56 protein-coding genes, 2 tRNA genes and 1 riboswitch (1 of these 59 cut by a window edge) are annotated in these 56554 nt (G+C 52.0%); of the genes, 12 read left to right on the forward strand and 46 right to left on the reverse strand.

Features of this window, described 5'->3' with window-relative positions:
- A partial coding sequence (locus Q3F21_RS10750; RefSeq protein WP_340252320.1) for a hypothetical protein occupies positions 1-183 on the forward strand: 183 nt, incomplete at its 5' end.
- A 144-nt stretch (positions 184-327) separates the two neighbouring features.
- Here Q3F21_RS10750 and Q3F21_RS10755 read toward each other — a convergent pair.
- The 7 genes from Q3F21_RS10755 to Q3F21_RS10785 all read right to left on the reverse strand — a co-directional run bounded on the left by Q3F21_RS10755 (position 328) and on the right by Q3F21_RS10785 (position 6580).
- Positions 328-414, reverse strand: a tRNA-Leu gene (locus Q3F21_RS10755).
- Positions 415-438: 24 nt separating this feature from the next.
- Positions 439-514, reverse strand: a tRNA-Lys gene (locus tag Q3F21_RS10760).
- Between the two features lie 215 nt (positions 515-729).
- Positions 730-1446 carry a GYF domain-containing protein gene (locus Q3F21_RS10765; RefSeq protein WP_340252322.1) on the reverse strand — a complete coding sequence of 239 codons (717 nt, stop codon included), beginning with the start codon at positions 1444-1446 and terminating at the stop codon, positions 730-732.
- Positions 1400-1867: a hypothetical protein gene (locus tag Q3F21_RS10770; protein WP_340252324.1), complete on the reverse strand. Its 468-nt coding sequence runs from the start codon at positions 1865-1867 to the stop codon at positions 1400-1402. The genes Q3F21_RS10765 and Q3F21_RS10770 overlap by 47 nt, the downstream gene beginning before the upstream one ends.
- Before the next feature lie 101 nt (positions 1868-1968).
- Positions 1969-3189: a tetratricopeptide repeat protein gene (locus Q3F21_RS10775; protein ID WP_340252326.1), complete on the reverse strand. Its 1221-nt coding sequence runs from the start codon at positions 3187-3189 to the stop codon at positions 1969-1971.
- Positions 3190-3211: 22 nt separating this feature from the next.
- Positions 3212-4636: an AAA family ATPase gene (locus Q3F21_RS10780; RefSeq protein WP_340252328.1), complete on the reverse strand. Its 1425-nt coding sequence runs from the start codon at positions 4634-4636 to the stop codon at positions 3212-3214.
- A 279-nt stretch (positions 4637-4915) separates the two neighbouring features.
- Positions 4916-6580, reverse strand: coding sequence for a catalase (locus Q3F21_RS10785; protein ID WP_425341242.1), 1665 nt, complete (start codon positions 6578-6580; stop codon positions 4916-4918).
- A gap of 161 nt (positions 6581-6741) precedes the next feature.
- Here Q3F21_RS10785 and Q3F21_RS10790 point away from each other — a divergent pair, with 161 nt between their 5' ends.
- Positions 6742-6996 carry a hypothetical protein gene (locus tag Q3F21_RS10790; RefSeq protein ID WP_340252330.1) on the forward strand — a complete coding sequence of 85 codons (255 nt, stop codon included), beginning with the start codon at positions 6742-6744 and terminating at the stop codon, positions 6994-6996.
- On the opposite strand, the gene Q3F21_RS10795 is transcribed toward Q3F21_RS10790, so the two are convergent.
- The 5 genes from Q3F21_RS10795 to Q3F21_RS10815 form a co-directional block, all read right to left on the reverse strand.
- Positions 6962-7957 carry an ABC transporter permease gene (locus Q3F21_RS10795; RefSeq protein ID WP_340252332.1) on the reverse strand — a complete coding sequence of 332 codons (996 nt, stop codon included), beginning with the start codon at positions 7955-7957 and terminating at the stop codon, positions 6962-6964. The genes Q3F21_RS10790 and Q3F21_RS10795 overlap by 35 nt on opposite strands.
- Before the next feature lies 1 nt (position 7958).
- The gene (locus tag Q3F21_RS10800; protein WP_340252334.1) at positions 7959-9443 is read right to left on the reverse strand and encodes a sugar ABC transporter ATP-binding protein; all 1485 of its coding nucleotides are present in this window, start codon (positions 9441-9443) and stop codon (positions 7959-7961) included.
- 75 nt (positions 9444-9518) lie between these two features.
- The gene (locus Q3F21_RS10805) at positions 9519-10526 is read right to left on the reverse strand and encodes a sugar ABC transporter substrate-binding protein (protein ID WP_340252336.1); all 1008 of its coding nucleotides are present in this window, start codon (positions 10524-10526) and stop codon (positions 9519-9521) included.
- Positions 10527-10654: 128 nt separating this feature from the next.
- A riboswitch (SAM riboswitch) is annotated at positions 10655-10776 on the reverse strand.
- A gap of 326 nt (positions 10777-11102) precedes the next feature.
- Entirely contained in the window at positions 11103-12215 is a 1113-nt protein-coding gene (locus Q3F21_RS10810) for an S-layer homology domain-containing protein (protein WP_340252338.1), read from the reverse strand.
- Between the two features lie 99 nt (positions 12216-12314).
- Entirely contained in the window at positions 12315-13556 is a 1242-nt protein-coding gene (locus Q3F21_RS10815; protein WP_340252340.1) for a WG repeat-containing protein, read from the reverse strand.
- Between the two features lie 196 nt (positions 13557-13752).
- Between Q3F21_RS10815 and Q3F21_RS10820 the strand changes: the two genes are divergently transcribed.
- Positions 13753-14097 carry a DUF192 domain-containing protein gene (locus Q3F21_RS10820; RefSeq protein WP_340252341.1) on the forward strand — a complete coding sequence of 115 codons (345 nt, stop codon included), beginning with the start codon at positions 13753-13755 and terminating at the stop codon, positions 14095-14097.
- 17 nt (positions 14098-14114) lie between these two features.
- Positions 14115-14867: a hypothetical protein gene (locus Q3F21_RS10825; RefSeq protein ID WP_340252343.1), complete on the forward strand. Its 753-nt coding sequence runs from the start codon at positions 14115-14117 to the stop codon at positions 14865-14867.
- Between the two features lie 38 nt (positions 14868-14905).
- Here Q3F21_RS10825 and Q3F21_RS10830 read toward each other — a convergent pair whose 3' ends face one another.
- From Q3F21_RS10830 to cpaB, 12 genes are all read right to left on the reverse strand, one after another.
- Positions 14906-15370 (reverse strand): TadE/TadG family type IV pilus assembly protein, encoded by a 465-nt coding sequence (locus tag Q3F21_RS10830; protein WP_340252345.1) that lies wholly within the window; start codon positions 15368-15370, stop codon positions 14906-14908.
- A gap of 41 nt (positions 15371-15411) precedes the next feature.
- Positions 15412-15828 (reverse strand): TadE/TadG family type IV pilus assembly protein, encoded by a 417-nt coding sequence (locus Q3F21_RS10835; RefSeq protein WP_340252347.1) that lies wholly within the window; start codon positions 15826-15828, stop codon positions 15412-15414.
- A complete protein-coding gene (locus Q3F21_RS10840) occupies positions 15807-16325 on the reverse strand; it encodes an A24 family peptidase (RefSeq protein ID WP_340252349.1) in 519 nt (172 codons plus the stop codon). Before Q3F21_RS10840 ends, Q3F21_RS10835 begins: the two co-directional genes overlap by 22 nt.
- A gap of 8 nt (positions 16326-16333) precedes the next feature.
- Positions 16334-16510: a Flp family type IVb pilin gene (locus tag Q3F21_RS10845; protein ID WP_340252351.1), complete on the reverse strand. Its 177-nt coding sequence runs from the start codon at positions 16508-16510 to the stop codon at positions 16334-16336.
- Between the two features lie 30 nt (positions 16511-16540).
- A complete protein-coding gene (locus tag Q3F21_RS10850; protein ID WP_340252353.1) occupies positions 16541-17218 on the reverse strand; it encodes an SLAP domain-containing protein in 678 nt (225 codons plus the stop codon).
- 29 nt (positions 17219-17247) lie between these two features.
- Positions 17248-18822 carry a hypothetical protein gene (locus tag Q3F21_RS10855; protein WP_340252355.1) on the reverse strand — a complete coding sequence of 525 codons (1575 nt, stop codon included), beginning with the start codon at positions 18820-18822 and terminating at the stop codon, positions 17248-17250.
- Positions 18823-19004: 182 nt separating this feature from the next.
- A complete protein-coding gene (locus tag Q3F21_RS10860; RefSeq protein WP_340252357.1) occupies positions 19005-19898 on the reverse strand; it encodes a hypothetical protein in 894 nt (297 codons plus the stop codon).
- A 36-nt stretch (positions 19899-19934) separates the two neighbouring features.
- Positions 19935-20828, reverse strand: a complete 894-nt coding sequence (locus tag Q3F21_RS10865; protein WP_340252359.1) for a type II secretion system F family protein — start codon at positions 20826-20828, stop codon at positions 19935-19937.
- A 13-nt stretch (positions 20829-20841) separates the two neighbouring features.
- Positions 20842-21762, reverse strand: a complete 921-nt coding sequence (locus tag Q3F21_RS10870; protein WP_340252361.1) for a type II secretion system F family protein — start codon at positions 21760-21762, stop codon at positions 20842-20844.
- Positions 21756-23144 (reverse strand): CpaF family protein, encoded by a 1389-nt coding sequence (locus Q3F21_RS10875; RefSeq protein ID WP_340252363.1) that lies wholly within the window; start codon positions 23142-23144, stop codon positions 21756-21758. Before Q3F21_RS10875 ends, Q3F21_RS10870 begins: the two co-directional genes overlap by 7 nt.
- The gene (locus Q3F21_RS10880; protein WP_340252365.1) at positions 23122-24393 is read right to left on the reverse strand and encodes an AAA family ATPase; all 1272 of its coding nucleotides are present in this window, start codon (positions 24391-24393) and stop codon (positions 23122-23124) included. Before Q3F21_RS10880 ends, Q3F21_RS10875 begins: the two co-directional genes overlap by 23 nt.
- 25 nt (positions 24394-24418) lie before the next feature.
- Complete coding sequence (cpaB, locus tag Q3F21_RS10885) at positions 24419-25144, reverse strand: Flp pilus assembly protein CpaB (protein WP_340252367.1); 726 nt, start codon at positions 25142-25144, stop codon at positions 24419-24421.
- A 208-nt stretch (positions 25145-25352) separates the two neighbouring features.
- On the opposite strand from cpaB, the gene Q3F21_RS10890 reads away from it, so the two are divergent.
- The gene (locus tag Q3F21_RS10890; RefSeq protein ID WP_340252369.1) at positions 25353-25817 is read left to right on the forward strand and encodes a cytochrome P450; all 465 of its coding nucleotides are present in this window, start codon (positions 25353-25355) and stop codon (positions 25815-25817) included.
- A 52-nt stretch (positions 25818-25869) separates the two neighbouring features.
- On the opposite strand, the gene Q3F21_RS10895 is transcribed toward Q3F21_RS10890, so the two are convergent.
- From Q3F21_RS10895 to Q3F21_RS10945, 11 genes are all read right to left on the reverse strand, one after another.
- On the reverse strand, positions 25870-26391 hold the full coding sequence (locus Q3F21_RS10895; protein WP_340252371.1) for a DinB family protein: 522 nt from the start codon (positions 26389-26391) through the stop codon (positions 25870-25872).
- A gap of 80 nt (positions 26392-26471) precedes the next feature.
- Entirely contained in the window at positions 26472-27434 is a 963-nt protein-coding gene (locus Q3F21_RS10900; RefSeq protein ID WP_340252373.1) for a helix-turn-helix transcriptional regulator, read from the reverse strand.
- 1427 nt (positions 27435-28861) lie between these two features.
- On the reverse strand, positions 28862-29254 hold the full coding sequence (locus tag Q3F21_RS10905) for a hypothetical protein (RefSeq protein WP_340252375.1): 393 nt from the start codon (positions 29252-29254) through the stop codon (positions 28862-28864).
- A 115-nt stretch (positions 29255-29369) separates the two neighbouring features.
- Positions 29370-30365: a siderophore ABC transporter substrate-binding protein gene (locus Q3F21_RS10910; protein ID WP_340252377.1), complete on the reverse strand. Its 996-nt coding sequence runs from the start codon at positions 30363-30365 to the stop codon at positions 29370-29372.
- Positions 30366-30507: 142 nt separating this feature from the next.
- Positions 30508-31266 (reverse strand): ABC transporter ATP-binding protein, encoded by a 759-nt coding sequence (locus Q3F21_RS10915; protein WP_340252379.1) that lies wholly within the window; start codon positions 31264-31266, stop codon positions 30508-30510.
- Positions 31260-32210 carry an iron chelate uptake ABC transporter family permease subunit gene (locus tag Q3F21_RS10920; RefSeq protein ID WP_340252381.1) on the reverse strand — a complete coding sequence of 317 codons (951 nt, stop codon included), beginning with the start codon at positions 32208-32210 and terminating at the stop codon, positions 31260-31262. Before Q3F21_RS10920 ends, Q3F21_RS10915 begins: the two co-directional genes overlap by 7 nt.
- Positions 32200-33153, reverse strand: a complete 954-nt coding sequence (locus tag Q3F21_RS10925; protein WP_340252383.1) for an ABC transporter permease — start codon at positions 33151-33153, stop codon at positions 32200-32202. The genes Q3F21_RS10920 and Q3F21_RS10925 overlap by 11 nt, the downstream gene beginning before the upstream one ends.
- 253 nt (positions 33154-33406) lie before the next feature.
- Positions 33407-33955, reverse strand: a complete 549-nt coding sequence (locus tag Q3F21_RS10930; RefSeq protein ID WP_340252385.1) for an NADPH-dependent FMN reductase — start codon at positions 33953-33955, stop codon at positions 33407-33409.
- A 51-nt stretch (positions 33956-34006) separates the two neighbouring features.
- On the reverse strand, positions 34007-35245 hold the full coding sequence (locus tag Q3F21_RS10935) for an MFS transporter (protein WP_340252387.1): 1239 nt from the start codon (positions 35243-35245) through the stop codon (positions 34007-34009).
- A 295-nt stretch (positions 35246-35540) separates the two neighbouring features.
- Positions 35541-35828 carry a HesB/YadR/YfhF family protein gene (locus Q3F21_RS10940; RefSeq protein ID WP_340252389.1) on the reverse strand — a complete coding sequence of 96 codons (288 nt, stop codon included), beginning with the start codon at positions 35826-35828 and terminating at the stop codon, positions 35541-35543.
- A gap of 274 nt (positions 35829-36102) precedes the next feature.
- The gene (locus Q3F21_RS10945) at positions 36103-37047 is read right to left on the reverse strand and encodes a DMT family transporter (protein WP_340252391.1); all 945 of its coding nucleotides are present in this window, start codon (positions 37045-37047) and stop codon (positions 36103-36105) included.
- A gap of 134 nt (positions 37048-37181) precedes the next feature.
- Between Q3F21_RS10945 and Q3F21_RS10950 the strand changes: the two genes are divergently transcribed.
- Entirely contained in the window at positions 37182-38540 is a 1359-nt protein-coding gene (locus Q3F21_RS10950; protein WP_340252393.1) for a PLP-dependent aminotransferase family protein, read from the forward strand.
- 29 nt (positions 38541-38569) lie between these two features.
- Here the strand turns inward: Q3F21_RS10950 and Q3F21_RS10955 are convergent, their stop codons facing one another.
- From Q3F21_RS10955 to Q3F21_RS10980, 6 genes are all read right to left on the reverse strand, one after another.
- A complete protein-coding gene (locus tag Q3F21_RS10955; protein ID WP_340252395.1) occupies positions 38570-39703 on the reverse strand; it encodes an NADH-dependent flavin oxidoreductase in 1134 nt (377 codons plus the stop codon).
- 115 nt (positions 39704-39818) lie between these two features.
- Positions 39819-40853, reverse strand: a complete 1035-nt coding sequence (locus Q3F21_RS10960) for an LLM class flavin-dependent oxidoreductase (RefSeq protein ID WP_340252397.1) — start codon at positions 40851-40853, stop codon at positions 39819-39821.
- 165 nt (positions 40854-41018) lie between these two features.
- On the reverse strand, positions 41019-41321 hold the full coding sequence (locus tag Q3F21_RS10965; RefSeq protein ID WP_340252514.1) for an ArsR/SmtB family transcription factor: 303 nt from the start codon (positions 41319-41321) through the stop codon (positions 41019-41021).
- A 77-nt stretch (positions 41322-41398) separates the two neighbouring features.
- Positions 41399-42376 carry a quinone oxidoreductase family protein gene (locus Q3F21_RS10970; protein ID WP_340252399.1) on the reverse strand — a complete coding sequence of 326 codons (978 nt, stop codon included), beginning with the start codon at positions 42374-42376 and terminating at the stop codon, positions 41399-41401.
- A gap of 437 nt (positions 42377-42813) precedes the next feature.
- Complete coding sequence (locus tag Q3F21_RS10975) at positions 42814-44538, reverse strand: ABC transporter ATP-binding protein (RefSeq protein WP_340252516.1); 1725 nt, start codon at positions 44536-44538, stop codon at positions 42814-42816.
- Between the two features lie 210 nt (positions 44539-44748).
- Positions 44749-45288, reverse strand: coding sequence for a GNAT family N-acetyltransferase (locus tag Q3F21_RS10980; protein ID WP_340252401.1), 540 nt, complete (start codon positions 45286-45288; stop codon positions 44749-44751).
- Positions 45289-45759: 471 nt separating this feature from the next.
- Here Q3F21_RS10980 and Q3F21_RS10985 point away from each other — a divergent pair, with 471 nt between their 5' ends.
- The gene (locus tag Q3F21_RS10985; protein ID WP_340252403.1) at positions 45760-47007 is read left to right on the forward strand and encodes an MDR family MFS transporter; all 1248 of its coding nucleotides are present in this window, start codon (positions 45760-45762) and stop codon (positions 47005-47007) included.
- A gap of 125 nt (positions 47008-47132) precedes the next feature.
- Here Q3F21_RS10985 and Q3F21_RS10990 read toward each other — a convergent pair whose 3' ends face one another.
- Both Q3F21_RS10990 and Q3F21_RS10995 read right to left on the reverse strand, forming a co-directional pair.
- A complete protein-coding gene (locus Q3F21_RS10990; RefSeq protein ID WP_340252405.1) occupies positions 47133-48563 on the reverse strand; it encodes an amino acid permease in 1431 nt (476 codons plus the stop codon).
- 23 nt (positions 48564-48586) lie between these two features.
- Positions 48587-48775, reverse strand: a complete 189-nt coding sequence (locus tag Q3F21_RS10995; protein WP_340252407.1) for a 4-oxalocrotonate tautomerase — start codon at positions 48773-48775, stop codon at positions 48587-48589.
- Positions 48776-49149: 374 nt separating this feature from the next.
- Here Q3F21_RS10995 and Q3F21_RS11000 point away from each other — a divergent pair, with 374 nt between their 5' ends.
- From Q3F21_RS11000 to Q3F21_RS11010, 3 genes are all read left to right on the forward strand, one after another.
- Complete coding sequence (locus tag Q3F21_RS11000) at positions 49150-49443, forward strand: metalloregulator ArsR/SmtB family transcription factor (RefSeq protein WP_340252409.1); 294 nt, start codon at positions 49150-49152, stop codon at positions 49441-49443.
- Positions 49444-49969: 526 nt separating this feature from the next.
- Positions 49970-50269, forward strand: coding sequence for an MFS transporter (locus tag Q3F21_RS11005; protein WP_340252411.1), 300 nt, complete (start codon positions 49970-49972; stop codon positions 50267-50269).
- Positions 50260-50931, forward strand: a complete 672-nt coding sequence (locus Q3F21_RS11010; protein WP_340252413.1) for an MFS transporter — start codon at positions 50260-50262, stop codon at positions 50929-50931. Before Q3F21_RS11005 ends, Q3F21_RS11010 begins: the two co-directional genes overlap by 10 nt.
- A gap of 125 nt (positions 50932-51056) precedes the next feature.
- On the opposite strand, the gene Q3F21_RS11015 is transcribed toward Q3F21_RS11010, so the two are convergent.
- Positions 51057-51977: a DMT family transporter gene (locus Q3F21_RS11015; RefSeq protein WP_340252415.1), complete on the reverse strand. Its 921-nt coding sequence runs from the start codon at positions 51975-51977 to the stop codon at positions 51057-51059.
- Positions 51978-52190: 213 nt separating this feature from the next.
- On the opposite strand from Q3F21_RS11015, the gene Q3F21_RS11020 reads away from it, so the two are divergent.
- On the forward strand, positions 52191-53573 hold the full coding sequence (locus tag Q3F21_RS11020) for a PLP-dependent aminotransferase family protein (RefSeq protein WP_340252417.1): 1383 nt from the start codon (positions 52191-52193) through the stop codon (positions 53571-53573).
- 528 nt (positions 53574-54101) lie between these two features.
- Entirely contained in the window at positions 54102-55223 is a 1122-nt protein-coding gene (locus Q3F21_RS11025) for a GNAT family N-acetyltransferase (RefSeq protein WP_340252419.1), read from the forward strand.
- 264 nt (positions 55224-55487) lie between these two features.
- On the opposite strand, the gene Q3F21_RS11030 is transcribed toward Q3F21_RS11025, so the two are convergent.
- A complete protein-coding gene (locus tag Q3F21_RS11030; RefSeq protein WP_340252421.1) occupies positions 55488-56114 on the reverse strand; it encodes a C39 family peptidase in 627 nt (208 codons plus the stop codon).
- A 32-nt stretch (positions 56115-56146) separates the two neighbouring features.
- A protein-coding gene (locus Q3F21_RS11035; RefSeq protein ID WP_340252423.1) for a GNAT family N-acetyltransferase crosses the window boundary here: on the reverse strand, positions 56147-56554 show its 3' portion. The gene runs 141 nt beyond the window's last position; 408 of the gene's 549 nt are visible here — the last part of the coding sequence; its start codon lies beyond the right edge, outside the window — the gene reads right to left on this strand; its stop codon occupies positions 56147-56149.

Here is a 56554-nt window from a genome sequence, read left to right on the forward strand (position 1 = left end):
AAAGAAATTGCTAGGCTTGTGATTTGCTCACGAACGAAGTATTTCAGCAGTCACAACCGGCATCACTTCGATACTGAAGTGCCTCAGTTTGACAACTGGCATTACTTCGGTAAAAACGCTTCGCTGTTCAGTTTTCAAAGAGCATTTCGCGCTCACTATCGCAAGGTACGTATTCTAATTTAACACGTCGCGCTTCAAAAGTCAAGCATTTTTTAATTATCTTTCAAAAACGACTGTTATTTTTAGTGTCCCTGCACTTGCTCTTGCAGGCAGGAATCTAATGTACCATGTTTATCGAAACATATCAACCGGAAAATCATGGTTGCATGGTGCGGTCGAGAGGACTTGAACCTCCACGGTGTTGCCACCACTAGAACCTGAATCTAGCGCGTCTGCCAATTCCGCCACGACCGCATGTCAATATAAAAACGTAAAAACTGGTGAGCCATGAAGGACTCGAACCTTCGACCCTCTGATTAAAAGTCAGATGCTCTACCAACTGAGCTAATGGCTCAAAAGAAGCTCGCAAGCAATTGATCATTTGTCTTCTTTCAATTGCCTCACAGGATTTATATACTAGCAGCACTTGCACAAAAAAGCAAGATGAAAATTTCAGTTTTACTCTCAAAAAAACGAACCCCCGGCAGATGCCATCCTGGGGGCATCGCCAGGGTTCTTTCGTCGCCGTGCTTGCTTGCTGAAAAGGTAAGCATTCACGAAGATTTACAGTCATTTATCCGCTTTGAAGCGGACTGTTGCAAAAGGAGCGGCTTCTTTGATCTTCAGCCATTCCTTCATGCCTCGCTTCCAGACATGGCTTGTTTCCAAATCGATTTGACCAGTTTCAGCAACCCACATCATGATATTCGCAGCCAGCGGTCCCCGCATTTCTCCGTTCGCTACAAGCATCCATTCTGCTTCACCGGCTGCTTTGACGGGCACATTCCATTTCTTTTTCGAAGGCATACCCGTCTCGAATGGAACCGGAAGCCCATCTGCCTGCAAAGACGCTATGTAAATTTGCAGTTCCTTCAGCAAACCCGTCAACAACTCACGGTTGCAGCCCGCTGTGTTAAAAACGCCATCCGTCCCCAGTCTAAGATCGTATTTGCCAAATATCCCCAATTTAACTTCAAGAAATTGACCCCACGACAATTGCGTAATAAAGCCTGGCTGGATGGCTTCGCTCCTCCAGTAGATTCCATTCAATGTAAGTGCCATTCCCAACTTCCTGCTCCCTAGAAGAGTTGTATCGACAAAAGCGAGAATGCGTTCTCCGGGAGAGAGCGGAAATCGCTCGAAAATCGTTTTTAATTGGGACGGGGTCAATTCCTCATGGGTGACATACCGCAGAAACTGCTCTCTGTACTTCAAACAGATCGCCTGAAGCATTTTGATATCAGGCTCGACCCGCAAAGCGGCCGCTTCCCTGCTCTGTATCGCCATCTTCCTCCGCTTCTTCTCCATTGCCCTGCAATGCGTTTACGACCTTTTGCAGAAACCGGGCCATCTCTTCATTGGACAAAGGACTGCCGACTATTTCAAACACCATGCCCCTGCCCAGATCGACCTTCCATTTCCCCTCGGGCCGGATTTCTTCTACGCCTTCCAATTCCTCCCAGGAAATAAAGGTTCGCTCCCGGAGTAGCTTCCAGTACAGGCCGCTGTCGGTGATGGCTACCCCGTCCTTCCCGCTTCCCAGCAAGGTAAAGTCAAGGACCGCGATGACCCGTTCCTCGCGAGGAACCGTATAATGGGCGTAGACGTTATTCAAAATCTTTTGCGGAATCGTACCTGCGTACAGTTTCCTTTTTGTGTACTGCATGCAAATTTTCGTTACTGCGGATAAAAACGCTGCTGAGCTCATCGGTTTGACCACTCCAGCCTGAAAATCCTTTTAAGCGGGATCGCACCCAGCCGACTGACACACGCAAGCCGCATGGGGATCAAAAAAAGACATCCACATCGTCAGCGGCGGCGGAACGGCTTGGCCAGCAGTCTGAAAATGTACAGGAAGAGAAGATAGACAATCGCTATCGCGTAAATCAGCCCCTGAAAAAAAGGAGTAATCCAAGGAAGTACGTAAATCTTGAACGCTCCCTTGTCCAATACCGTCTGAATCCATGTTTCTATGTGCGCATTCCCGGGGAACTGCCGCTGTATCTTTTGAAAATGAGCAAGCGCTGCCTTGTATTTATCCTTATCAAACAGCAACTGGCCGTATGCGATTTGCATTTCCAAATCGTCCGGCCTTATGGACAAGTACTTCTTCAGCTCTTTCATCGGCTTTCGATCAAATTGCAGCTTGATTCTGATCAATTGCTCGAGATGCCACAGACTGTCCGGATACAGCTGGGACCATGCTTCAAACGTACTGGAAACAAACCGGTAGTAGTCCTGTTGATCTTCATGTTGTTCAAACTGGCTCAATACGTAGTGAACCTCTCTGGCATCGGGATCCATGCTCAACGCCTGGTCGAGATAGCTCCGTCCGTCTTCTCTCTTGCCAAGGGTGAACAAAAGAAACGCGTAGTTGGCGAGCTTCTCCGCGTCTTCGGGACTTAACTCCAGTGCGATGGCATACTCTTTTTCCGCTTCCTCGTATTTCCCCAACGCGTAATACAAATGACCCGTAATCGAATGAATCCGCGAATTTTGAGGATCGATTCCAATGGCTTGCTCCGCGATCTTCAACGCTTCTTCCATCTTCTTCTTGCTTTCCCCGACGAAAAAATACCGAAAGTACAGCTTGCGGGGATTGAAGGCATAGGCGTACATGCGATAGGAGGGGGAATCGGTCTGGGAATAATAGAGCGTCTCCACCAGTTCACAGTAATGAATGATAGCAAGAGGTCTTAGTTCGATCGCCTGCTTGAAGCTTTCCACGGCACGGCTATAGTCCCCGCTATACCTGCACACGCAGCCGTAAAAGTGAAATACTCTAGGGTGGGAGGGCCATAAACCCAGCATGTATTGGGCGGTTTCTCTCGCCTCATCCATTCTGCCGAGATTCAAATAAGAGTAGCCCATTTGCAGCAAAGCATAGAAATGGTCGGGTTCCACTGCCAGCAGTTTTTTGGCCTCCGTGATCACCGTCTCGTAATTGTCGTTATCAAAATGGTACTCGATGCTATCTACCAGTCTTTCCACTATCTCTTCGGAATCGCTGTGTATCCTTTCTTCCGCCATCTCTCTCAACTCCTGGTGAAGATTAAATCTGTCTGCCAAACTTGCGCAAATATGCCTCCACATCGTTGTAAAGCCCGCTTTGGTTGGCGTATTTGACATAGTTTTTCGCCGTGCGAAGCCAGTCCAAGGTGGTCGGCTTCACTTCACTCAAGACCGACTCCAGGTCCCTCATCATGATCGGGCGCTCCACACCGGTCTCCAAAATATCCTCAAGGACAATCTCCGCTGCCCGCTCGCACACATTTTCAATGTCAGCTCCGGAAAAGAATTCCGTGTGCTTCGCCAGCCAATGGGGATCGATTCCCTCGGCAAAACGCCCGCGCAGCTTCAACGCGAAAATTTGCTGGCGTGCTTCCAGATCCGGCGGCGCAACAAAAACCAACCGGTCAAACCGGCCCGGCCGCTTCAGCGCATTGTCCACATCCCAGGGAAGATTGGTAGCCCCGATGATCAAAACCTGGTCGGTGCTTGTATCGATCCCTTCCATTTCCGACAAAAAGGTATCGATCACACCGCGCATGTAATTGGACGAAGATTTCGAACGATTGTAGCCGATCGTGTCGATCTCGTCAAAAAACATGATGCTCGGTTTATTGTGACGGGCCTTGTCAAACATGGCCTTCAGATTCTGCTCGCTGACTCCGATGTACGGGTCCAGAATATCGGTGATGTGCACCGGGATAAAGTTGGCCTTGCATTCTCCTGCCGTCGCTCTCGCCACAAACGTCTTCCCGCAGCCTGGAGGGCCGTACAGCAGTACACCGCCGCCCGTTTTTTTGCGAAATTTGGAAAACAGCCCTTGATTGAAAAACGGGCTGATAATCCGCAGGCGAATCGTTTTTTTCAATTCCTGCAGTCCGGCCACATCCTCAAACGTGACTTTCCTTAAGGCAGGCAGCTCCTCTTTTTTCTCTCGTTGGCCGCCGTCGATAATGTGCAGACCAGGATGGTTTTTCACCTTGTAGGAATAATGGTTCTGGCGGCCAGATCCGGTCCACTGCCGGCCGTCATGATCATCATCCTCGCTATCGCTGTCAACGTCATCCGCTTCCTCCAAATTCCCTTCGACATTCCCGCGATCCTCTCGTTCTTGATCATCTCGTTGGTCGGCGAACTCTTTGTCATCTTTGATGTATCCTGTTTCCGGCCTTTTCATGAGTGGCGTGACATTTTCCGCCTTGTTTGCGGAGGAGTTTTCCTGTACGGCTGAGGCAGCGGCAGCACTGCCGCCCGGATTTTGCTGCAGCTTTTGTGTGGCTTGGGACAGCTCCCGGATCAAATCATTGCGCAATTCATCATGATCGCAACAGGCGAGCCCGGTAGAATACGAACTGATAGCCTCCAGCCACAAACCGTTCTCAGCCAGTTCCTTCCCCAGCCAAAAGTGAGCTTGGGCGTCCTCCGGATGCTTCGCCGCCATCTCGCGCAGCCATTGAATTTTTTCCAAGATGTGTTCACTGCCTTTTCCATGGTCCTCGATCTATAATCCAGTTATCGGATTTTTTGTTTAGAATCTCTAACCATTCTACATCAAATGTCAAAAACTTCAATAAATGCAGTGGATGATGGCAGTTTCTGCGGATTGCCCTTTTCCTTGTTTACTGTTGGGCTTGTGAGCGTAAGACGTGGAGGGGTAGGGCTTTTTAACCATTTTCCCATGCTGTTTGGGTGCCTTGATGAAAATGAAAAGGCCGCCCACTCTCACGTGAAACGACCTTTCCTTCCTTTAATATGGATCAGCCTGATGCCCTTTTCTTTCGGCTTCCTTCACAGCTGCTCCTGTGTTTTCTGTCCCCATCGGACCGCCCGTGCCCATTTTTCCCGATTCCTTGCTGCCCGCCATCTCCAGACCTTCCCTGACGCGCCGCCCGTAATCGGGATCGCATTTCGCAAGCATATCGATCATCTTGTCTTGAATTTCCTTCCTGCATACGCGGAAGGCGTTAACCAGATTTTCGATCAGATCGTCACGTTCCCAGTCTTCGAACATCCGGTAACGCTCTCCGGCCTGCTTGAAGTCATTGGTCCGGTCGATTTTTTGCCGCACCACATTTCCCGCGACATACGGCTCGTGATCCTTTCCTTCCTGCGTGGCCTCATGCAGTCCGCCGATCGTGGACGGCTCGTAGTTGATATGCGGATTGATCCGGTCCACATGGTAAAGCATTTGCCCGCCTTCCTGGTTGGTGGCCACACGCTTTTTCGGCGCATTGATCGGAAGCTGAAGATAATTGGCGCCCACCCGATAACGCTGGGTGTCGGAATAGGAAAACGTCCGCCCCTGCAGCAGCTTGTCGTCGGAAAAATCAAGCCCGTCTACCAGGACACCCGTCCCGAAGGCTGCCTGCTCCACTTCCGCGAAGTAGTTTTCCGGATTTTTGTTCAACACCATCTTGCCTACAGCACGAAACGGAAATTGGTCCTCGGGCCACAGCTTGGTTGGGTCCAAAGGATCAAAATCAAGCTCCGGGTGCTCGTCGTCGCTCATGATCTGGACGCACAGCTCCCACTCCGGGTACTCCCCCCGCTCAATCGCTTCGTACAAGTCTTGCGTGGCATGATTGAAGTTTTGCCCCTGGATTTTTTTCGCTTCTTTTTGCGTGAGGTTCTTGATGCCTTGGGAAAGCGGCTGCCAATGGTACTTGACGAGAACGGCAACGCCCTCTTTGTTGACCCACTTGTACGTATTGACGCCTGAACCCTGCATCTGACGATAATTGGCCGGGATGCCCCACGGAGAGAAGAGGAACGTAATCATGTGCATCGCTTCCGGGGTGTTGGAGATGAAGTCAAAAATGCGCTCCTGGTCCTGAATATTGGTCACCGGGTCCGGTTTAAAGGCATGAACCAAATCGGGAAACTTCATCGCATCCCGAATGAAAAACACTTTCAGATTGTTGCCGACCAGATCCCAGTTGCCGTCTTCTGTATAAAATTTGACGGCAAAGCCGCGCGGATCGCGCAATGTCTCCGGGGAGTGGGTGCCGTGGATGACCGTTGAAAACCGGACAAACACGGGTGTACGCTTTCCCGCTTCCTGAAACAGCTTGGCCCTGGTGTACTTGGCCACAGGCTCGTTGCCCGCTTTGCCGTACGCTTCGAAATAGCCGTGGGCGCCGGCCCCGCGCGCGTGAACGACCCTCTCCGGAGTGCGTTCCCTGTCAAAATGAGTGATTTTTTCGAGGAAATCGTAGTTCTCCAGTGTCGTGGGACCTCGTCTGCCCACCGTCCTGATGCTCTGATTGTCCGTAATGGGATGTCCTTGCCGGTTTGTGAGAGATTCCCCGCTTTCTCCCGCTGTCATTCTTTTGTCGTATACGCCGCCGGCCCCGATAACCGAGGTTCCATGTTCTCCTTCTGTTGACGTCCCTTCCTTGCGAACATCGCTCATTGCAGTTCCCCGCTTTCAGCTGATTTGGGTCGATCCGCCTTTTTCGTTGCATACATGTTAATATCTTCCTGCGGGAGCGGGTTTATGCAAATTGATCCTGTCAAAGCTCTAAAGGAAGTGGATTTTAAAAGCGAATGTATAACGTCAAGGGGGTGCTGCAAGTGAAGGAGCAAGTCTTGAAGGCTTATGCAAAACTGGCTCGGGATTACGAGAAAAATGTGGACAAGGAGAGCGGCACGAACGCTTATTATGAGCGTCCAGCGATGATGAAGCTGTTGCCGGATGATCTGAGTGAATGTGCGGTTCTTGACGCGGGATGTGCAGCAGGCTGGTATACAGAGCAGCTGGTCGAGCGCGGCGCACATGTGACTCCCTCGCAGCCTATGCCCGTTTTCTCCGCAATTGATAGTACGTGACCGCCAAGGCCAAAGCCAGGACGATCCCTTTGATGATGTCATACGCATAATAAGGAAGATTCAGCATCGTCATGCCGTTCAGCAAAACTCCGATCAGGATGGCTCCGATGAAGGTGCCGAACACATTGGGCTTGCCTGCTCCAAATACAGAGAAGCCGACAAACGCCGCTGCCACCGCATCCATCAGCATGGAGCCTCCGCTGCTTACCTGACCGGTCCCGATCCTCGCGGCCAGGAGCATTCCTCCCAGTCCGGCAAACAGGGCGGAGAGCACGTAGGCAAGCGTCCGGTAGCGGTTTACGGGAATCCCGGACAGCCTTGCCGCTTCGACATTTCCCCCGGTCATGTACAGCATCCGCCCTTGTCTCGTATACGTCAGGTAGATGTGCGTGACCGCCACCAGCAGAAAGGTGAGCAGCACGGGCACGGGGACTGAGAAAATTTCGCCTTGTCCCAGCCAGAGGAACCATTCCTGAAATTTTCCCGGAGCGGTCGTGCCGTCCTCCATCGGCATGTTGGCGTAAATCGAGTAGCCCTTCGAGTAGGTCATATGCACACCGTTTACGATATACAGCATCGCCAAGGTAGCCAACAGGTCGGGAATCCGGATCTTCACGACCAACAGCGCGTTGATCAAGCCCACCAGAACGGCGAGGATGATCGGAACCGCCAGTGTCGCGACCGCTCCTTGCTGGTACCAGACCATCATCGATGCGGAGACCACGGTAGTTAAAGAGACGGTCGAACCGACAGACAGGTCAAACCCGCCGACGATCAGGGAAAAGGTGACGCCTACGGCCACAAATGTCACAATCGAGATGGACCGCAAAATATCCGTGATGTTGGCATAGGTAAAGAAATACGGATTAGTCAGGCTAAAGAGCAGGATGACAATGGCAATCACGGCAACCGTTCCGTATTTGTAGACAAAATCAAACAGGCTGTATTTTTTCGCTTCCATCCTACTCACCCCCGCTGGCGTAATACATGATTGATTCCTGAGTCGCTTCTTCCCGGCTCAGTTCTTTTACGATCTGCCCCTCAAACATAACGAGAATCCGGTCCGCGATCCCGAGCACCTCGGGAAACTCGCAGGAGAAATACAAGATGCCCTTTTTCTCTGCGGCGAGCGAGCCGATCAAGCGGTAAATATCGCTTTTGGCTCCGATGTCCACACCCTTCGTCGGCTCGTCAAACATAAAGATGCGCGCATCCGTATCCAGCCATTTTCCGATGGCGACCTTTTGCTGGTTTCCCCCGCTCAAGTGACCGACAGGCTGGTGGATATCCGCTGTTTTTACCCCCAGTGTCCTGACGATCTTCTCCGCTTGCACAGACTCCAGCCTTTGCTTCACAATGCCCTTCGGCGACCATTTGGCCAGAGTCGCCACTGACAGATTACGGGCAACCGACTCCTCTACGAATATCCCTTCCTTGCGGCGCTCCTCCGGCACGAGGACGATCCCCGCCTCGACTGCCTCTTTCGGCGTGCGAAGACGCAAGGCCCTGCCGTTTACAATCAGCTCGCCGTCCTCCCGCTCATCCGCGCCAAACAGCAGACGTGCCAGCTCTGTTTTCCCCGCGCCGACCAGGCCAACGACGCCGACGATTTCTCCCTCGCGCACATGCAGGTCGGCTTTTCGCACCTTGCCTCCTTTGGCGTTCTTTACTTCGAGGATCGTCTTGCCGATCGGAACCTCCGTCTTCGGAAACTCTTCGGAAAACGTCTTGCCCAGCATCGCGGAGATGACCTCGTCCATATTTGTCTCTGCCGTCTTTTTGATAGATATCCGCTGTCCATCGCGCATGACGGTAATCCGGTCGCAAATGCGAAAGATTTCCGGCAGCCGGTGGGAAATATAGATAATGCCCATTCCCGCTTGCTTGCACTGCTCAATAATTTGGAACATCCGCTCTGTCTCCGTGTTGCTGAGCGGAGCTGTCGGCTCGTCAAAAATAATGAACCGGGCTCGCTGTACAGCTGCGCGGGCAATCAGGATCAACTGCTTTTCAGACAGCGTACAGGCTTCTACCTGCTTTTTCACAGGGATGGAAAAGCCAAACCTCGCGAGAATCGCTTCCGCCTCTTCGTACAAGCGGCGCCAGTTGATCAGGCCCTTTGCCTGTATTTGCCGGTCCAACAGGATGTTTTCCGCCACGCTGAGATAAGGGATCAGGGCCGTGTCTACTTCCTGATAGACGCATTGAATCCCGAGCGTTTTGGCATCCTGCGGCGACTGAATGGCAGCCTCGCAACCATCAATTGCAATCGTCCCCCCGTCTGCCGTATAGGCCCCCGTCAAAATCTTCATGAGGGTGCTCTTCCCTGCTCCATTGGCTCCGAGCAGGGCGTGAACTTCTCCTGCCCTCACTTCGAAATCGACTGACCGGAGCGCCGGTACCCCTGAAAACTGCTTCTCGATGCCGTTCATCTGCAAAGTCGTCATTGTTTGCCCCCCTTATTAAGGAAAAATCCCGTTGATGGATGATCAACGGGATGCGCTACACCATCTATGACAGGATCACTTGCCCCATTCTTTCACGTACTGGGAGAGATCTCCCAGGGCGATCTTTTTGTCCGTTGGCAAATCGTCGCGTTTGACCAGCACCGGGTTCAGCTTTACGCTGTCCGGCACCTGCTCGCCCTTGATTTTCTTGAAGACGGTCTCGGCTTGAATGCGTCCGATGTTGCCCGGGTCTACCGCCGCGGTCGCTACCCACGAGGTGGAGGGATCCTGAATGAGCTGCAGGTCTTCGTCGCTCAAATCGATCGAGTACACGTTGATCTCGGTACGGCCGGCCTGTTGGATGGCCCGTGCCGCTCCTTTGGCGAACTCATCCCAGGAAGCCCAGACCGCTGTAATGTCGCCTTTGTTCGGATACTTCTTCAGAATGGCCTCCATCTGCGATTGCGTATCCAGCGCGGTGTTGTTGGTGGCGCTGCCGAAAGCGGCGACTTCCTTGATATCCGGGTACTTCTTCAAAAAGGCTTCGTACGTAATCTGGCGCTTTTCCATCGGGGCAAAGCCAGCCACCCAAATCTTTACGATGTTCCCTTTGCCGCCTGTATCCTCGGCCAGCTTCTCCAGACTCAGGTCGGCAAGCTTCTGGTCATCCTGCTCCACTACCGGAACGCCGGGGAGCTTGATGTCTGTATCGAACAGCACGAGCGGGATGTTTTGCTTCACAGCCTTTTCAGCACCTTGCTGCAGCGCCTCCGCTGTGCCGTGGTCAATCAAAATGCCGTCAAAATGCTGATTGACCGCCGCATCCAGGTTGGACGCCATTTTCGACAGATCGGTATCCGCGTTGAAGACGGTCAGCTCTCCGCCGTTCTTTTCCACTTCCGCTTTCACCCCGGCAATGTACTGAGCCGAGAATGTACCGACATTTTGCCGCATCACAAGCGCAATCCGCTTCGGTTTTTCGCCGGAGCCGCCTCCTTCCGCTCCATTGCCTCCGCCGCATGCTGTCAATAAAAGTGAGACAGAAAGGATAAGTGAACCAATCAAACTAAACTTCCTTTTCATATCGGAATACCCCCTTTTAAAAGTAACACGGTACATCCTTCTGCGGTTTTGAACCGAAATGCAATCCGATTTCTCCATCCAAAAAAGCCTCTTTCCAGATGAAAGAGGCTTAAATCAGCGATTCACGCCTCTCATCTGTCAGGTATCGCTACCTGTAGGAGTTAGCACCTTGGCTCAAAAGAAACGCGTTCTTTCGCGCTAGGTTGCCGGGCTTCATTGGGCCAGTCCCTCAGCCTTCTCTGGATAAGAGTTCATATTCTCATATCAAAACCTTTTGTATATACAGAATATAATGGCTGCTATCAGCCCTGTCAACTAGGATTTTCTCTCCTTCACCGTATCTGCCTTTTCGAGTGCCCGGGTGACAAACCAACCGTGCTGTGCCCGAATCGAGCTCCCATTCGCCACCCCAGTACCCAACTCATTTTGCTTTCCCAGGCAAAATGAAAAAGAGATAACAAAAGCGGACGGCACCGCTTGTGCCATCCGCTTTTCTTGCCCGACTATTTGCCATCTTCACGTTGAGGCGGTATCTGTCTGTATGTTTCCCGGCGATGCACCAGCTTGGCCGGTTCTCTATTTTTGTTTGTAATCCATTCTCACTACCTTCCAGCCGTACAGACTGGATTCATCCTGCTCCAAAGTATACTCCACCTGATAATTTCCCGTCAGCTGATGATGATAGCTTCCTGTCGCCCATAAACGCTTCGGATTGCTGTCATCTTTTCTGACCGCCAGACTTCCGCTGTAATCATGCAGAGGGAGCGGAGCGATTTCCTGCAGCGAATCCTGGGCGTCCTTGCCGAAAAACTGCTGGATCCGGGACTGATCATTCTGTACATATGCCTGATTGGCCGAAGTGAGGAAGAGGTTGATGATGTTTTTCTGGCGGGTCTGGGTTTCCTTGAACTGCTGAGGCGCATCACTTTTGAAATAGTCATGCAAGCGTTTCAGGATGACGGCAAACTGCGCGCGCGTCATCTGTTTTTTTGGCTCAAAGTGGCTTTCTGCGTTAAACAGATTGAACTCGGCAACGGCCGTCGCATAAGGCGAAGCGGTATCCTCGTATTTGGTCTCGCGCTTCCACAGATAGTAGCTCGTATAGTAAGGCGACACTTCATCCAGCTTGAGCGTTGTCATCCGCAATTTGTAAGGAGCGAGGACGTGGAACAGGATCATGCTCGCTTCTTCCCTCGTCAGCGGCTTTTGCATATAATCGGCGGACAGCCACCAGTTGATATTACTCAATTGCGGCTGCTTCATTCCGCTACGCTCGGATAAGTGCAGGTAGAACAGCATGCTTTCTCCCGGATCGAAAGAATTGACAAACCCGGTTTGAACGTCGAGCATGACACGCATATTGGCAAGGAGCTGTTCCGTCTCCTGTTTAAGAAGGTACCGGTGGTCCAGATGCGTATTTCGCTTGGCCGTGCCCAGCGGTCCGTAGACGCCTTCGAGCACCCTGTTCAACAAGGCCAGAGCTTCCCCACGCGCAATCGGACTGTCCGGATTAAAAAATCCGTACTTGACGCGGTAAATATTCAGCGCGCTCAGCTCCTCAATCTCCTTCTGGGCCCAATGTCCCTGAATATCCTCATAGTACCCGGGAGCCGCGGAAGCTCCTGCCGCAAAGCAGCATTGGATGAACAAACTGAACATAACGATCCAGGCAAGATAACGTTTTAACATTTTCCGTACTCCTTTCTCCATAGCACTTCGGAAAAATGATTCCTTCCATACATGACCGCTCTTTCGGACGAGCATTCTTTTTGCTCTTTCAAATTCTGTCTACTCTTGGGCTGCTGCTCCTGTTTTATCGATCTTGATCAGTTTTCCGTTCTGTTTGACGGTGGCGACGCCGTTTTGAAAAGGTGTGGCGTACTCGTACTGATAGCCGATGACCAGGCTGCCCTCTGTATTGATGTACCCGAATTTCCCTCCCTTTTTCACGACAGCGAGACCTTCGGAAAAACTGGTCGCATGGTCGAATTGATAAGAAATGGCCAGCTCTTTGTCAAACAGATTGACCTGCTTTGTATAGCCCCATTTTCCATCTTTCTGCACCGGCTCAAGCACGACAGCCGGTGCTGCTTTTGCCTGGGGCTTTGGCTGAGTCGGCTTTGCTGCAGGCTGACTGGCTATTGCCGCAACCTCTTGACTCGGTTTTGCAGGCTGCTGGGCTTTGGGGGTCGAAGCAGCCGTGGATTGCTTTCGTGTGTTGTCTTTCTTTGGTCGCGGGGGAGCTTCCTTTTTGACGGCGGGCGGTGGCGCTGCCTTGGCGTCACTTTGCGTTGTCGCCGCCGGACTGGGTGTCGCCGGAACTTCTGCCTGCGGCTGTTGCCCGGCAGGCGTTTCCGCCGGTACTGCTGGGAGTTGCGGCAGTGGCGAGGCAGGCATCAGTTCTTTTCCCTGCCCGCTCAGGCTGGACGCTGTCTCCAGGGCAGCGGCAGCCTTTTCCTTCGCAAATCCAAACAGGGACGCCCGCATGTCTTTTCGGTCTCCATCGGCCGGAGGGCTGGAAGTATCCGGCTCTTCCCCTGCAGTCGTTTGCTTTCCTTCACTTGCGGAAGCCGTATCTGCCTTCGAAGCCGCAGGCTCTGGCTGGGCACTTGCCGACTCTCCTGTCCCGCCGCTCATCTGAGACAGGGCAACGCCGTTGATAATCAGCGTCACCGCCACGATCGCCCCACCGATGATCAGGCTTTTGCGATTGCCCCTATTTTTTTTCTTTTTGGCTGGTTCGGCAGCGGTCACCTGGATGTGCGTTTCTGTCCGCTGATCCTCATACTGGGCCAGAACGACCATGCTTCCGACCACCCCCACCGTTACTGCCCCTGCCTTGGTTACTGTGCCGATCTGCGGCTGGTCTGTACTCCAGCGTACTTGCTCTGTAACGTCCTCCTCCCGTCCATCCATCCAGACGAGGTACGCCTTCAGCTGTGCTGTTTGACCGGGATGCAGCTCCAATTCAGCCGGTACGACTTTGATGTAATGGGTCGCGGGTTCCCCGGTTATCGATTGTATGGACATGGTGACACCTCCAAATTGTTCAGGGTTAACGTATAGGGCATGCCTGCCCTGATCTTGCACGGTATACGCCGCTGCTTCCCTTCCGCCAGTCACAGGGTTACGTGTCATTTTGCCGGGCTTGATAGAAAAATCCAGAATTGTTATGATGTAGAACAAATGCCAGATTGGGCAAAATATTCAGCCCGGAGGCGCGCTTATGAAGATTACGAATGCAACGAAAAGCACAATGATCGCAAAGCGGGCGACTTGCGCCGACACATCGGTCACTAGGATGCGTGGCTTGCTCGGGAAACGCGCTCTTCCCGAAGGACAGGCATTGATCATTCGCCCTTGCAGGGCTGTCCATACCTGGTTCATGCGTTTTCCCATTGATTGTCTGTTTGTCGATCGGCACGGCGAGATCGTCCACCTCATCCAGGAGCTGCCTCCATGGCGGTGTACTCCGTTCATAAAAAGGGCGGACTATGTTGTCGAACTGCCCCCCCAAACGATCCGCAAGACTCAGACTGAAATAGGCGATCGACTGGAAATTACAAGCTAGCGAAAGGAATCGAGACCATGATTATTCAGCCATCAAATATCCAACCTCAGCCCATTTCAGTTCTCCTGGGCCATAGTCTGAAAACGGGAAAACGCATCTGGCTCAGCCAGTTTCCCTTCCTTTTTCTGATCGTTTCCCTCCTGTTTTGGTCACAGCAAGCGCTGACAGGGTGGGCTCAGTCCCAGCAGTTGAAGGAAGCGTTTAGCCCGCTGATCATGACACCGGTCAATGGCATCCTGCTGTCCCTCTATTTCGTCTACATGGGAACCGTTTTAAAACGATCTCATCTGGGGACGCAATGGGATCAGCAGCTCCAGGCTTTTGCGGCATTTGGAAGCCTGGTGCCCGCTGTTATCCTTGCCAGTCTGCTTGAATTTGCAGGAGTGGCATTGGGCACGCTTCTCTTGATTGTTCCGGGCATTCTGCTCATGATCTGGTTTACCGTCTTTCCGCAGGTGATTGCCTTTGAAGGGACGGGGGCGATCGCGGCACTAAAGCGAAGTCTCTTTTTGGTAAAAGGCTCCACCCTTCGCGTACTGGGCGTCGTTCTGATATTTGCCGTTGCACGAGCGGTTCTGCAATATGTGCCGGGCCTCCTGTTGCCGACAGCAGCCAGTCAGCCGGCCATCTCCTTTTTGATCTTCCTTATACGCGAAATGCTGATTTTGCCGTTTGAAGGCACCGCCTACTACTTGCTGTACCTGGAGCTGCGAGCCAGAAAAGAGGCATTTGATTTCGACGTATACCAGGAGGAGAGCAGCAGACTGTAATGCCTAGTCTTGTATGGACGGTCGCGAGTGGCCGTCCTTTACTCTTCCATCCTCGCCTCTGCGGATGCGTGCAGGGTCGTTCCCTGGATGCCAAACATCTTCATGAAGAAAAAGGGGCATTCAGCTTGCGCCTTTACGACGATGGTGGCACCGCTCACCTCCACACCGGTGAGCTCGGCCCGAGGATAGTTGATTGCCAGGTAGCTGGCTGCGAGTGACCGTGCGTTACCGGGCAAAAGCACGACTCGCAGCTCTTCGGGCGGCTCGACATTCCAGAGATCGCGGTCATACGAATCCAGTCCCGCCCAGGCCGCAGCGTCAGTGGCCTCCGACAGCTTCGCTTGATGGTAGGCAATCACTCCGGTGTCAATGACCAGCCCGGCTATTGCCACCAGGATGGGAAGAAAAGCAGCGAACAGCACCAGAGCGCCGCCCTTTTCGTCCCGTTTCCACTGGCTCCACTTTCGTTTCCATTCCTTTTTCCACTTCGCTGGTATCTTCATCTGACCTCATTCTTTCCCGCATCCGGATTTTTGTCCGTCTGCTACAGCACTTTATAGACAGCCGTATGCTCCAGTTTTACGACGGGATTGGAGAAAAACGCGCTGATGATCGGGATCGTGACCGGGTAGTCATAGGTGACTGTCACGCGAATGTCATCTCCCGTTTCCTGGATCTGAACATCGTGAGACCCGTTCAGGCCGTTCGTCAGAATGGACAGGGCCGTGTTGCGGATTTTGGCCCGCGCGGCCCCAGCCCCCTCATCATCCCAGATAGCGCCGCCTACCCGCGCTCCCTGGCTGGCAGACAAGACTACGAGGGTTTTGGCGTACATCATATGTCCAAAAACGAGGATGCCTGTGATCAGTAGGATCATGACCGGCAGGACAATGGCAAATTCCGTGATAGCCTGCCCTTCTTCTCTTTTGACAAGTTGTCTTAGACGATTGCCGATCCCCAATACATGGTCACCACCGTTCCGATAAATATTGCAATGCCGTAGGGAAATACCGGCTGGGAGCGATCTTTCAGCACATGCAAAAATTCCTTCAGCTTCCCGCTAAACAGATAGACAAAAAAGAGATAGAGCAGCTCGCATGTCCCTTTAAAACCACGCGCAGCGACCACGATTCCGGCTGCGATGACACCCCCGACAGCGATCACGACAAAACTGTTGGTGACGATAAAGGGAAGACCCATGACCGCACCAATGCTGCCCATCATTTTTACATCACCGGCCCCAAAGGCTCCCAGCAAGTAAGGGAGAAGAAAAATCCCAAGTCCGGCCAGCAACCCTAAAAAATGCTCCACGAAGCCGGACCAGCCGTAGAGGATGGTGCCGTTTGCCAGTCCGGCCAGCGCGAGCGATACCGTCAACAGGTTGGGAATTCGATATTTCCACACGTCAAAGACGAGCGCGATCGTGAGACCGAACAGACAAAGGCCGTACGTGAACATCTCCGAGCTCAACTACCGGAAATGCTTTTGGCAATGTCTTCAAATACTTTGACAATCTTTTCCTTCATGGCGACCAGACCAGCGATGGCGGCGATGGCGATAATGCCGAGAATCAAGCCGTATTCGCTGAGCGCCTGTCCCTCTTCTTCCTTCCAAAATTGGACCAGTGCTTGTTTTGCCTTCATTGCGAATCCCTCCATTGAATTGTTGAATGATTAGAAGCCTTGCAGTGTGAAAACATACCCTTCCTGCTGGAATGAATAATTGCTGATAAGAACATCCTTCTTGTCGACGACGATGCTGAGCGGACGCGCTTCCCCGGTCGAAAGACTTCCAATGTCCTGAGCATTCGGAGCAAACGGAACCTCGGCTACCTTTTGGCCATCCGCCTGATAGATCGTCAGCACAGCCTTTGAGAGATCAGCATGTGCCAGTGTTTTCCCCGGCACGCCATTTCGCAGCAGCATGACTGCGAGCAGCGACCCATCCTCCTGGTAGGCGGCTGTCACCGGAACGACATCCACGCTGCCTTCGGCCAGCGGCAAATAAAGCTCAAGCAGCGCAGCCAGATATTTTTTCATTTCCTCTGTTCGAAATGCTTCTTGATGCTCCAATACGGACAGCTTTGACTCGACCCATTTTCCGCCTTGCCCGATGATCTCGTCCCTTTTTGCTTTCAACTGCTCCTTTACTGCCTCCAGCTGCTTCGTTCGCTCCTCCAGATCCGCTTGCTGCAGGTCCGCCAGCTGTTCGGCGCGGTGCTGCAGCTTCCTATCCACTCCGTTCTCCTGCCCGGTAGCCGAGGCGGACGTGCCGCTCTCCCCGCCGCAAGCGGCGAGAAAGAGAAGCAGGCACGTCGCCATCATGATGCTGCCTATCTTTTTCAGTTGCATGGTAACGTCCTTTCCATCATCCGGTCGACTCAACCAAATGACTTTCGTACATTGCTGAAGAAACCTGTGATAGCGTTTCGTGCAGAGCTGGCTGCCTTGCGCGTGGAGCTCCAAGCGCGGCTGGCGGTCTGCTTTGTCGCGGACCATGCCCGGCTGGCGGTTTGCTTTGTTGCATTCCACGTGCGGCTCGCGGTCTGCTTCGTTGCATTCCACGCGCGGCTCGCGGTCTGCTTTGTTGCATTCCAAGCGCGGCTCGCGGTCTGCTTCGTTGCATTCCAAGCGCGGCTCGCGGTCTGCTTCGTTGCATTCCACGCGCGGCTCGCGGTCTGCTTCGTTGCATTCCACGCGCGGCTCGCGGTCTGCTTCGTTGCATTCCACGCGCGGCTCGCGGTCTGCTTTGTTGCATTCCAAGCGCGGCTCGCGGTCTGCTTCGTTGCATTCCACGCCTTGCTAGCCGCCTGCTTCGTCGCATTCCACGCCTTGCTAGCCGTCTGCTTCGTTGCATTCCACGCCTTGCTAGCCGCCTGCTTCGTCGCGCCCCAAGCCTTGCTTGCTGCCTGCTTCGTTGCGTTCCACGCCTGGCTTGCTACCTGTTTCGTTGCGTTCCACGCCTGGCTTGCTGCCTGCTTCGTTGCGTTCCACGCCTGGCTCGCGGTGTTCTTTATTGCGGACCAAGCATTGGCAGCAAAATTTTTTGTCGCGTTCCAAGCGTTTCGGCCCAATTCTTTTCCCTTATCCCACAGCCATTTGGCGGCTGCGGCAATTTCCTTCCGATACTTCAGAGCCGTGGACACGACTGCCGCTCCGAGCGCAATCCCCGCAACGATCGGTGCCGCTGGCGTCGCAAGCAGGAACGGCAACGCCACTCCGGCCAAACCTCCAATGATGTCTACAGAACCTTCAGCGACTTTCCAGCCATCGTTGCTCTTTACTCCCTGAACGACATCATATACGCCGAATCCTGCGGAAATCGCGGCAAACGGTGCCCCCGCCTTGGCGAGGAAAACACTGGCCGGCCCGTTCTGCAGCGTCGTCCAGGAGAACTCGTTTTTCAGCTTCGCCCACCAGCTTACATTGGCGGCGGTATTGGCCGCTCCTGTAAACACGGTTTGATAGTTGAATGCCGCCCGGAATTCCACAGCCTTGAGAACAGGGTCAATCCCTTTTTCAATCAACGTCGCGCTCCAGTGGGTATCACCTGCTTCGTTGAAAATCTTTGTCCCGGATGCTACGACTCCGAGGATTCCCACAACGATGTTCCCCCCGCTGGGCGAGCTGCTAATGCCTTCTACTGCCTTGGTGACCTCCAGTATATACGTGAACGTATTATTGAATGTCTTTCCGGCCTTGTAGACAGTGTCGGCAGTGTCCTTATCCTGTCCCTTTGCATTCGGCAAGGTTCCAGGTGCTGCCCCGTTCATCCCCGATCCCGGTTTTACGTCGTTCTTTTCATCTGCCTTGATCATGTTGGGACTCGGTTTTTCGTTTGCCGACACCGTCTCTGTTGGCACGGCAAACCACAGCACGTTGAGCAGCATGATGAGGAAAACAGACATACCGGCGATCAGACGCCTGCTCTGTTTTTTCCTGAACCACCTGTACATGATCGACCTTCCTTCCTGCTTAGTGAAAAAACCTCCATCGATGACTTTTCAAGGATGAGCGATGTCGCTTTGGCGGAAGGTTTTTGTCTAGTTAATAAGGAAAGCCCACCTCCTCCAAAAGATTTCCCACTGCTCGTCGCCGCAGCTACCACCCCCCTTTTTGTCCGTCCGCTTTCGGCTGCTCATGCCTGTATCCCCGCTCCTTTCGCTCCGAGCAGCCATTTTTGCCGCAGCAGATCATCCGTATGCTTGCCGATAAAATCCCGCACTTCGTTCTTCGCCGTCCAGATGGCCTGCTCCAGATTCTGCGCACCGCGCTCCGCTATCGAAATCCGCTCCACCTGGAAGGAGTTATCCAGCAGAGCAACGATATTTTTAGCCAGTTTTTCGTCATCGGCGGCAAGCCACTTCTGCGCGAGCGCGTCGGAAAACAGCCGTTTTGTTTCCGTACGGGCTTTATGGGATTCCAGCAGGACCAGCACTCTTTTGCGCGAATCGTCCATGAAGTCCAGCACCGCCTTGTCAAGCAGGCTTACCTCTTGCTCCTTCAGCGGTTGGCCCGCCTTGATCGGCTCCAACCGCCGCAAGACCTCTCTCCCGGCTGTGTTGATACGCTCCCCGAGCTGAGCTCCTTCCCTCAAGTACTGCTTGTAGCCGTCGAAGTGAGCCTGCGCTTCCCTTCCCTTCTCCTCTCCGAGACGATCCCACACCTTTTTGCTCAATTTTTCAACGTGCCGGATGATGGGCACAAACGACTGCGGATCGACAGCCAGATTCTTTTTGAGATAACCGGCGTTGTTGTCGACCGTCACGATCAGCTGATACATGCGCAAGCATCTTTTCGTCAGGCCCTGATCCGGGACCAGGCGTCCTTCTTGATCCACGACAGCGAAATTCGTAAAATTCGTTTCCATCCGGAGCAGCACAGACATCGGGTAGATCCCCACCAGACGATAGGGATCTTTGTCAACGATCATCTCCGAGCTCATGTAAATCTGCTGCAAGCCGCGCTTAAACGGGGACAACGCCGTCTTGTATGCGCCTTTTGCCGGCGACATGATCCATAGCAGTTTCATTGTCGTGTCCTCCTTGTTGGTTCATTGGCAGATCGCTTAATTCAGGACAAACCGGGCCAATTCAATAAAGACAGGTCCGAGCATAAATATGGTCATCGCCGGGAAGGCAAGCAGCAGCAAAGGCAGGAACAGCTTCAAGGAAGCCTCGGCACCGAGTCTTTGCGCTTTTTTCTTGCGGGCCTCCCACACTTCCGAGGCTTGCTGGCGAAGCACGGCCGTGATCCCGGAGGCGCCGCGCTCGATGGTCTGCGACAGGGTCGACACAAACCGGCTTACCTCTTCCACCTGACAGCGATCAGCCATGCGCTCCAGCGCCTCGATTTGCCCGATTCCATAGGCCACATCATTGACGACCGTCAAGAGCTCCCGGGCGAGCACCCCTTTTTGGCGAGTCGCTACCTCACGCAGCGCGGGAGGGAGGTGAAGCCCCGCCTCACACATGATCGCGACCGCGTTTAACAGGTGCGGCAGCTCGCGGCGTATCGCCTCCTGCCTGCTCTTGATCTTTTGCTTGATCCATTGCAGCGGCAGGAAATATCCGAGCGGTACGGCCGCTATAGCGATCAGGTAATAATCAGAGTTTCCGTTTGCCCACCCGAGAAACAGAAAGTACAAGCCGGCCAGCACAGCCGATGCCGTCTGGGCGCTCACAAAATTCTCCACCGTCCAGTTCTCGGCCATTCCGGCGTGAATCAGCCTGGTCTGGATATCCTTGCGCTGTTTGGGACGGATGCGCAGCCTCAAAGTGGTCAGCATGCTCATCACGACAGGAGTCATGATGTGGATAGGGCCGGTTTTTCGGGTGGTGGAGGCGACATAGGATGACATAAATACAAAGCCCTTCTTTATTTTTTGCGCCTGCAGCCATTTGGTCGGCAAAAAGAGCATCACGACCAGGACAAATGCGAAGAAGGCAATCAGCGTCGGCATAAACAATCACCCACTATATATTGATCTTTGTGATGGCACGGCCGAGAAAATAGTTGGCGATCAGCATCAGAGCTGCGACGAACATCAGTGTCGACCCGACCCAGGAATCGTACATCGGCTTCATGTAGCCCGGGTTGAGCACCATAATCGCCAGCACGATTCCGAGCGGCATGAACGTCAGCATCTTCGCCTCCATCCGCTTTTGGGCAGTCGCCACCATGATCTCCTGCTGGACGGTTATTTTGTCGGAGATCATCATCGTCGTGTTTTGAATCACCTCGGCCAGATTGCCGCCGCGGGATTTCGTGATCAGGGCCGCATTGACAAATTGCGTGACGTCCTCCTGATTGACCGCATCGCGGAATTTTTGCAGCGCTTCCTCCAGCGAGACGCCAAAATGGATGTCCCGATTGAGCTTTTCAAGTTCATCCAGCATGGGCCGATCCTTTTTATAGCCGAGCTGCTTCTCCAAGTCCTGCTGACAGCGCAGGAGCGCCACCTGCAGGGAAGAACCCGCCTTCAGCGAGCTGGCGATCGACAAAATCGCCTCGCGAAACTGCAGAACCATGATTTGTCGCAGCTTTTCCTGCCTTCTTTTCTTCAAGGCGCGAGGAACAAAAAGCCCGAGCAAGCCAAACAAGGCCGCGTAAAACTCGTTTTGGAACAGCAGCATGCCAAAGAAAAACAGGGAAACGACTGATACGGCGATCAACAGGTAGTCCAGCAGCTTCGTCTCCGATGACGAGCCCAGCTGCAGCCACTGGGACAGCCCTGCACGCTTTTTCGTTGTCTCAATATGCCGGAGGCGGTCAAACTGCCGGGTCAGCCACTTCTTTTGCGGAAATTCACCATAGATCAGCACGTACAAAAGCTCGATGAAGGAACGGAGCAATACGTACAATGAGACCATGACCGCTACATATGTCCCTAGCATCTCAGCTCCTCCGCTTCTTGCGCAGCAGCATCAAACATGGATTCCCCGTATCCCCTGGACAGCCATTTTTCCATCTGGATGACCGGCTCTCCGGTCGGGACGAGTGCCCCGCGAAGCCGACCGTCCTCATCCATACCCTCCATCCTCCAGCGAAACAGGTCGACGCATTCGATTTCGCCTTCTACGTAATCACGGATTTCCGAGATTTGCAGCACCTTGCGGGAGCCGTCGCGGAGGCGGCCCAGGTGGACGATAATCTCTACGGCGGAGGCAATTTGCCTGCGGATGGCGGGAAGAGGCAGCTCCAGTCCCGACATCAGTACCATCGTCTCCAGACGGGACAGCATGTCGCGAGCCGAGTTGGCATGGCCCGTCGTCAGCGAGCCGTCGTGGCCCGTATTCATCGCCTGCAGCATGTCGACGGCTTCGCCTCCGCGCACCTCTCCGACCACAATCCGGTCTGGACGCATCCGGAGCGCTGTCCGCACCAGATCGCGAATGGCGATGGCCCCTTTCCCCTCTACGTTGGGGGGCCGCGTCTCCAGACGGACAAGGTTATCAATATGAGTGACCTTCAGCTCAGCCGCATCCTCTACCGTGATCACCCGCTCCGTCTGCGGGATGAACATGCTGAGCGCATTGAGAAACGTGGTCTTCCCCGAGCCTGTTCCCCCGGAAACGACGATGTTGTACCTGGCATGAATCAGCTTCTCCAGCCACTGCGCAATTTGCGGGGAAAGCGCCCCCAGCTCCACCAGCTCCTGCATGGTGTACGGATTTTCTGGAAACTTCCGAATCGTCACGATCGGGCCGGAGAGCGAGATCGGACGGATGACGACGTTTACCCGCGAGCCGTCGGCAAGCCGGGCATCCACGATCGGATCGCTCTCATCCACTTTGCGGTTGATCGGCGCCACGATTTTTTCGATCAGGTGCAGCAGCTCGGACTCGGACTCGAACTGCAGCGGGACGCCTTTTTCCGTCATCGCCCGGCGCATTCTTCCTTTTTCCTCGATAAATATCCGCTCGATGCCGTTGATCATGATTTCTGTGATCTGCTCGTTTTTCACCAGCGGATCAATGATCCCGTAACCGACAAGCTGCTGGACAATTTCCTCGACCATCGTCCGCTTTTCTTCCGGGGTGAGAAGGGCATGGCCGAAGCGAGACTCGCTCTCCTCCTCCAGCACCTTCCAGATCACCTGGCGAAGCAGCTCCGGCTGGCTCAGCAGCTGCTGGTCCTTTTTGTTCTGCTCGATGATTCGCTCGCGGACCGCCTGCTTCAGCTCGGGGAGCTGGACGGCTTCCTGAACGCGCCCTTCCGCCGCGCCTTCTCCCGCCGCGCCCGCCTTCTTTTGCCTAATGGCCTCTTCTACCCGCACGTGTAAACACCCCCCGCAAGCTGAAGCCCTTGCCTAGCTCCTTTTTTGTGAAAACCGGACAGATGAAGTGCGCAATACGCCGGTAGTACCTGTTGATCTTGAGATGGGGTTTCTCGACGAGGGAAATCCCCCGGTTGGTAAAGCCTTGTATTTGCTGGTACATATCCGGAATGGTTTCCGCGATCGGCATGGAAAGAATCTCCTCCAGCTCCGAGGTCGGGAACCCGATCGACGAATGGTACCGATTCAGCACCAGATACCGGGATTGCAGCGGCCGGTTCAGCTTTTCGACAATATCGAAGGTAGACAAGAGCGACCAGTTGGCGACCACGTCTGTCGTCGTCACGTAGAACAGATCGGTCGCCGCGCTCAGCAGGGCGATATTTTTCGGGGAGAGGTCCGTCGACGTATCCATGACGATCACCTCGTAGTCCAGGGCTTCCAGCGCCTCCAAAATCTTATCCGTCATGTCCAGCGTCATGTTGCTCATCTTGAAATGGGTAGCGGCGCTCAAGACATGCAGCTTTTTCCCCTCTACCTCGATCTGGTGAACCGACTCCTTGAGAGTGGCCACGAGGTCGTCCTTTTGTCCGATACCCTGCTCGATGATCCTGATCGCATCCGTCAGTCCCCGGGTCCGGGGCAGATACAGATAAGCGGATATTTGTCCGAACGTCGCGAAGTCGACCAACAGCACTTTTTTCTCTTTCAGCGCCAGCTGGCAGGCCGTGTTGATCGCCAGCGTCGTCTTCCCGACTCCTCCCTTCGGAGAAAAGAACAGGACTTTTCGCGCTTCCTGATTGCCCAGAAACTCGTTCACCGCCGCCTTGCTTTGGACCGGCTGCGTATGTCCCGGCGTAAACGAATAGATCCGGGGGGCCAGCAAGTCGTGCGGGATGTATTTGTACACAAACTCCACGGTTCCGTTGTGGAGGTCCACCTGGAGCTTCCGCAGCTTCTCCATCTGGTCCGTCAAAATCATGATCTTGGCTACCCGGCGATTTCGGATCTGCACGATCTCTTCTTGGGGGTTTGGCATCAGGTCCAGGCTAATCAACACCACATCAACATCGTGGGCGCCGCAGTAGGCATACAGCTCTGCCAGGGAACGGACTTGGGCAGCCACGCGAATGGACGGGTGATTTTGTTCAAAATAGTCCTGAATGTCTTGTGTATACGCATGATCCGTATCTGCTACAGCGACTCGGATAAACGAAGTCGCGCTTGCAGTCGTGTTGTCGTACTCCATCTCTTTTCACCTTCTTTTGCGAACCTTATTTCAGCAGCAGCGAATCTGTTACCGGAGCGACTCTCGCCCGCTCTCCGTTCCAAGGGTTCAGGATCAGATCGATATCGCCCTTGTGCTTGGCGAGGGAGAGCTTGACGGCTTCCTGCGGAGAGACGAGCAGCGTTACGTGCTGCATGACGTTTTCCTTTCCTTCGCCTTTCACGTTCACGCGCTCGATGTCAAACACCTCGACCTGCTGCAAAATCATGTGGGAAACGGATTCTCCCACCGCTTTTGCGTCTGCTTTGGAGGTGTAGATGACATCGACCCAATCCCCTTTGTTCAAGCTGTTGTCAACCACGGAAGCCGGTGGCAGCGCAACGGATATCAAGCGCTTTTCTTTGGGAATGAAGTAGGTGATATCCACGCTTCCGTCCTTTCGCAAATACATGTGGCGCTGTTCGGGAAAAATCAGCACCTTGGGGTCCAGTTCCATCGGTTTGCCCGCTTCGATTTTTTGCAGGGTAATTCCGCCTACCACATCTTCTTTCACCGTCGTTGGCTTGGCGATCAGCAATCGCGCCGATTCGGCCGCCACCTCGACGGGCTTTACCATGTCTTCGGTAATTAACGTGTGTGCCGGAATCTCCTTGGCCGCCACGATGACCACCGTCGTCTGGCGCAAGGAGTCCAAATATTCGTACACGGAATAAGCGATCGCTCCTGCACTCAGTAAAATAAAGAAAATACGCCAGCCCACTTTCGCAAACATATGGGTTCCTCCTGCTATGACATTGCCATCGTTTCAATACATTTCCTCTATAGACCGAAAAACCCAAAGATTGGTTGCAAAAACTAAGAAAAAAACACCATTTTTTGTGAAAAAAATGGGTGTTTTTTCAAAAGTCCTCCGCATATCTTATTGGATTGATCTGGAATTCCTATGTAAAAGTGTAAAAATGGCGCCTGAAACGAGACCAATGAGAATTCGGTATGTCGGTTCCGCCAACCGGGATGAGCGGATGTCTGTTGACGAAAACAACTTGTTAGTCAAAAGGGAGAAGTTTTTTGTTTGTGTACAAATAATGGCGATGAATCGCTACACGACAAAGGATGTGGAAGTCGGCGGGAAACAGGTGAAGAAAGGCGATCTGGTCGTGACCTGGATCGGTTCAGCCAACCGGGATGAGGAAAAATTCCCGGACGCCGACCGTTTTATCGTCGACCGGACGCCCAATGCCCATCTTGCTTTCGGACAGGGCATCCACTTTTGTCTGGGCACCCCGCTGGCCAGACTGGAGGCGTCGATCGCCCTGCCGCTCATCCTCGCTCATTTCCACGACATGAGATTGCCTGAGGGGGGTCGGCTGGAGGCAATCCCCAGCACCTCTGTCTACGGCGTAAAGGAGCTGCCTGTCCGGTTTACTTCTGCCGCCTATCATTAAGAGAACTTTTTGGATCAAAAAAACGGACTTGGGCAAAGTCCGTTTTTCTTGTTTACGCTTGTTGTGGCCGGGAAAGCTCATATAAATAAAAGACGTAGTCCGTGGGTGCGCCTGGATACCCCTGCTGTCTGAGCATCGCCGCAATATTCCCGCGATGGTACGTGCCGTGGTTGACGACGTGCTGCAGGATGTCGGAATGCCGAGCCTCCAGCGTCCCGTATTGGGGGTGGCGGTATGCATTCACTGCGTTCAGATCCGGCAAGCTGTCGAGAAACTGTCTGTACTTGTCGGAGACAGCGCGGAACAGCTGCTCAAGCTCCTCTACGCTCTTGCCCTCCGTCTCCTCTGGTATGCGCCCGACAGCCTCCCGTATTTTCTCAAAGCTTTCGCTAGCCATGGCGTACAGCCAAACATGATCGACCGTGTAGATGTGGACGAGCGCACTGAAGACAGAAGGAAAAACACTTTGAATCTCTTGCCGGTACGCCTCCTGGGGCAATTCCTTCAAGTGCTGAAAAATCCTCTCGTTTGCCCATACATGGTATTCGTACAATTGTGCGGCGGGATGTTTCATGATCGATACGCCTCCATTCGCCAAACCTATTCATATCCACAGCATAACCGAGATTCACTGACAGGTACGGTCAGCAAAGATTATTCTGTTTCATAATGCGCAAGCAGCGCCTTCGCGACACCCACCATTCTGTCCCGCAAAAGCTTCGGCTCCAGCACCTGAATCGCTCTTCCGTACGGAAGCAAAAAGTACGGGACGTAGCCCCAGAGCGATTGTTCATCCAATTGAAAGCGGGCTTCGCCCTCGGAGCGCTCCACTAGCGTATATCCGAACAGCCAATGCTCGCACAGATCGCGAATCGCATGGGGATTGCCCTCGATCCGTACGGAAACGAGCTTTTTCTTCTCCGCGTCGGGGAGCAGATTTTGCATGAAAAACTGTCGTGCGGAAAACTCTTCGGGTGGTTGAAACGAAGCATCGGTTCGGGATACGTGCTGGATTCTGTCTACGCGAAAACTGCGAATCTCGCATCGCAGATGGCAATAGCCGACGACGTACCACTTGTTCTTCCAGTAAACCAGCCCGTAGGGATCGACGTCGCGAACTTGCGGGGACGGATCGCGGCCCTTCTGATAGGCCATCGATAGCGTATTCCCGTCGGCCACAGAGCGCTGCAGCTCTTGAAGAATCGACTCCAGCGCCGGGTTCGGGGGCGGATGAATCACATCAAAGCCGCGTTCATTCCGCTGAATATGATGCAGCTGCTCCTGATTGGTGTACAGCTTCAGCTTGGAGACGGCACTGTCTAACGCTTCGCCAAAGGGATATCCGGCCTCTTTGGCAAAAATGGCGGCGTGAATCAGCGCCTTTTGTTCATCCAGATCGAAAAACAGGGGAGCCTCGATGAAATGATCGGGGAGGGTATATCCGCCGTTGTGTCCGGAGTCGGCAATGATCGGCACGCCGCTCGCGCACAAGGCATCGATGTAACGGTAGACGGTCCGAACATGAATCTCCAGCGTGTCTGCCAGCTGTTTGGCCGTCATCCGCCTTCCGGTTTTCAACAGCCACAAGATGGAAAGCATGTTGTCGGCTTTGGACATGTTCAGAAGTGCTCCTTTCCTGTTGGCGGGGTATCGTTTTTCGTTTCCGGCATCCAATCCGATTGTTGTTACCTTGTGGAATTGTTATACAATTATCCATGCAGGCATGATAAACCTGCTTGCTTTTTCCTTGTTCCACGCAAACAAGCATCGTTCCCGTGGGATGTTTGGGAAAGATGCTTGTTGTCAGTGTACGCTTTTCAGCTCAGTGGCCAATTGCACAGCCTATCAGGAAAAGATTCAGGAGGACTCTTTGGTCCCCTGTTTCGCTTTATAATATGCAAAAAATCTGTTCGCAACAACACCTAGAATTAATAGATCTACAGCTTTAGCAAATAGCATATGAATAATCTGCGTGATCATTAGTATTGTACTATTATTGATTAACTCTTGAAACTTCACGAAGATCGAATCTCCGGAAAATGGAACGGCATAATGGATTGAAAATGTGAAATAAAACAGATTAAAAAAGGCTGAGATTGATTCTGAATTGAATGCTTCCTTTATGGAATGAAAATGAGGCTGGTAAGTAAGGTAACCAAATAAATCACCTAATAATAGGACAAATGAATAAATGATACTAAAAATAAAATCAGTTAAAAATACGACAAATATAATTCCTATAATTGTAAGCGTAAAGTTTTTCTTTAAGTCTCTCGGTTTTATTTCGTGAAAACCATTAATAATAATTAGCATAGATTCTATTAAATTTTTTAACGCAAAGTGAAAAGGGGGCAGTAAACTTATAATAAGAAACAATATCTTAATGACATATTTGTCCCTCCAAATTAACTCGTTAAAAAGAAAAAATATGAATAAAAGAGTAGTCCAATAAGAAGCTAACAATACTAATTGGCAAGATATCCTATAAGGATAAAATATTTCCGATGATGTTCCACACCTAAATAACACGATAGTTAAAAGAATGAGTACGTAAATAATTAAAAACACAACTACTAAGGACGAAGTTATTAGCGGTAAAAGTAAATAAAGAATGAATAATAAAGCAACATTAATTTTGCTAAAGATAAGCCTCTTACTCTCTCGGCTCAAAACTTATGAATAATATTTTTACTTCTTCCATCATTTTCAATCCAATTCATTTCGTTATTTTTATTCCGATGAAGCATTCATTATTACTTTAGAAGGAACCAACTCAGTCAACATACTGACAGGAATATTATAGAGTTCAGTGTTTAACCTACCTACAAATAAATTGTCAACTCTATCCCATAGAGCTCGGCAGTTACCGTAATTGTCACCCGTTAACCAAACATGCTCCAATCTCCAACATCTAAAGCTGATGCAATAGATAAGCACCTACCGATTCTCTATTTACGCCGATAAACGAATACTTAATCGACAGCCACTTGCCTGCAGTAAGGCATGCACTCTATTGCCTCGATAGACAAAAAAAGAAGAACACGTCAGTTCGGGTCCTTCGCATGCTTTCCGATCATATCCAACTCCACGTCTGCCACTCTTCGATTTACAAACCTTACTTTTTCTTTTATGTCGCGAATCTCGGACAGTACCAAATTATCGCTATTAATATTCGCTATGTGCTGAGAGTGAAGCGCGACTTTTATTTCGTCTACCTTTGTCTCCAGTTGGTCAAAACGTTCCTCTTGTCGATCTACCTTTGCCTCCAGCCGGTCAAAACGTTCGTCTTGTCGATCTACCTTTGCCTCCAGCCGGTCAAAACGTTCGTCTTGTCGATCTACCTTTGCCTCCAGCCGGTCAAAACGTTCGTCCATCTGATCGAACCGTTCCCCCATCCGCTTCATGCCTTCCGCGATTTCCAATAGGAGCTTTTCCATTCCGCTTTCCCCTCCTTATAGGCATTATACAGGATTTCTGTCTGCTTGTAACTCACTGCAAAAGGGCCTTCATTAAGAAGGCCCCAGCTGTTTTCAATCAGTTTATTTAGCCGCTTTATTTCAAACCGTTGTCTATTTCTTTCACCATTTCACTGACGGAGATGAGTCCGCCGCCGGACAGATACCAGAAATCCGGCTTGAGGTAAGCGACGTGCCCTTCCTTGAAGGCTTTCGTCTTCTTCACCAACTCGTTCTCCACCACATTCTTCGCAGAGGATTGTCCGCCGACGACAGCGCCGCGGTCTACGACGAACAGGTAGTCCGGGTTTTTCTCCACGATGTATTCAAACGAGATGCTTTGGCCGTGAGTGGATGCTTCAATGTTCTTGTCAACCGGTGCAACGCCAAACACGTCGTGGATGATTCCGAAGCGGGAGCCTGCTCCATACGCGCTTACTTTGCCGTCGTTGGCCAGGATGATCAGCGCGTTTTTGCCGCTGGCTGTCGCTTTTTCATTCAGCTTCTTGATCGATTCGTTGATTTTCGCCAGCTCTTCCTCGACAGCGGATTCCTTGCCGAAGATTTGGCCGATCGTCTTGGCGTTCTCGGTAAAGGATTCCATATAGCGGGACGTGTCTACGCCCATGTAGATTGTCGGCGCAATTGCCTTGAACTCTTCATACATGTTTTGTTGGCGACCGGAGATGATGATCAGGTCAGGCTTTACTTCATTGATTTTCTCAAAATCAGGCTCTTTCAGGCCTCCTGCATTTGCATACTTGTCGTCCTTGTATTTTTCAAGGTAAGCAGGAATGCTGGCTTTTGGCAACCCGGCCACTTCGATGCCCAGCTTATCCAGCGTGTCCAGAGTACCGAAGTCAAAAACAACGACTTTTTTCGGGTTTTTCTTCACTTTGGTTTCGCCCAGCTGGTGTTTGATCGTCAATTCTTCGCTTTGCGCTTCCGTTGCCGGGGTTCCTTGCCCTTCTTGCGCCTTCGGCTGCTCGGCTCCGCCATTTGCGCTGCCCGTCGTGCTGGCGCCTCCTGAACCGCATGCTACCGCAAAGACTGCCAGTACGGCAATCATGAGATATAACGCTACCTTCTTCATGTCGTCACCTCTAAAAGATATTTTTTATATTGCATCGATGATTGTCTAGAAAAGAGCCTTGATTGCAGCCATCCTATTAGTGCATGGCCCTATCTCTATTTCAGAGACCATCGAAATGATGCCAAAAACAAATTGTCCTTCATCAGGAGAAGTAAATGCAGATTTTGTTATCGTCGATGTGCTGGATCGGAATGTCCATGTCATAAACCTCTTTCAGCACGGGAGACGAGATGATCTCCTCGATCGTTCCTTCCCGGACGATTTTTCCATCCTTGAGGGCGACGATGTAATCGGAGTAACAGGAGGCAAAATTGATGTCATGGATGACGATCACCACCGTTTTCCCCAGCTCATTCACCAGTCTCCGGATAATTTTCATGATCTGGACGGAATGCTTCATGTCGAGATTGTTGAGCGGTTCGTCCAGCAGGATGTATTCGGTGTCCTGGGCGATGACCATCGCGATGTAGGCCCGCTGCTTCTGCCCGCCGCTGAGCTGGTCCAGGTATTTTTCCTGCATGTCGTCCAGTTCCATATAGCGGATCGCTTCGTCGACATGCTTCCAATCCTCTTCCGTCAGCCGTCCCTGCGAATAAGGAAAGCGTCCGAAGGAGACCAACTCGCGGACCGTTAAGCGCAGATTGATGTGATTGGACTGCTTCAGAATGGAAATCTTTTTGGCCAGATCGTTGCTTTTGCACTTGTCGACTTCTTGACCGTCAATGTAGATATCCCCTTCGTCCCTGGCAATCAAGCGGCTGATCATGGACAGCAATGTGCTTTTTCCGGCTCCGTTTGGACCGATAAAGGAGGTGATTTTTCCTTTGGGGATGTTCACGGAGACATTTTCCACTACTTTTTTCTGTCCGTATGTTTTGGACACGCTTCTTACCTCTACCATGACTTATTCTCCTTCAATAGTAGATAGATAAAGTACACGCCGCCGACAAAGTTGATGATCACGCTAAGGGTTGTCGAGAAGGTAAACACTCGCTCCACGATGAGCTGCCCTCCGACGAGTGCGATCACGCTGATGAAACTGGAGCCCAGAATCAAATATTTGTGGTCGTAGGTCTTCATGAATTCATAAGCGACGTTGACAACTAGCAGTCCCAGGAAGGTAATCGGCCCGACCAGAGCAGTCGAGATGGAGATCAGGATCGCCACGGCGACCAGCAGCCTTTTGACCACATAGTCGTAATCGACCCCCAGATTTATCGCTTGATCCCTCCCCAACGCGAGAACATTGAGGTACTTGTTGAACCGCCAGAAATAAGCGATCACGAGAACCATCAGAACCCCGGCGATGCCGAGCAGCTTGTTGTTGATGTTGTTGAAGCTGGCGAAACTCTTGTCTTGGATGACCTGAAACTCGTTCGGATCGATCAGCACCTGCATGAACGTCGCCATGCTCTGGAACAATGTCCCGAAGATGATGCCGATCAGCAGGAGATAGTAAATATTCTGCTGATCCCGCTTAAACAGGATCTTGTACAAAACAGCCGAGAACAGTACCATCAGACCCACGCACAGCAGGAAGTTCAAATTGTTGTCTACCATCGTGAGCGACTTGGAGCCGAATACGTAAATGACGAAAGTTTGGATCAGCATATAAAGCGAATCCAGGCCCATGATGCTCGGCGTCAGGATTCGGTTGTTCGTAATCGTCTGAAACACCAGGGTCGAGTAGGCGATGGCCGTTCCCGTCAGAATGATTGCCAGTACCTTGATGCTCCTCCTTCGAAGGATGTAGTCCCAGTTGCCCCCTGATTTGATTGTCATAAAGATGGCGATTAAAACGAGAGCCGCTACTGCCAACCAGACAATTTTCTTTTTATATGCCATATGCCTTTCTCCTCATCAGTAAATAAGCAAAGATACCACTTCCGAGCACCCCGACGGTCAGGCTGATGGAGATTTCGTATGGATAGATGATGACCCGGCCAAGGATGTCGCAGAAGAGTACGAATACCGCTCCCAATAATGCGGTATGAGAAAGGCTGTTTTTCAGGTTGTCGCCACGATAAATCGAAACGATGTTCGGAATGATCAGGCCCAGAAACGGAATCATCCCCACAGTCAACACGACGGAAGCAGTGACCAGGGCGACAATGACCAATCCGATGTTGACCACCCGCCTGTAATTCAGGCCCAAGTTTTTGGAAAAGTCCTCGCCCATCCCGGCTATGGTGAATTTGTTTGCGTACAGGTAGGCGATGAAGAGCAGCGGAATGCTGATGTACATCAGCTCGTAGCGCCCTTTCATGATCATCGAAAAATCGCCCTGCAGCCATGCCGACATGTTCTGGATCAGATCGTACTTATACGCGATAAAGGTGGCGAAGGAACTGATGATGTTCCCGAACATCAACCCGACGAGCGGAATGAAGATCGTATCCTTGTACTTGATCTTCTCCAGTATTTTCATGAACACAAAAGTGCCCAGCAAGGCAAAGACAAAAGAAATCAGCATCTTGACCAAGGGACTTGCCGTGGTAAACAGCATCAGCGATACGAGAATCCCCAGTCTGGCGGAATCGAGCGTCCCCGCCGTCGTGGGGGAAACGAATTTATTGCGACTCAGCTGCTGCATGATCAGGCCGCAAATGCTCATGCTCACGCCTGCAATAATAATGCTGACCAGACGGGGAAGCCTGCTCACGAGCAGTATTTCCATCTGGTCGTCTGTCAGATGGAGTATATCCAGCGGGGAAATGTCCTTTACACCGATAAAGACAGACCCGAATGAGAACAGAAGCAGCGCGAGTAACAAATATCCGATTTTCATTGGCTCTTTCCTTTGTGTTGAGGTAAAATTCGCTGTCAAAGCGCTTATGAAGCACAGGAATATGTACTTCAAACACTCAATAATGATATTCATTATCATCTGTTTACATTGAGTATTATACCCATTCATTTACATAGCGTCAATGAGAATGATTAGAATTCTCATTGACGAATGTGCTGCTGCGGATGCATCCGAATGAAAAAACCCGGAGCTGCGCCCCGGGCTTCATCCTGCGAAATCTTCCTTGCTTTCTCTATTTCAGCTTTTCGGTATACGTAATCAACTGGGCAGTAAAAGCGTCCAGTCTTTGCTTCAAATCTTCGGCTGTAACGATGTAGCGCCCACTCTCAAGCATAAAATCACTTTTGCAAGAAGCCACCTGCATGGGAATCGCCACGCCCAACAGCCCCCTTACGACAATACGCAGATGATCAATCGGCTGCGTACTGCGAATACCGCCGCCGTTGCCGACGAGTCCTACAGGTTTGTCCCGGAACATATCCATATTCAGAATATCCAATGCATTTTTCAGGACACCTGAATAGGAATTGTGGTAATTCGGCGACCCGAGTACAAACGCGTCCGCTTGGCTAGCCAGTCGGATCAGCTCGCGTGCGGTTTCATCGATGTGCTTTTCCGGTTCATAGTGATATTTCGGGTCGGCGATAGGCAAGGGACGCACCCGCAAATCCCAAACATCCGCTTCACATCCTTTTTCCCGCAGCCGAGCGGCGATCTCCTCGATCAAAGCCGTTGTATGCGCAGGCTCTGCTACGCTTCCCGATATGAGTAAAATACGCATCAGACGATTCTCCCCTCTTATGATTTTGTATCCCGAAAGACAGCTCCTGTCTTACATTCCAACAGATTGTCCCGGTGTCTCCATTCGCGCTTGCTGCCTTGCCTGTCGCAGCCACAATCCGTAAAAGATCGCTGTTGTTCCAAACACATACACGGTCACGGCCACAAAAGCGAGCGGCAGTGAGAATGCGGACAGAAGACCGCCTATCAACAGGTAGGCAAAGGCATCAGCCACATTGCCGACGCTGGAGCGAAGCGCCATCACTTTTCCCAACATCTCGTTGGGGGTCCGCAGCTGTAAGACAGTCGTCAACGTCGTTCCGGATATCGTGTTTCCAAAGCCTTGGATCAACGCCGAAAGAACGATGCCGAGCATACTCCCGGGGAACCCAAGCAGAAAAAAGGAAACGCCCCGTAATGCATAGCCTGCAAAGATCCATTTGGCTGGCTGCAGCACCTTTCTTTTGGATAACCAGAAGGAGGAAAGCATCGAGGAAAGTGAGACGATAGATATGACAAAGCCATATGATTTTTGGCCGCCCAGGTCAGCCGCCTCCAGCACCTTGGGGATACCCAACTGGACTACACCAGCCCCGATCAGCAACTGGGCCGCAAATGAGGCAATCATGATGGCAATCTCCTTGTTCCCCACGCTGATAAAAGCGATCCCTCTCCACGCATCCTGTAAAATCGTCGGCTTCTTCCCGCTTCCCGTTTGCTTTTCCGGTTTGGGAATGCGAATGAATGAGATCAGGAGTGCCGAGATAAAGTAGGAAACGCTATCGATATAAAGCAGCTCTGCTACGTCCAGATCGAACTGCAGGAGTATGCCGCCAAGCGAAGGGCCGAGCATCAAGCCTAGGTTTTGCGTGGAACCGAAATAGGCGTTTACCTTGTTCAAATCCTTTTTGTCATCGACCAAAAGCGGGATGCTCGCTTGAATGGACGGAAAGAAAAAGGCCCGCAGGCAGGTCATGACAAAGCTGACGGTCACGATGTGCCCCAACGTCAACGCATCGGCAGCATGAGCGATGGGAATGGACAAAGTAAGCAATCCCCGTGTCCAACCACAAAACAGCATGATCGCTTTGCGGTCTACGCGATCAACGATGACGCCGCCTATGATTCCGAGAAAAAAGTAAGGAATCACAGAGACAAACAGCACAGCCCCCGCTCCCAGTGCACTGTCGCTGTATTGCAGAGACAGCAGTGTCAATGCAAGCGTATAGACGGATGTGCCGAAAATAGACGAGGCATCTGTGAACCAAAGCAGTTTAAGATTGCGGTTCACGGTTCATCCCTACTTTTACTTATGTAGTAACTCCTTTACTACCACTAGATTACTCCTGGTGTCTCCTCTAGCTGAGCTGCCTTTTGAAGATTCTGATACCTTTTCTTCGTATCCGCCGCACGAAAACCCTGACATTTCTAACAATTATAACCTTGCTGCTTTTCAAATGGAATGCGCTTTTGTGCGCCTTCACTAAACTAACCCTGTCAAATCCCGTCAAATCTTCTGACGTATCCAATCATTGACGGAACAAAATATCCAATCTGCACGACTCAATGGAAAACGCCTTTGCGAATCAAGCGTACAAATAGACAATCTCATCCCGATCCTTCCGGTAATCCACCAGCATGTCTTTGCCGTCCAGATACCAGATTTCATCCTCCACGATGTAAAAGGTAATCCCGTTCGCTACCGTGGAGAGCCCAATATTGTCCGGCTCTTCTTTCGTGAATCCCATAGAGAACGAATCCTGAATCGTGCTGCTTCCGCCATAGCGGGCAAAAAAGCGAACATAATCCCCGGATTGAAAGCCGCACTCTTCTTCGAACCAGGCAAGAGCCGATTGTGTAACTGTTATTTTCACTCGCTAGCGCCCCTTTCGGCAATTGTAGCTGCCGATGGAATGTGTGATGCAGGAAAAGAAGACGGCTGTTTTCCCTGTAAAAGGCCCTTCTGGGAGACAAGTGGACGTACCAGAGAGGAATGCGCCTTCTATCAAACAGAAAACAGCCTGGATCAAACTTTGCTTTACATACAGTATAGGGAGCTTAGTAAACTATTTCAATCATTTAGTTTAAAAATACACAAAAAAATAATAAGCACTTTCGTCAGCGTCAGGTGGTAAAGCAGCCAGGCTTTCACTGATCCATTGTATGCTCCCTCGCAATCGAACTCTTTCTTTTTGACGCATAAACATTCGTCCCGACAACCCCGATGAGGATCAAAACGCCGCCAACGACATGGAATATCTCCACTTTCTCGTTCAACCAGATCACTCCCGCAATAATGGTCACCAGCGTCGATATTTGATTGCAAACACTCATCTTGGATGCTTCTATATGCGACAAGGCATAATTGGACAAAAAGGAGGTAACGAGCGACGACAGCACGCCCAGGTACAAGACGCTGATAAAAAAAGACGGATTCGCCAAAGGCTGAAAGAAATCGCTGAGCGTCCCCGCTGGAATGTGGCGGACAACCGACATGCCATTGAAAAACAGGAAGCCAAACACTGTCATGACATATGTAACATCCATGTAGTGGTGTTTTGTCACAACCTTTCGGGCCATTACATTATAGGCGGCCAGCGAGAGAGCGGACAAAAACACCAAAATGGTTCCCGTCAGGCTGGCCTCTTTCAGGTCGATCCCTTTCGAAGCGAAAAGATAGACCACCCCTGCGACAGACAACAGGGTGAACACTTTTTGCAGCCCATTCGTAAACTCCTTTAAAAAATACGCGGCGAGAATCATGGTGAAGATCGGTACGGTAGCCTGGATAATCCCTGCCTCCGATGACGACGTATAGACCAAGCCAAACGCCTGCAGGGCAAAGAAAAAGACGGGATACAACAGCGCTACCGGCAAAAATGAAACGACGTCCCGCAGTGTGGTCCGAAGCTTGATCCAGCCGAACAGGACGGGTATCGAAGCAGCCAGAAACGACATCGTAAATCGGTGTGCCAACGTGTCCAGCGGATCGCTTATCGTCAATGCCACCTTTACGAACAGAAAGGACAGCCCTACGATAAGGGCGCTTAACACGGCGGCCAGATACGCTTTTCGAATCGATTTTTGTGCCATCTAAAAGCCTCCTCAAGCATGGAATGCTGTGAACTTCATGACCGGTCATAGCTTTATCGTAAATGGCAAGCTCGTGTGCTACAATTCAAAAAAAACAGATCTGTAACGGTACAGATTTGCTCTGGGGTGAGACGATGCATAAATATTTGCAGCTGCAAAGCGAGCTGGAATCGAAAATCGAAAGCCGCCAATGGACAGATGGAGATAAGCTTCCTTCCATCCGTACTCTCGCTGACAGGTATGCGTGCAGCCACAGTACCGTTATTCGTGCACTGGCTGAGCTGGAGAGGCGCCACGTCATCTACTCCGTCCCGAAAAGCGGCTACTATGTAGTGAAGAGTGCACTTGCCTTACCGGAAGAGGAAACCGGCGTCATCGACTTTGCTACCTCCGCTCCAGATCGCGACGTTTTTCCTTACCTCGATTTTCAGCACTGCATCAACAAGGCGATCGACACCTACAGCAGCGACTTGTTTGTCTACGGGACGCCGCAGGGGCTGGATACCTTGATTCAGGTCATCCACAAACAATTTGCTGACTATCAGGTCTTTGCCAGCCCGAAAAATATCTTTATTACCTCAGGCGTCCAACAAGCATTGGCTGTGCTTTCTGCGATGCCTTTTCCCAACCGGAAGGCAAAGGTCGTGCTGGAACAGCCCGGCTATCACTTGCTGATTGAATACCTCGAGACGCACAACATCCCGGTCGTCGGCGTAAAGCGCACGGCCAAAGGGATCGACCTTGCGGAGCTGGAGAGGGTCTTTCGCGAGGGCGACGTCAAGTTTTTCTACACGATGCCGCGATTCCAATCTCCCTTGGGCACCTCCTGTACGAAACAGGAAAAGCTGGCCATCATCGAGCTGGCCGAGAAATACGACGTGTTTATCGTGGAAGATGACCACATGGCCGACTTTGAACAAGACAGCAAGGCGGACCCGTTGTTTGCCTACGACAGGTCCGCCCGCGCCATTTACTTGAAAAGCTATTCGAAAATCCTTCTGCCCGGCCTTCGGGTAGGGGTAGCCGTTATCCCCAGCCGGCTGGTCGATGTCTTTCAGCGATACAAGCGATTGATCGACATCGATACCTCGATGCTCTCGCAAGCCGCTCTTGAAATTTATATAAAAAGCGGGATGTTTGAACGGCACCGGCACAAGATTCGCGCTTCCTACGCCAAAAGGTCCGACATATTGGCGGCGTCCATCCACCGTCATTTCGGACCTTTGGGGGGTATTTCCGCGATTTGCGATTCCAGCCAGCCGATGATTCATACACATATGGCTTTGGACAGGAGCATTTCCGTCCCGAGAGTCATTTCCCTGCTGAAAAAGGACGGGATCGTGATCGAGCCGATCGACAAGCATTATTTGTCTTCTTATCCAAAGGAAAATCTCGTGAAGCTCAATGTGTCGAACACAAAGGACAAGGACATCGACCGAGGGATTTGCCGCCTGGCGGAAACGGTCAAGAAGTTGGCGGACTCACGGCGCTGATGAGCTGCATGCAATCGGTGACGGCCCGTTTATTTGACAGTCGTTTCCTTTTCCACCGGAAACCAGCCCTCCACCGTCATCATGCGCTCCCACAGCGGATCGGGAATCTCCAGTCTCGCCTGCTCGTTTGGCTTGACCGTCGTTGCGATCTCATCCTCTTTGCCGTCGATCACCTTTTCCACCCATTCCGGCTCGATGATGATGCCGCGCCCGAGCGCGATCAGCGGAACGCCCGTTTGTCTGGCGGCCAGTACATTGTCCGCCGTGTACAAGGAACCGACGCCGATTAACGCCGTGCGATCCCCGATTCGCTCGCGGATTTGCTCGATTCGCGTCCGGGTCGAATCTCCGCCCCGTCTCGGCTTGGACCAGAAATCCTGCAGGGAGACGTGGAGATAGTCCAGCTCCCTGTCCGCGAGAGCATCCACCAAAACGAACGTGTCGTCCATCGTAATTCCCTTTTCATACGGCTCCTCCGGGGAAAAGCGGTAGCCCACGAGGAACGGACGGTTTGCGTGTTTTTCCACCACTCGCTTTACCTCATCCACGACAGCCAGCGGAAAGGCAAGACGTTTTTCCAGGCTGCCTCCCCAGCGGTCCGTACGGCGGTTCGTATGGCCGGAGAAGAATTGCTGGACAAGGTAGAAGTTGGCCCCGTGTATTTCCACACCGTCAAAACCGGCTTCGATGGCACGGCGGGTGGTTTCTCCGTATGCGCGAATAATCTCCTGCACCTCTTCATCCGTCAGCGCCCGGGGAACGGGAGCATTGTCATCAGCCACTGCGCTTGCGCTGACAATCTCTCCCCCGGGAACAAGCTCGGGGGGAGCCATTCGTCCGGCATGGAAAATTTGCAGTACCGCCCGTGCCCCCTTTTCCTTAATCGTCGAAGCCAATCTGCGCATGCTCGGGACCATCTCGTCACTAGTTCCGGAAAATTCGCCAGGGAAGCCCTTGCCGTTCTCGGTCACATAGATGCAGGCGGTAATCACCATGCCCACGCCAGTGGCTCGCCGGGAATAATAGCGGATTTCCGCATCGGAAACCGTCCCGTCGTCATTTGAGGAGTAATTGGTCAGGGGAGCCATGACGATTCTGTTCTTCAATGCGACTCCGCTGCGAAAGGTAAAGGGTTCAAACAAAGGCATGTATTTTTCGTTCATGTACCGTACACACTCCCAGCTTTTTTCTGTTTTGGCCAAGCGATCCTTGCCGCGAACTATGTTCACCAAAGCCGGCCGAAGTCTCCCTCTCCTATTTTTGCCTGTAGAGCGTTCCTTACTCTGCCGCGACCTGCTTAACGATCTCAAAGGAGCGCAGACGCGCCTGATGATCGTAAATCATGCCGTTGATGATGATCTCGTCTGCCTGCGTAGCGTCCAGCAGCTCCTGAAGCTTTTCCTTCACGACCGCGGGACTGCCGATGATTGACGCCCGCAGCTGCGCGTCTATGCTCGCTTTCTCGTAATCGGCCCAGAGCCCATCCATGCTCGCGACTGGCGGCTGCAATTTTTGCGGGCGGCCTCTTACCAGATTGAGGAAACTGAGTTGTTGCGAGGTGGCCAGATGACTCGCCGTCTCGTCATCGTCCGCCGCGATCACGTTTATCCCGACCATGGCGCACGGCTCCGCCAACACCTTGGATGGACGGAAAACGCTTCTGTACAGCCGCAGCGCCGGCAGTATGTTGTCCGGGGAGAACTGGCCGGCAAAAGCGAAGGGCAGCCCCAAAAGACCGGCCAGCTGCGCATTGTACAGGCTGGAGCCCAGGAGCCAGATCGGGATGTTCAACCCTTCGCCGGGAATTGCCCGGACTCGCGGAACGTCAGAGCCTTCTGTGGATGTCGGATTCAAATATTCGCGCAGCTCCGCCAGCTGTTCCGGGAAGTCATCGCCGCCGCTCTTGCTGTCGCGGCGAAGCGCACGGGCTGTGAGGTGATCCGTACCCGGCGCCCTGCCCAGCCCGAGATCGATGCGGCCGGGAAACAGGGACTCCAGCGTGCCGAACTGCTCGGCGACGACGAGCGGCGCGTGGTTGGGCAGCATGATGCCGCCGGAGCCGACCCGGATCGTCGAGGTCCCTGCCGCCACGTAGCCGATTATAACGGACGTCGCGGAGCTGGCGATTCCCGGCATATTATGGTGCTCGGCCAGCCAGTAGCGGTTGTACCCCCACTTCTCCGCATGCCGGGCCAGATCCAGCGTATTTCGGAACGAATCTGCCGGTGTCTCTTCCTCCCGTACAGGCACGAGATCGAGAACGGAGAGCGGGATGTCGCGAAGCTGTTTGCTCCTTTCACTCTGCTTGGTCATGGTTTTCATCCTTTGCTTTAAGAAGATCGTTCCCCTGGTCATTCCTTTAAAATCACATATCTAAATATCTAGATTTATAGATGATAAAGCGTCCGCATACATGGCTGGATCTCTCGGCGGTGCCGGAAACACATCCATGTACATTTCGGCTGGCCGGACAAGCGGCTACAAGTCGTGTTGGATAAACGCGGCCAACTCTTTTAACGTCTGCTCATTTCGCTTGTAGTAGGTCCACTGGCCGTATCTGTACACTTCCAGCAAGCCTGCCCGCTGAAGAGTCAAAAGGTACTGGGAAACAGTCGATTGCGATAAGCCAGCCTTTTCCTGGATGTGGCTTACACATACCCCGATTTTTCGGCAATCTCCTCCTTCTTGCGGGGGAAAGTGTTTCTCCGGTTCCTTCAGCCAGTCAAGAATTTGCAAACGCGTTTCGTTGGATAAAGCCTTGAAAATGAGAAGGGGATTCATGCGTTTCATTATATCTTCACATTCCGATATGTCAATTTCATAAGTGCACGCCATAAAAAAAGAGAGGGTTTCCCCTCTCAGCGTACATCCAGCAACACTTTCCCCGTACTCTGCCTGCTTTCCACCCATTCGTGAGCTTGCGCCGCCTCGGCGAGGGCAAAACGCCTTCCGACTTTGATCTTGAGGCGTCCATCCGCCAGATACGGCAGCACCCGCTCCGCTGTCTCGCGCAAAAGCTGTGGCCTTTTGCTGCGGGTCGTTCCCAGGCTGAAGCCCAGCACGGATCGGCAGCTTGCATGAAGATCGATTGTTTTGATTTGTCCGACCTCCCCGCTCGCATTTCCAAAGTGAATCAGGCGGCCGTACGGAGCGAGGCACTCCATGCTCTTTTCCGTGACCCGTCCGGAGATCGAGTCGAGAACCACATTGGCCCCTTCGCCGTCGGTCCATTCGTTTACCTTCTCGGCAAAGTCTTCTTTGTCGGTACAAATCACATGGTCGGCACCGGCTTCCAGCGCGATCGCCGCCTTGCTCTCGCTTCCCACCGTCCCGATGACCTTTCCTGCCCCGAGCAGCTTGGCCAGTTGGATCGCCGTCGTCCCGATCCCTCCGGCTGCAGCGTGGATCAGGACCGTTTCTCCCTTTTCCAGCCGCGCTACATCAGCGAGGAGCTTGTAGGATGTAAATGAAACAATCGGGCAGGCTGCAGCGATGTCAAAGTCGAGTTGGTCCGGAATCGCGAAGGTGAGGGCTTCGTCGGCAGCGATATACTCCGCGTAGGAGCCATTGTGAGGAAATGCGATGACGCGCTGGCCCACTTGCAGGGACTGCACCTCTGAACCGACTCTCTCAATCACGCCGGCAGCATCGAGTCCGGGAATAAACGGCAGCTTCCCTCCGCCCTTCTTTCCGTAGCGCGATTTGATATCGGCAAAATTGACGCTCGTTTTTTCCACCCGGATCAACACTTGCTTTGGGTGTATGGATGGCACGTCAACGTCCGTATACACCATGCCCTCGGTTCCGCCAAAGGCCGTGACAAGAACTGCTTTCATGTATGTCTCCCCCTTTTTGTCGCATTGGTTCAAATGGAATTTCGTTATATTACGATGAGGCTATTTTATTATAGTACTAGATACTGACTATTTTAGGAGTGATTGCATGCTTGCCGGAAAGCTGTTTAGCAGATTATCCAGCTTATTCTTTTTGTCTACGCTCGTTGTAGCACTGGCTTTATTTCCGACATCCACATTCTCCGTCTTTTACGTAATCTTGGTGCCGCCTTTGGGTTTGGGGCTGTCGTTGGTCGGAGTCTATCTTGGTGATAAAGGAATTTTTCGATTTATAGGAATCTGGGGGAATGCCATTCTTCTCCTTTTATCTATCTTTACTTTGTTTACTTATACTGTATTTGTTTCTTTCTGGGGAGGTCATTAGACAACTCCATTTCCGTTGCACTTATGAAACTCCCCCTTACCTTTTTTCCTTTTTCTTACTGATACACCGCACCAAACTGAGCCTGATGCAGCCGATGATAAATGCCGCCCGCGGCGATCAGCTCCTGGTGCCGCCCCTGCTCTGCCACGCCGTCTTCATTGACCACGACGATCCGGTCCGCATTTTTGATCGTCGTCAGCCGATGTGCGACGACGAGGGTCGTGCGCCCCTGGGACAGCTCGGAAAGCGACTGCTGGATGGCCAGCTCCGTCTCCGTATCAAGCGCGGAGGTGGCTTCGTCCAATATGAGGATCGGCGGGTTTTTCAAAAACATGCGGGCGATAGCCAAACGCTGTTTTTGTCCGCCGGAGAGCTTCACGCCTCGCTCCCCGATCACGGTATCCATCCCTTCCGGAAGATTCCGGATCACGTCATCCAGACGAGCGCGCCTCGCTGCTTCCCAGATCTCTTCCATACTGGCGTCCAGCTTGCCGTACGCGATATTCTCCCGGATCGTCCCCGAGAACAGGAATACGTCCTGCTGAACGATCCCGATCTGCTTTCGGAGCGAAGCCAAGGTCATCTCCCGGATATCGATCCCGTCGATGGTAATGCTGCCTTCATTCACCTCGTAAAAACGCGGCAAAAGACTGCAGATCGTCGTCTTTCCGGCACCCGATGGCCCGACGAAGGCAACGGTCTCTCCGGCCCGAATGGACAGGTCGATGTTTCGCAGAATGCTCCTGCCCTCTTCGTATCCGAACGTGACCCCATTGTAGCGGATATCCCCTTTCAGATTGGCTGCTTCAATGGCATTGGGGGAATCAGCCACATCCGGCTCGGTGTCGAGAATCTCGACGTAGCGTTTAAACCCGGCAATCCCCTTCGGATAGCTTTCAATCACTGCGTTGATTTTCTCGATCGGGCGGAAAAAGACATTGGTCAACAGCAAAAACCCGATAAACTCCCCATACGTCAGCTCGCCGTTGATCACAAACCACGTACCGCAGACCATGACAAACAGGGAGATCAGACGCATCATCATGTAGCTGATCGACAAGCTTTTGGCCATGATTTTGTACGCGAGCAGCTTGGTTTGCCGGAACTGCTGGTTATTGACGGCGAACAGCTTTTTCTCATGCGCTTCATTGGCGAATGCCTGAACGACGCGAATGCCGCTGACATTGTCTTCCACCCTCGCGTTGAACTCGCCCACATCGCCAAACAGACGGCGATAGGTCTTGGTCATTTTCTTGCTGTACACGGTCGCAACGACCGCCATCAGCGGAACGACCAGGAACGTTAATATCGCCAGCTTCAGATGAATGTAAGCCATCAGCCCGAACGATCCGATCAGTGTCATGACCGCGATGAAAAGATCCTCGGGTCCGTGGTGGGCGATCTCGCCGATTTCGTTCAAGTCATTCGTGATCCGCCCGATCAGATGCCCCTTTTTGTTGTTGTCAAAAAACCGGAACGACAGCTTCTGGAGATGCTCGAACAGCTTTCTTCGCATATCTGTCTCGATGTTGACACCGAGCATATGCCCCCAATAGGTCACGATGTATTGGAGTACCGTGTTCAGCACGTAAATCGCAAGCAGTCCAAAGCATGCCCAGAGGATCAGCGACCAGTCCTTGCCCGGCAGCAGCTTGTCGACGAACTGGTTGACAGCCAGCGGAAAGCCGAGCTCAAGCAAGCCGGCGATCACCGCACACGAGAAATCCAACAAAAAAAGTCCTTTATAGGGACGGTAATAAGTAAAAAAGCGCTTGATCAATTCGGGATCACTTCCTTCCTGTTTCGTTACCTTTGCGATACATGCTATCATACCAATCTTCCCAATATTTGAAAATAAAGTTTTCGGCTAGCGGCTTGGAAAATGGGGTGCGTTTGACTCCTGGACTGTGCCACGACAAAAAGGCTGCCGATTCTTCGGCAACCTGCTTATTCCTCTGCTTTATACAATGAAAACGATTTGTTTAGATGTTCAATGCTTCAAATCCAATACTTTATCCGGATCAGCCACGTCTCGCCCGTAATATCGCTTGGAACGGAAGTTGTGGATTTCCTGGCAAGCTTTCGCCATTTTTTCCAAAATGACCTCTTGCGGCTCGTCCTCGTTCGGACTCCAATAGTAAATCTTCATCTCGTACGTCTCGCCGCTCTCATCCTCCCGGCGGTACTGAATCCGGTCCGCCTTTACAAACCCGTTTTTCCGATAAAAGTTAACCCGTTTCCAGGTGTCCTCGTCTTCCCGGTCGATCGGCTCCACTTCGAGGATGATCGTCTTTCCTTTTTCCTTCAATCGATTGAGGATTTGGGTTCCGATCCCTCTTCCTCTCGTTTCCGGATTGATCAGCAGGTAATCGATGAAGATAAAGCTCGGAAATTCGGCGTACAGCATCAGGTAGTCGTCTGTCTCTTCCTTGTGGTATACATCCTTGTCTTCGATCAGAGCCTGCAGCTGACCCGAGTCCTTCATCTCCTGCTCGGGAAAATATTCGCTTAAACGCTCGTACCACTCCATCACGATTCCCCCACATTCGTTCACTCTGCGTATCCGTCATAGCATTTCCATGAAGAGGCGGTTCCACTCGTTTTGATCAGGACCTGCAAAAAACGCTCAATGAATGGCGAAAAGCCGTTGCATTTGGCTGATTCCGTCGCTACAGCCTAAAGTCATCTTATTCGTTGCCAATTATTAGAGTGGTATACTATAATTCTCCTATTCGTACAAAGGAGGAGTACTTATGTCAATGAAAACAGTTGCCATCCAGATCCCGAAACAGGAGGAAATGCAGCTGTAGATTTCTGTCCTGTTTCGGATGTTTGCCAATCCGAAGCGGGGGTTATTGATTGTGATGAAACGAATAAGAAATGCCTCTTTGCTTTCGGATCGGTATTGAACCGAAGCAGGAGGTACTGGTCATGAATATATTTCTTCACGCTTGCCTCTCCTGTTTCGGTATGCAGTCAAACAAAAGGAGGAGGCAGCGCCATGAATCGTCTGTTCCATACGTACAAGCTTTACGGCACAGCCGTATGGGTGAGGGTGGTGGGCACCTTGTTGACCAAGATTGCCCAGTTTATGATGTATCCGTTTTTGGTTTTGTATATGACGGAAAAGTTCGACTCCTCTGTTGCGGTGATCACCGCCGTTATCGGATTGGAGTCCGTCGCGGGCTTCGCCATTAACCTGTTTTTTGGCGGGCTGTCCGATCGCATCGGACGGAAGCCGACGATGATGCTTTCGCTCGCCGTACAGTCCATTTGTCTGACAGCCTTTGTCTTTGTCGACTCCCTCTGGGCCTTTGCCTTGTTCATCACGCTGATGGGCGCGGGCTCTTATATGTTCTTCCCGGCAGCCGACGCCCAAATTGCCGACATGGTACCGGAGGAAAACCGGGCAAAAGTTTACGGAATGCTTGGGACGGCAGCATCGATCGGCATTGCGGCTGGTCCGATGATCGGCCTCTTCGCTTTCCGGACAAACCCGAGCCTCGTTTTTATGTTCTTTGTCTTTGTGTCCTTGCTCTACCTGCTTCTCGTCTGGTGGAAAATCCCCGAGACATTGCCTGAACAGGCCCGAGCGAAAGCGAAGAAAAAGGAGACTCATTTTTTCAAAATCTCTGTCCGCAAGCACAAGCAGCTCTTTTTGTTCACCTTGCTGACCGTCCCCACCTCGCTGCTTGCGTGCCAAAACTGGTCGACTTTCCCGCTGTTTCTGCAAGTGCGGATACCGGACAATTACGAATGGATCTACTCGTCGCTGCTGTCGATTGGTTCGATCGCCTCGATCGTCCTCCAGATGTGGATCGCTTCGCTGGTGGAAAACAAAAAATCGCACCGCATCGTGCTCATCGGCTACATGCTGGCTATGCTGTCCGCGCTCGGGTACGCATTCTCGCTGAGCTTTGGACCGCTGGTGGCTTCACGCATCGTGGCGGTCATAGGCGGTATCCTCTACGGCATACATTTGGAAAAATCGATTTCCGTCTGGGCTCCGGAAGAGATGCGCGGCCGTTATTTCTCGATCTTCGGCCTGCATTGGCGCGTATCCGAAGCGATCGGTCCGTTCCTCGGCGGGGTTCTTCTCAGCAGCTTTGGCGGCGCTGCGATGTTTGCCGTTTTCGCTGTCCTTCTGTTGGTAGCCGGGGTGTTTCAATCCCGTCTGTTGGCGAGAATCGACCGCAACGGAGGCAGTATCCAGCCGCAGCCAGCCTCTGCACCTGCCACTCCGAAATGAATCGGGCAAAATGGACAAAACGGATACTGTTTCAGATAAACAACACAAGCAAAGGGTGCGCTCCATGACGGGATGCGCACCCTTTGTACGATTACAGCGCCGGCTACGCTCTGATCGGCAGCGTGCTACGATGAGATATGCTTGTTCTGTTGATCTGTCGATTGCCGGTAGGCTGTCGGATTGGCCTTTTTCCAGATAAAATAACAAACCGTAATCAGGATGAGCCACGGGAACCCGAGCCTCAGCGTGTCCGTAAACTCCGGCTGGAACCAGGTCGACAGAACGACACACGCGAGCAAAACGGCTCCCAGAACAGTCAAATACGGATAGCCGATCATTCTCACCGGCAGCTTGCGTCCGCCCAGCTGCTCCCATTTGCGGCGGAAAAACAAATGCGTCACGAACACCATGAACCAGGCAAACATCGCGCCAAAGCTGGACAGCGAAATCATGACGGCAAAGGAGCTGTCCGGCTCCGCCAAATTGACGATGGAGGCAATCGCAATCCCGATCGTAGACAAACCAAGCGCCTTCACCGGAACGCCTTTCTTGCTCAGCTCCCCCAATTTTTTTGGGGCAAATCCCCCGCGGGACAGCGAAAACACCATCCGGGTAGAGATGTACAATTGGCTGTTCATGGCCGAGAGAGCTGCCGTCAGGACGACGAAGTTCATGATTCCGGCTGCACCCGGAATGTTGATCAGCTCGAATACTTTTACAAACGGGCTTTTGTCGCTTCCCGCCTCGTTCCAGGGGACGATCATCAGCATCAGGGCTAGCGTCAGGATGTAGAAGAGCACCAGCCGGACGACAGCTGATTTTAACGCAATGGGAACGGCTCTCTCCGGCTCCTTCGCTTCTCCGGCGCTGACCGCGATCATCTCGATGCTCAAATAGCTGAACAACGAGATGAAAATCGCGATCCACATCCCCCAGAACCCGTTGGGGAAAAACCCCCCGTTGGCAGTGAGATTTCGCACACCCATCTCCGGATGACCGCTGCTGCCGAATACGACAAAGGCTCCCAATACGATAAACAAAAGAATGGCCGTTACTTTAATCATCGAGAACCAGTATTCAACGGTGCCAAACAAATGGACGCTGGCAGCGTTTACATAAATGAGAACAGCAGAGAAAAGCAAAATCCAGACGATTCCGGGCACGGCGGGAAACCAGTATTTCATGTAGACAGACATCGCCGACACCTCGGTTCCGACCCCGCACACCAGGCTGAACCAGTATGAATAACGGACAGTAAAGCCCGCCCACGGGTTGATATACCGCTCGGCATGCGCTCCGAACGAACCTGTTGTCGGATGAGCGACCGTCATTTCAGCCAGACAGCCCATCAGCAGCAGGGCAATGACTGCACCGATCAGGTAGCTGACGATGACGCCGGGACCCGCGAAGCCGATCGCCATCCCGCTTCCGAGAAAGAGCCCTGTTCCGGTTGCCCCGCCGATGGCAATCATCGTCAGCTGGCGGGTCGTCAACCCGCGCTGCAGCCCTTTCTCCCGTTCCATAATGTCTCGAAAATGGACGTTCTTCTCCGACATCGCAGCTCCCCCTTTTTATGAGATCAAGACTGCTCCTCTTTGGTAATGCCGCCTACGCCCCAGTGACTGGGCGGGACCTCCGTTACCAGTACACGCACCTGTTCTGGCTTGACCTCCAGACTTGCGGCGACGGCTTCGGAGACATTGGCGACCAACCGGGCGATTTGCTGTTTGTTTCTTCCTTCCAATACGTGTATCTGTACAATTGGCATGGCTTCACCTCCTAAGCTTTGGCCGCCGATATTGTTGACTATGGTCTTCATTGTATGCTTGCTCGGCAACGGATTCAACACTATTCAGAATATTTAAACCGAAAACGATTATCCACATCCATCGTATAGATCCAGTAATGCTTTTATCATAAAACAACTTCCCTGAAATCGGCGGTCAGGGAAGCTTCGATCATCCATCTTCATTTCTTACTCTTCAACCGTCTTTGCATGATTTCCCCGCTCAGCGAAAAACAGGCGAGAGCTGAAACCAAACCGAGCCCGACAATCGAGCTCGCCAGCCGCTTCTCTCCATAAGCTCGCTGGCTTTCGCATCCCCGCTTGCTTTTCGCTTTCGATTATTGTACATTAGTTCCATGACTATTGAACTTCATGCAGAAGATGAACAACGGGTAAAGATTTTTAAGGCTTTGGCAGATCCCACACGGATTGAAATCATCCGGACACTTTGCAAAACCCAAAAAGAGATGGCCTGCGGGGAGGTTGGCGAAATCTGTGCTGTCTCCAAGTCAAACGCGTCCTACCACTTCCGGACCTTGCGGGAAGCCGGGCTGATCAAGGTACGGAAAGACGCGCAAACCAAGTTTACAAAGCTGGACGAGGAAACGTTTGAAAAATACTTGCCAGGGTTCCTGAAGACTCTTTTTTGAGACTCCCACGGTTAAAGCCGCAAGCTGACACCCTCGGTATCAGTGGGATTCTTGGGTGGTAGTCGGAAGTGCATTTCTGCTGTCCGTAGTTCCCCCAAGTTCAGGGCTGTCTCATCAGCCCGTCCCACGGCAGAGCATATAGCTCCGTAGGCTGGCAGACTGTTACCATCTGCCACAGTTTTGCTCTTACAAATGTTTTAGCGTCTTGTTCTTAACGACTTCATACATTTTACGCTCAAGAAGATTCGCTTGAGCAACCCCAATGTATGCTGTTTTCAAAGAGCGATGATTGTTTTAACGTCTTTTGCTTGACGGCTCAAAGAGCATATCCTGATTATACCAAATCAGGTTTGCTCTGCCCATCCCATGAAGGGATGTTCGAGCAAAGCCGTCTTTCATCCCACGATGAAAACCGTGGGATTTCAGTCGGCAATTACTGTAAATCAGAAACATTTTTTTTGGGATTTTAGTTCAATAGTAGTTTAACTACACAACAACATAACAAAGATTGGAGAGTTACCCCATCATGAACAAAACTCTGGCTGTGTTCTTTCTGGTCATGTTTCTCATCGGAACAGATACGTTTCTTGTCTCTCCGCTGCTCCCTGCCTTGCGCGAAGAATTCGGCGCGAGCACCGCGGCTTCCGGTTGGATGGTGTCCGCTTACGCGCTGGGATATGCCCTGTTTGCTCTGATCGCCGGTCCTCTTTCAGACGGCTGGAATCGCAAGAGTGTGATCGTATACGGCATGATCGGCTTTGGTGTCTCGACGATATTGTGCGGATTTGCCACGGGCTTCTGGGAGCCTTATCGCTTTTGCTCGTAATCGCCATTTTCGCTTTCGTTCCGGCCATCCTGCCCGTTTCGCAAGGGAAACAGCCCTCTATCCTTGAACGGTACGGGCTGATCCTCGGAGAATCCAAAGCAAAAAAATCGTTTCTGGCCTACTTCGTCTTTCAAACCGGAAACTTCGCTGCCTTTACCTTTTTAGGGACGTGGCTGGCCGACTCGTTTTCGATGAGCATCGATCAAATCGGCGGCGTGCTGGTCTTCCTCGGGGTGGGAAACATCATTGGCAGCTTCTTCGGGAGTACCGTCGTAAAAAAATGGGGGCGGCATGGCACGCTGCTGCTCGGACTCGGGCTGATGACCGTTCTCTACCTGTTTATCTCCCACGCGCCGTCGCCAGTCTATGTGAAGATCGGCTATTTCGCCATCTTTTTGCTCGGGGGAATCATCTTTCCGGTCATGATGGCACTGCTGCAAACTCTTTCTGCGACGGCTCGCGGAACCATCGCCGCCCTCGGCAGTTCGGTTCTGCACGGAGCCACAACGCTCGGCGCTTATTTGGCTGGCATGCTGTACACTTTTTTTGGCGGGTTTTTGTCGATCAGTCTGTTTACCGCGCTATGCTTCGCTCTCTCGCTTCTCCTGTGGCTGACAAGCGGCGTGACAAAACCTGCTGCGGCAAAAGGAAATGCGGCCTGAGAACAGAACTGACCCACTTAGGCGGGGATCATATGGCTCACAGCAGGCAAGGCATTAACGGGCTTGCCCGATTTGGTTTTGGTTGTACCCGCATCAATCGCGCAAGTCCCGCTTCCTCTGCAAGACTATTTTATCGATTTGGACTGTGATGCGGGCTGAGCCTTTCTCACAGGGGCATTCTTTCCTACCATGACAGAAAGCACGACAATGACGGACGTCGCCATGGTGAAAAGCGTGATCGATTCATTCAGCAACAGAGCGGAAAAGAGGATCATCAAAAAGGGCTGCAAATACTGCATCTGGCTCACCCGCGAAATTCCCCCCATGGCAAGGCCGCTATACCACGCCACGTATGCCAAAAACTGACTGACGACAGCGAGATAGATGAAACTGATCCAGGCTTTCAGGGGGGCGTGTAGCATTTCCCCTGTGACGTTCATCAGGACAGGGACGACGATAAACGGAACCGCGATGACTAGTGCCCAGGCAATCACTTGCCAAGCGCCCAAGTCCCGTGCCAGCAGCCCTCCCTCGGCATAACTGAAGGCGAGGATGATGACTGCCGCGAGCAGCGCGAAATCCGCATACTGCAATTGGCCGAATCCGAGATGGAAGGCATACGCGATGACCGTCAGAAAGCCTACCACACTGGCCATCCAATACTTGAAGGAAGGAAGCTCTCTTGCGCGATGCATGGCGCAGCCTGCAGTAGCCAATGGCAACAAGGCGACTACTACGGCTCCGTGAGAAGCAGGCAATCTCTCCATCGCCCATGAGGTGAGCAAAGGAAAGCCCAAGACTGCACCGAGAGCCACGATAATAAGTCCTTTAAACTGTTTGGCAGACGGAAGCTTTTCCCGCCGGATCAATAAGACAATCGCAACCAGGACCGAAGCGATCACGGTTCTTCCCAGCCCGACAACAGTGGGGCCGAAATATTCGACCGCTATTCGTGTGGTCGGAAGCGTTAAACTAAAACAAAACACCCCGATTACGCCGAGCAACAACCCTAGCCGTTCTTTCTTTTCCTGTTTTTCTGCCTGCATGACAATCCCCCACTTTTGGCTCGCAGCTGGGACCAAGCATCTGTACCCCCGTTTGCCCAAGCTGCGAACGAAATAAATGAACTGTACCATTCCAGATTTTCATACATTGCTTCCAAAGACGTGTCAGAATAACTACACTATAGGGGAGACAGACAGCGATTGAAATCGCGCTTTCACTCATCTGTCCTGGTACAGATTCGGGAGGTTTTCCTTGTGGCCGCAAAATATGCGATGATTATGAGCGAGATAAAGGAACAAGTGGCAAACGGAACGCTCGGTCCCGGAAGCAAGCTTCCTTCGGTCCGCATGTTGTCCGACCGCTTTTCCTGCAGCAAAAATACCGTCATGCAAGCTTACAGCGAATTGGAAAGGGAGCATTTGATCTACGCCGTTCCGAAAAGCGGGTACTATGTTGTAAATGAGTATCGCTCCCCACATGATGAGCACGCGAATAAAAAAGTTGATTTTTTATCCGCCGGTCCGGATCAGAAAGCGATGCCTTGCATTGAGTTTCAGCATTGCATCAACCAGGCCATCGATCTGTATAAAGAAGAGCTGTTCAATTACTCCGACCGCCAGGGCTTTTATTCCCTGCGCCTCCAGCTCATCAAATACCTGCAAAATCTGCAGGTGTTCACAGACCCGGAGAGGTTGTTTATCGTGTCGGGAGCACAGCAAGCTCTCCATATGCTGGTGTCTATGCCATTCCCCAACGGAAAAAGGAATATCCTGATGGAACAGCCTACTTATTTCGGATTCATCGAGGCAGCCCTGCTTCAAAAGGCCACGGCATTCGGCATCGAGCTGACGACGGAAGGGCTTGATCTCGACCTTTTGGCGTACATGTTCCGAAACAATGACATCAAATTTTTCTATACCGTCCCGCGGTTTCACAATCCGCTCGGTCACAGCTATACAAACGAAGCGAAAAAACGAATCGTGCAGCTGGCGCAAAAATACGATGTGTACATCGTGGAGGATGATTATTTGGGCGATCTCGATCCGAATCCGAAGCATGCCCCCATGTTCTCCTATGATCCTTCCGGGAGAGTGATCTATATCAAAAGCTTCTCGAAAGTCATGCTGCCCGGACTGAGACTTGCCACTGCCGTTCTGCCGAAGCTCATGCTCCACACGTTTTTGCGCTATAAATTCAGCGCAGATTTCAACAGCTCCGCACTCTCTCAGGGAGCCTTGGACATCTATTTGAAAAGCGGCATGTTCCAGGGACATGTCAAAAGGATTCGAAAGGTTTATCAAAGAAAGATGAAGCTGCTTCAGGAAGCCTGCGACCTCCACTTGCCCTCCGGCACTTTCATTTCCAGGCCGTCTTCCGGCTTTTATCTGACTGTCTTTCTCCCTGAACATGTGAAGGCCGGGCGAATGGTGGATTTGCTGCTCCGGGAACATGTACACGCAGATGATGCGGTCAGGATGTTTTTGCCCGAGTATCGCCGGGAAAATATGCTGCGCCTCAGCATTTCTCAGGTGAACGAGGAGCAGATCGGCAGCGGGGTCGAACAGATCGCCCGGTGCATCGCCTTTCTTCAAGGGAAAAGAGATCTTTTCCATTCCAGACCGTCTTCGTTGTTGTAAGCTTGAAGCTTTTGCATGGTTTCATCCTTTTTGTAGACGAAAATGGTTATGATCTCGGTATCAGTTGATGCCATCCCCTCTGTTTTCAAATCTTGTAAATATTCCTCTCTATTTCAAAAAGATGGGTTGTGTCTGCGACCAATCCGGGTTATTCTAAATGCATCTCGCTTTTGAAGGGAATGATTGGCATGAAACGCCAGGCTAATTTTACTTATGGAATAATGATGAACTGAATAGTGGCAGATGGTGTTGCATCTGCAGCTTCATAAGGATATCGCTGCTCATGGCTCCTATAAAAAAGGGGGTTTATTTGCTTTGCAAATAAGCCTGGCAAAAATAGGATGATACAGACCGCAGGCGTTGCCTTGCGGTCTTTTTGCGCCTAAAAACAGGCGTACGCGGAGGTTGTATGAATAAAAAAGCCTCAATTTTTGCCCAACTGTTTTCGCAAGGAAATAGCGGTCATTGATCAGCGTTTTAAGCCTTATGCGATTTTATGCTTTTCCCAAACAAAAGGAGGTTTGCTTCATGGAACTGCAAAAAGAAAACTTTACAAAGGCCCGGCACATTTTTCACGATTGTAACCGACATTTGTGCATTCAAGGGGTGATCCAGGGCGTCATACCCGGCCGAATTTTTACGGCGGATGATTCCAGAGCCGCCATGGTGGCAAGCACAGAAGGAATATATCTAGGCGGCAATCCCGATAACGACCTGTTTTTTCAAGAAATGAACAGCCTGATAAAGAATGACATTTTGCCGAAGCTTGATGCTGATGATGTGGTGGACTATGTCGTCTATTACCCGCAAAGTCCGTTGTGGGAAGCGAAAATGGAAATCGTGATGAAAGATCTGTACGCGATGAAAAGCGCCAGAATGACATTTTCTCACGATTTGAGCAACACAGATGCGACGCTGGCTGACGGTGTCATCCCTGTTGATCAAAAGCTGCTAACTCGCGAGGATTGCTTTGGTTTGGACGACGTTTTGGAGGAAATCTCGAAGCAATGGCCCTCGCAGGAAGCATTCCTTGACAGAGGGTTCGGATGCGTCGCCATTGAGGAAACAGAGCAAGGCCCGGCCATTGTCAGCTGGTGCCTGACAGATTGGGTTGTCGGTACCGAGTGCGAGCTGGGTATTGAAACCGCAGAGGACTATCGCGAAAAGGGCTGGGCCAAAAAGACGGCAGCAGGCGCTCTCGCACTGGCCAGGCAACGGGGCCTGACACGGGTAGGCTGGCAGTGCTGGTCCAGCAATACAGCCTCACAACGAACGGCCCTTTCCGTCGGATTCAAGCCGCTTGCCGAATACCCGGTCCTGTTCGGGTGGACGAACCCGTTGAACAACTTTCTTGTAAACGGCAATTATTACATGCGGGGCGATGACGCTGCGGGTACGGAAAAGGATTACGCCCGCGCCGCCTGGAGCTACGCTCAGGCCCTTGACAAAGGCTGGGACTGGGACGGCATGGCATCGCTGTATTGGAATGCCGCCTGCCTGTTCTACCGGATCGGCGAGAAGGATCGCGCCAAGCATTATTATCGGATAGCTGTGGAAAAAGGCTGGGACGGCACAGAATGCCAGACCGGCGAAGACTATGTGTACTCCGAACCGGATTGCACGGCCATCGCTCTGGAATTGGCTAAATGAAAAACTAGTGGACCGACGCATTTGTGTCCGTTAAACAAATCATGGCCGTCCCCCTGCATCGAATAACGACAAATAAGAAATGATGCAGGACATTTTTGGCTGAAACGAAAAAAATGGATAGAGTTTTCAGTAATCAACTGAATCTCTATCCATTTCTTTTTGCTCTCGTGCGACTACTTGTGACTTGGCAAAACAGCATCGCTGAACTGTCAAGTAAACAAACGAGAAGTACATCGACAGAGGAATCAGCATATCGCCCGCCAATCAGACTGACGATCCGGAAGCTTTGATCAATATCCCCCGCCCGGCGTAAAAACGAGCGAAGACTTCTCGCCGCAGACGGACATTTTCCTGACTTTCAGGCGTGTCTCCGGACGGATTGTGAAAAACGACCTCCTGGCGTTGAGCATTGTGGCCGAAAACATACACCAGATGCCCGCCTTGCCGGGGCGGCGTCACCTCCGGGGTACGAATGCTGGGATGGACGGAAGCGATGTAGACATGGCCTTGATCGAGCAGTTCGCCGATCTCTTCCATCGGGGTATGCTCCTTGACCTCGGCTTGCAGCCCAAATTTGTCCGCGACAAAGGAAACAAAGGGACGATAGAACAGTCCTTTGATCGTTCCGTCCTCGCCCAGCACATACCCGCCGTATTCCCGGCACTGCTTCATCAGCTCGATCGTAGGAGCAATCCGCTTTTGCCGATGCGCCAGCAGCATTTTCAGACAGGCCATGCCGCAGATATGAAAGCTCCACGTCGCGTATTCCTCCTGGTCGGTGGCGCCGGACTGCTGCCACAGGGGGTCATCCGCCGGAAGCACGCTCCCGGATAAAAAGTCCCGCACCAACTTACGAGACTCCCATTGCGAAAAATAAGGCACTGTAGTCATGGTCTCATCCTCTCTCTGGAAATCGCCCTCTCCTAATCAAAAAGAAAATACCAGTATAGCGCCGTCTCGTTGCGGCATTTTTGCAGGCCCCTATAGACAAAAGTGTCAAAGCCGCCGATCACAAAGCCGCAGTTCTCGTAAAATTTGCACGCTCTCACATTGTTGTTTTGCGTCTCCAGCATGATCCCAGGCATCCCTTTCGCTCTCGCCCAGAGCTCAGCCTGTTTGATCAGCTTGCGGCCGATCCCAAACCTTCGGAAGCGTTTGTCCACTTTTATGTCTTCGATATAGGCATACCGATTCCAGTTCTTTTTCAAAATGATCAGACCTGCAACGTTGTCGTCCGCAAGCGCTACATACATGATTTGATCCGGATTATCGATGTATTCGGCATAGTCAATCTCTTCCTCCTCCTCGTCCAAATAGCTTTTCTGATAAGC

The sequence above is a fragment of the Brevibacillus borstelensis genome, from assembly GCF_037834415.1.
Taxonomy (GTDB): domain Bacteria; phylum Bacillota; class Bacilli; order Brevibacillales; family Brevibacillaceae; genus Brevibacillus; species Brevibacillus borstelensis_A.

Bases quoted from the DNA above. Each gene is read 5' to 3' on its own strand.
- Q3F21_RS10765 (WP_340252322.1), bottom strand. From the start codon at position 1,446: ATGGCGATACAGAGCAGGGAAGCGGCCGCTTTGCGGGTCGAGCCTGAT.
- Q3F21_RS10770 (WP_340252324.1), bottom strand. From the start codon at position 1,867: ATGAGCTCAGCAGCGTTTTTATCCGCAGTAACGAAAATTTGCATGCAG.
- Q3F21_RS10775 (WP_340252326.1), bottom strand. From the start codon at position 3,189: ATGGCGGAAGAAAGGATACACAGCGATTCCGAAGAGATAGTGGAAAGA.
- Q3F21_RS10785 (WP_425341242.1), bottom strand. From the start codon at position 6,580: ATGAGCGATGTTCGCAAGGAAGGGACGTCAACAGAAGGAGAACATGGA.
- Q3F21_RS10795 (WP_340252332.1), bottom strand. From the start codon at position 7,957: ATGGAAGCGAAAAAATACAGCCTGTTTGATTTTGTCTACAAATACGGA.
- Q3F21_RS10800 (WP_340252334.1), bottom strand. From the start codon at position 9,443: ATGACGACTTTGCAGATGAACGGCATCGAGAAGCAGTTTTCAGGGGTA.
- Q3F21_RS10805 (WP_340252336.1), bottom strand. From the start codon at position 10,526: ATGAAAAGGAAGTTTAGTTTGATTGGTTCACTTATCCTTTCTGTCTCA.
- Q3F21_RS10810 (WP_340252338.1), bottom strand. From the start codon at position 12,215: ATGTTAAAACGTTATCTTGCCTGGATCGTTATGTTCAGTTTGTTCATC.
- Q3F21_RS10815 (WP_340252340.1), bottom strand. From the start codon at position 13,556: ATGTCCATACAATCGATAACCGGGGAACCCGCGACCCATTACATCAAA.
- Q3F21_RS10820 (WP_340252341.1), top strand. From the start codon at position 13,753: ATGAAGATTACGAATGCAACGAAAAGCACAATGATCGCAAAGCGGGCG.
- Q3F21_RS10825 (WP_340252343.1), top strand. From the start codon at position 14,115: ATGATTATTCAGCCATCAAATATCCAACCTCAGCCCATTTCAGTTCTC.
- Q3F21_RS10830 (WP_340252345.1), bottom strand. From the start codon at position 15,370: ATGAAGATACCAGCGAAGTGGAAAAAGGAATGGAAACGAAAGTGGAGC.
- Q3F21_RS10840 (WP_340252349.1), bottom strand. From the start codon at position 16,325: ATGTTCACGTACGGCCTTTGTCTGTTCGGTCTCACGATCGCGCTCGTC.
- Q3F21_RS10845 (WP_340252351.1), bottom strand. From the start codon at position 16,510: ATGAAGGCAAAACAAGCACTGGTCCAATTTTGGAAGGAAGAAGAGGGA.
- Q3F21_RS10850 (WP_340252353.1), bottom strand. From the start codon at position 17,218: ATGCAACTGAAAAAGATAGGCAGCATCATGATGGCGACGTGCCTGCTT.
- Q3F21_RS10855 (WP_340252355.1), bottom strand. From the start codon at position 18,822: ATGTACAGGTGGTTCAGGAAAAAACAGAGCAGGCGTCTGATCGCCGGT.
- Q3F21_RS10860 (WP_340252357.1), bottom strand. From the start codon at position 19,898: ATGAAACTGCTATGGATCATGTCGCCGGCAAAAGGCGCATACAAGACG.
- Q3F21_RS10865 (WP_340252359.1), bottom strand. From the start codon at position 20,828: ATGCCGACGCTGATTGCCTTCTTCGCATTTGTCCTGGTCGTGATGCTC.
- Q3F21_RS10870 (WP_340252361.1), bottom strand. From the start codon at position 21,762: ATGCTAGGGACATATGTAGCGGTCATGGTCTCATTGTACGTATTGCTC.
- Q3F21_RS10880 (WP_340252365.1), bottom strand. From the start codon at position 24,393: ATGGAGTACGACAACACGACTGCAAGCGCGACTTCGTTTATCCGAGTC.
- cpaB (WP_340252367.1), bottom strand. From the start codon at position 25,144: ATGTTTGCGAAAGTGGGCTGGCGTATTTTCTTTATTTTACTGAGTGCA.
- Q3F21_RS10890 (WP_340252369.1), top strand. From the start codon at position 25,353: ATGAGAATTCGGTATGTCGGTTCCGCCAACCGGGATGAGCGGATGTCT.
- Q3F21_RS10895 (WP_340252371.1), bottom strand. From the start codon at position 26,391: ATGAAACATCCCGCCGCACAATTGTACGAATACCATGTATGGGCAAAC.
- Q3F21_RS10900 (WP_340252373.1), bottom strand. From the start codon at position 27,434: ATGTCCAAAGCCGACAACATGCTTTCCATCTTGTGGCTGTTGAAAACC.
- Q3F21_RS10905 (WP_340252375.1), bottom strand. From the start codon at position 29,254: ATGGAAAAGCTCCTATTGGAAATCGCGGAAGGCATGAAGCGGATGGGG.
- Q3F21_RS10910 (WP_340252377.1), bottom strand. From the start codon at position 30,365: ATGAAGAAGGTAGCGTTATATCTCATGATTGCCGTACTGGCAGTCTTT.
- Q3F21_RS10915 (WP_340252379.1), bottom strand. From the start codon at position 31,266: ATGGTAGAGGTAAGAAGCGTGTCCAAAACATACGGACAGAAAAAAGTA.
- Q3F21_RS10920 (WP_340252381.1), bottom strand. From the start codon at position 32,210: ATGGCATATAAAAAGAAAATTGTCTGGTTGGCAGTAGCGGCTCTCGTT.
- Q3F21_RS10925 (WP_340252383.1), bottom strand. From the start codon at position 33,153: ATGAAAATCGGATATTTGTTACTCGCGCTGCTTCTGTTCTCATTCGGG.
- Q3F21_RS10930 (WP_340252385.1), bottom strand. From the start codon at position 33,955: ATGCGTATTTTACTCATATCGGGAAGCGTAGCAGAGCCTGCGCATACA.
- Q3F21_RS10945 (WP_340252391.1), bottom strand. From the start codon at position 37,047: ATGGCACAAAAATCGATTCGAAAAGCGTATCTGGCCGCCGTGTTAAGC.
- Q3F21_RS10950 (WP_340252393.1), top strand. From the start codon at position 37,182: ATGCATAAATATTTGCAGCTGCAAAGCGAGCTGGAATCGAAAATCGAA.
- Q3F21_RS10955 (WP_340252395.1), bottom strand. From the start codon at position 39,703: ATGAACGAAAAATACATGCCTTTGTTTGAACCCTTTACCTTTCGCAGC.
- Q3F21_RS10960 (WP_340252397.1), bottom strand. From the start codon at position 40,853: ATGACCAAGCAGAGTGAAAGGAGCAAACAGCTTCGCGACATCCCGCTC.
- Q3F21_RS10965 (WP_340252514.1), bottom strand. From the start codon at position 41,321: ATGAATCCCCTTCTCATTTTCAAGGCTTTATCCAACGAAACGCGTTTG.
- Q3F21_RS10970 (WP_340252399.1), bottom strand. From the start codon at position 42,376: ATGAAAGCAGTTCTTGTCACGGCCTTTGGCGGAACCGAGGGCATGGTG.
- Q3F21_RS10980 (WP_340252401.1), bottom strand. From the start codon at position 45,288: ATGGAGTGGTACGAGCGTTTAAGCGAATATTTTCCCGAGCAGGAGATG.
- Q3F21_RS10985 (WP_340252403.1), top strand. From the start codon at position 45,760: ATGAATCGTCTGTTCCATACGTACAAGCTTTACGGCACAGCCGTATGG.
- Q3F21_RS10990 (WP_340252405.1), bottom strand. From the start codon at position 48,563: ATGTCGGAGAAGAACGTCCATTTTCGAGACATTATGGAACGGGAGAAA.
- Q3F21_RS10995 (WP_340252407.1), bottom strand. From the start codon at position 48,775: ATGCCAATTGTACAGATACACGTATTGGAAGGAAGAAACAAACAGCAA.
- Q3F21_RS11000 (WP_340252409.1), top strand. From the start codon at position 49,150: ATGACTATTGAACTTCATGCAGAAGATGAACAACGGGTAAAGATTTTT.
- Q3F21_RS11005 (WP_340252411.1), top strand. From the start codon at position 49,970: ATGAACAAAACTCTGGCTGTGTTCTTTCTGGTCATGTTTCTCATCGGA.
- Q3F21_RS11015 (WP_340252415.1), bottom strand. From the start codon at position 51,977: ATGCAGGCAGAAAAACAGGAAAAGAAAGAACGGCTAGGGTTGTTGCTC.
- Q3F21_RS11025 (WP_340252419.1), top strand. From the start codon at position 54,102: ATGGAACTGCAAAAAGAAAACTTTACAAAGGCCCGGCACATTTTTCAC.
- Q3F21_RS11030 (WP_340252421.1), bottom strand. From the start codon at position 56,114: ATGACTACAGTGCCTTATTTTTCGCAATGGGAGTCTCGTAAGTTGGTG.